We start from the raw sequence: 54,758 nt of genomic DNA on the forward strand, positions 1-54,758 counted from the left end.
TATTTAAACTTATTCTACAGGCTCTGTAAAATTTACGATGCCCTGCATCCATATTTGTCCCTTAAACCTGCGCCCGATCTCCGGAGTTCCCACCAAATCTTTTTTCGCAATTCCTACGTGGAATATAAGGTCGCTGCATTCTAAAGTGAAATCATAAACCTCTTCCTTGGTGATCTGATTTTTCTTCTCATCTATCTTTATGATCTCTCCAATAATGGAGTACTGGTCACATTCCACACCGCAGGGCATAAAACAGGAATCAATGATGGAATACAGATCCTCCTTCATCACCCTTCTGGAAGCCTGGGAATATAAATCTATATCTTCAATGGTAAGAGTCTCCATCGCATCTTCATCACCGTTCTTAGCCGCTTCTAAAAGCGTATTACGGTCCATTGCCGCCACTCTGGCATTTTCCCTCTGAATCTCTGTTTTCTGAATGGGAAGAAGGACCTTACCACTTACTGCAAGACCGGAAAGACAAACATCCTTTGTATCCAAAGGATGATGATCAATGATCCGTTCCCTGCACTCAAAGGAATTGTCTATATAGAATATGAGGGAAATCCCCACCTTAAATTCATCCAAAAGGCCGGCGTAAGTTTCCCGCTCCGTGTGACGCTGGATGGAACAGGATACTTCTGATGTCATATCATTACTTTTCAAATATGGATAATAATAGCTTCTTTGAAATTTACCTTCCCGGTTCATTTCTCCAAAGACAGCAATCCCCATACCTGGAGCCACTTCCCTGCGAAGCTCACAGAGATTGGATTCCTCATCAATCTGAATCCGTTTCAGGCCGGACAAATCTTCACAGAGCTCATCCAATAATTTTTCTATTTCTTTGTCTTTTTGATATTGGCTGAAACCAATGGTTCTCAAGAATTTATGCATAGGATCATCACCTGCTTTCTAATAATCTTAAGGAAGTTCAGTTTGCCGCAGTTTATCCAACGGCTAATTTATTAAACTTAGGCTGTGCTATGCCTACCTTCATTTTAATATTTCCTGGAAAACAATAAGGCGAAGTATACTCCGCCTCAAGCCTTATCGATTATTATATACCAAAAATGATGATAATGCCAGCATAATTTTCTTATTTTAAAAATTGGGACCAGTTCCCTTTTTAGGGGAAGCGGTCCCTTTTTCTTATACGATTCCCTGTGCCGTCATGGCTTCAACGACTTTTTCAAAGCCGGCGATGTTTGCACCTGCCACATAATTACCCTTTACGCCGTATCGTTCTGCTGCAGAAGCTGCCTTAGCGTAAATATTAATCATAATGTTATGAAGCTTTTCATCCACCTCATCAAAGGTCCAGGAAAGCCTCTGGCTGTTCTGGCTCATCTCAAGGGCGGAAGTTGCTACTCCGCCTGCGTTTGCTGCCTTACCCGGCATAAAGAGCATTCCGCTTTCTAAGAAGTACTCCGTTGCTTCTCTGGTGGATGGCATGTTCGCACCCTCAGCAACCGCAAAGCAGCCGTTTGCTTTCAGCACTTTTGCATCATCTATATTTAATTCGTTCTGTGTTGCACATGGAAGGGCGATGTCACATGGGATGCTCCAGATACCTTTTCCTTCGGTATAGACAGCCGATTGATGTACATCCACATATTCTTTGATCCGTCCGCGGCGTACTTCCTTGATTTCCTGAATCAGGTTAAGATCAATTCCATCCTTGTCATAAATATAACCGTTGGAATCGCTTAATGCGATGACCCTGCCGCCCAGCTGCTGAACTTTTTCCGTAGCATAGATCGCCACATTACCGGAACCGGAAATAACCACATTCTTACCGGCCAGCTCCTTTCCGTTATGCTTTAACATCTCATCAAGAATATATACAAGACCGTATCCCGTGGCCTGAGTACGTGCAAGAGAACCGCCATAGGTAAGGCCCTTACCCGTAAGAACTCCTTCATATAAGCCAGTCAACCTCTTATACTGGCCATATAAGAATCCAATTTCTCTTGCTCCCACTCCGATGTCACCGGCAGGAACATCCTGATCTGCTCCGATATATTTGGATAGCTCGGTCATAAAGCTCTGACAAAATGCCATAACTTCTCTATCTGATTTTCCTTTTGGATCAAAATTAGAACCTCCCTTACCGCCGCCGATCGGAAGGCCTGTAAGAGAATTTTTGAATACCTGCTCAAAGCCCAGAAATTTTAAGATTCCCTGGTTGACGGAAGGATGAAGGCGCAGGCCTCCTTTGTATGGCCCAATAGCGCTGTTAAACTGGACACGGTATCCTTTATTCACCTGTACCTGACCATTGTCATCCACCCACGGTACACGGAAGGAAATGATTCTTTCCGGTTCTACAAGGCGTTCTAAAAGACCCATCTTACGGTATTTTTCTTCATTGGCATCGATGACAAGCTTTAAGGAATCAAGCACCTCTTTGACTGCCTGATGAAACTCAGTTTCACCTGGGTTCTGGCTCACTACCCTGTCATAGACTTCATCCACATATGACATATTTTTTTCCTCCTTTGATTGGTTTATGCATACTTCTCATATATGAAGTATTACTTAAAATGGCAAAAAGAGGCCAGAACTTTTTATAAGTTCCGGCCCCTTTGCCTTGTTATAACTTCTAAAAAATTATAACAAGTTCATTTAATAAAGTCAATAAACAGATTTCCTTTATTTTTTAATTTTCTTTTTTCTTTTTGCTAAGTGCTGCATAAAGAGCCATCATGAATCCGGACAAGGTCACCATCACCTTACCGGCGGCATTCTGCCGGTCGCCTGTCTTAGGCAGTTTGCCAAGGGGTATGTTTCCGTCGTCAACAATTAACAGATCCACGGATCCCCCGCTGGGCAGGTCTGCAAGCGGCACTGGGTCTGGCAAAATCGTCACCGTTTCACCCGGACCACCTGGGTTATCCTTTCCGGATGGTCCTCCTGATGAACCTCCGCCGCCTTTGATTTTCTCATCCTGAATGGTAATGGTAAAGCTATTGATTCCATCGAATGTCACAGGCGCTATATTGTTGTTAATATAATATCCGGCCGGAGCTTTTGTCTCAAGGAAGGTGTAGGTGTCCTTTGGCAGTCTCTTTATCACAAACTGCCCGTCGCTGTCGGTTACAAACCTTCCTGCTGCCGCCTTATCGTCCGTATATCCGGCAAAGGACCCTTGATCCAGCTTCACATATCTACCATCAGAAGCCTTTAAGATAAATTCGGCGCCTTTTAGTTTCACATCCGCATAGACCGCATTGGTTTTTACTACAGTGATCTTAGACGGCATATTCTCAATCGCTCCATTTGTTTTTTCAAACAGTCCTGGCTTGGTATAGCGGATCTCCTTATTGGAGTCATTGATTGTAAACTCTGCTGACCATGGAGTCGTTCCAAGAAGGTATCCATCCGGTGCTTTTTTCTCAACCAGACGGTAAGTGCCGTATGGCAGGTTCGTGATAACCCCTTTTCCGTTCAGCACAAAGGTTATGGTATTTCCTAACACCTGATCAGCCGTCCAGGAGACGCCCTCTGATGCCACCTGATAACGGTAGCTGTCCCAGGCTCCCGGAACCAGGGTAGAGAGGTTCGACAGCACAAATTCTGCTCCCTCAAGCCTCTTTCCGGTATTTTCACCGTCTACCTTTTCCATTTCCAGATTTCCGGTGCTGATCTTATTCGTCACAGCAATGGTCACAAGAGCTTCATTTAAAACCGTCACCGCACTGCTGTTGTCCTTTAAGATACTTACTTTGCCTTCCTCGTCGATCCTGATATAGAACGGCTCTATGAGATCGTACCGGCCGGTTGAGATTTCCCTGATCCGGTAATCCCCGTGCTTAAGTCCCAGGTAAATGATTCCGTCCTCACCGGTCGTAAACAATCCGGTGTCGGCGTCCGCCTCAGTCTTAAACCGGTTGGCTCCAAAAATAGATAAAACTCCATTTTCTTCATACCGTCCTGGTCCTAAGATCTCAAACTGAATTCCGCTTACCCTGTTTCCAAGATTATCCAGTTTCTTAAGCTGGAGTTCAAACTGGGCCCGCTCATTGACTACTGCATTGCCGTTTCCAAGGTCAGCTTCCCTTTGGTCCTCTGTAATGGCAAAATCAAATTCTGCCTTTCCATTAAGGCTCAAATAGCCGTTTGGTGCCTTTTCTTCCTTAAGAGTATACGTTCCATATGGGATTCTCTTCATGTCAACATGGCCGTTTACCGCCGTAAAGAGGATTTTTCCATCTTCTGTCTCAATGTCACTGATTCCCATTGCATTCAGCTCATCCTGGCTCTTGTTTTTTAAGTTTTCTGTAAAATCTTCAAAAGCTCCGTCTACCTGTGCCTCTTTCTTTGTCAGGGAGAACCGGGCGTAAGCAAGCGCTTTTCCTGTTAAACTGTCGACCTTATCAAATACCAGAGATCCGGTTCCATAATCATCGGTAACGAAATCATTTCCGTCTGCCTGGACCGTGTAAGCCTCTTTTTCACTGCCAAGTGTTACTTCATATACTCTGTCGCTTAATTCATAACCGGCAGGGGCTTTTTGCTCCTTTACATAATAAGTTCCCAAAGGAAGCATCTCTGATTCCCCAATGCCGCCATTTCCAGTTGTCATGGTGCCGGCAAGTGCTGTTAAGTCTATGTCGGAGTAGATCTTAAATACCGCCCCGTCAAGTCTCATCTCATGGTTGTGGGATGCAGCCTTGTTGATACGTATTTTGGCCATATTCCTCACATCATATACCATTACGGTTTCTGTATTGCCGGACCGGAGCACGGTAATCTCCTTATCAGCAGTCACGCCGTAGTTAGCAGGCGCTTCGATTTCCTTTAAAACATAGTTTCCTGCCGGGAGACGTTTTACAGTAACCCTTCCATCGCTTCCGGTAGTAAACGCAGAACCTTCCGCCTGGCTTTCCTTTAATCCGGTATAAGAGTTGTTTTCATCCAGAGCCACATACGTTCCGTCTGTGGTCATCAGCACAAACACTGCACCAGGCAGTATTTCTTCCGTCATCTGATCCCGTTTTTCAATGTTCAGCTCGTGAGGCGTATTGACGATTCCACTACTTCCTGTCAGGTTTACACCTTCGGCACTTTCAATGGTAAAATCCTTAACCCATTCACTTCCGCTGCTGAATAAATATCCTTCCGGCGCCTTTAACTCCTTTAAGGTGTAGCTGCCGTATGGGATCTGTGTCAGAATACCTTTCATCGAATCTTCGGTTCCGTCTACCTGGAACCTGATATAGAGCCTTCCGTTCTCGGTTCCTGTTGATACATGAGATACTCCAAGACCGGTCACATGATTCTGGTAAGCGGCAAATGCTCCGTCAATCAATGAGGTTCCGCTTAACTCAAACTGTGCTCCCGTGATAGCCTTCCTGGTCTCCCCGTCGAGCTTTTCTAAGTCAAGGGATCCGGTTTTGATCACATTCTTTACAATCAGGTTAATCTGGTTCTGTTCTGAGCTGCTTAAAGTAAGCTCGCTTCGTCCTTCCCCATTTAACAGAGAAACGGTTCCATTTACATCAATTCTTACATAGAATGGTGCTACTGTTTCATAACCCTCTGCGTCCAACTCCTCTATTTTGTAATCCCCATATGGGAGATTCCAGGTGATGCGGCCTTCTTCATCGGTCTGTTTTACTTCATACCCGCTTTCAGACGGATCATTTAACTTAAATCTGTCCTTGCTAAACGGGTTCCAGGAGCTGCTTTCATATTTTCCAGGACCGGTTATGGCGAACTTTATTCCGGCTACCTTGTCGTTGCCTGTATTATCCGCCTTCTTAAGACTTAAGCTGTATTCGGTTCTGGTATTCTTAATAAGGTTGCCCGGAAGATTTGAAAGCACTGCCTTCTGCCCGTTGGTTTCGATCCGGAATTCGATATCAGCCTGCTTCTTTGTAATATCGTATCCATCAGGCACCCGGATTTCTGACAGGGTGTAGGTTCCGTATGGGATTCCGGTGAGTGTTACTTTACCAGTTACCACTTCAAATTCCACCGCATCGTCTATTGCCGTTACCTTTGTCACTCCCATGGATTCCGGATCTGCCTTTATGGCCTCTATAAATGCCTTCCAGGCATCCTCTACCGCTGCATCCTTTTTCTCAATCCTAAATGCTGCTCCGCCAAGCTCTTTTTCCGTTAATCCGTCCAGTTTTGTAAATTCCAGACTTCCGGACACATATCCGTTCTTGACCGTTATAACACTTGGTATCGGGTTTCCATCTGTCTTAAATTCCTTGCTGAGAAGCTCCCAGGCCTTCTGCCCCTTTACCTGATAGGAACCCATCGGAACCATATCATCGGTCTTTGCATTGGCAATTTCATATCCTGCAGTCGCCTGATCCTCTACAACGATATAATTCCGGTAATAGAGAAGCTCACCCGCACTCCAAATTGCCTCCGTTCCGTCCAGAGCCGTATTGCCCTGGGCAACCGGTTTTCCTAGTGCTTCTGTATTCGTAATTCCATTTTTCTTAAACGCTGTCATCTCCTCGTTCGTATACGGGCCATATACGCTGAAATGAGCGCCTTCTACCGGATTTCCGGCTTCATTTGTCTTTTTAATTGTTACATTTCTAAATGGTACAAAACCAATATCCTTTGTCTTATCATAAATATCTCCCGTCGACCATAAGAAGAAGTCTTCCGATGCATAAGAACCCTTTCCACCTTTAAAGTTACTGTCAAGGCTCTCTTCGTAATTACTACCTTCCTTTACTAAAGTCTCAGGAAGCCTTGATCTTCCGGCCTCCGGATTTTCCCCGGTGGAAAGCATGGTTGGTTTCGCCAGCTTAAGCACCAGATCTTCATATCCCACAGGCATATCTTTGGTTTTCACAAAAATCTGGTAGTGAGCAGGATCGTCACCCTTTAGCTTTGATACGATTAAAGACTGATTGCTGTACCAGCTGTTTTCCTGATCCTTGGTGAATTCCGATCCCGTGATGCCAAAGGGCTTTGCAGGGGTCAAACCGTCAAACAGGAATCTGGCATCGCTTAATCCTACCGTACCATTATCTTCATTGTCGCCGCTCTTACCGTACTTCATCAGACTGACCTCAAAATACTTGGATTGAAGCAGCGGAAGCAGATCCGTAAGAAGATGATCATTTTCAATGCTCTCATCCTGGATACCATTGTTGTTATCGTCAATCCATATCCGTCCTGATACCTTTACTTTACCCGGAATCAAAACTACCTGAACTGCATTGCTGGTCTGCGCTTGGATGAACTTAATCTCTGAATCATCTGATAAGTTTTGCTTGTAACTGTAGGAAGTTGCAAAGTCATTGACCGCATATCCGTAAGCCACGTCATCCAGCTCCTTTTTTTCCGTATAAGGAACAACCGTTTCATAGGTCACTACCAGATTTTCTCCCGGAGCCAGATAGAAGAAAGGATCTGTGATCTTAATGCGGATGGCTGAGGGATCATTGGAGCTTACGTTCCAGAATCCATCACTGTTGTCGCTAAGCATGGAATCCTTCCCAGCTTTTGCAGTAGCCGAATCTTTAAATACCTTATCAGAGTAAGTCACTTCATGGCTAAAGCCTGAAACCTTCCGGCCTGAATCATGATCCATTCTGTTTTCAATGGCAATGGACTGGATTCCCACATACTTCAGCCGGTAGTCACTTTTCCGGTCAAAACCGCCGGTACTGTAATCCCCCTGCACCGGAAGAATATCCATGAACTGCAGCTGGGTGATAAAGTTGCTGGTTGAATCATTGTTTACCATGAGCCGGTATAATACGCTGCCGTCTGAATTGGTGAGGTCCGTATCATCCGCACTCTTTCCCACCGTTCCTACCGTTGTACCAGATACGAATCTGGTGTCTAAATTCCCCTTTACCTCCTTATGAAGGACCAGCCCGGTACCGGTGCTCATGGTGTTCTCCGCAGAATCCGAAGCGTAGCCATAGCTGCGGTACTTTTCATCGGGAAGTTTTACATCCTTTGGCAGGTCTGGGCTGGGCCATTTGCTGCCAGAATCCGTTTTAATCATAAAGGAGGCACCTGTCTGGTTTAATGAAAACGCAGGCTGCAGAACATCGCTGGTAACATAAAGTTCATTGAGAATGTTCTTTCCGTAATTAATAACGCTGCCCGCAATTTGTGCTTTCACTTCTACCGTAACAGATTCGCCTTTGGCTAAAGCTCCGTTTAGCTGGATGAACAAAGTCTCCCGCCCGGTATCTTTATCAACTTTTCTGACCGTTTCTTCAATGGTAACCCCCTCAGGAGCATTCTTTAAGGTTACAGCCTTTAACAGATGGTTTTCACCCGCTGATTCCCCTGATACGGTAACTCCAAGGGGTACATAATCAATGAGAATTGGCTTTTGCATTGGAACAATATCAGGATCATTGCTTGTGGTATCATTCTTTACATAAAGCGTATAAGTCAGGATATCACTTGGCTGTATTCCTTTAATAGGATCAACACTCTTTTTCACCGAAATAGTCGGCGCCTGGCTCTGAATCACCTGGATATCGCATTCCTTTTCTGCCTGGCTCTTTTCCTGATTCTGAGACAGGGTTCCATTGATATCCCATGTTCTAAAGTCCATAGCCACATCGGCCACGTTGTGGATATATTTAATTTCTTTCTTATAGGTTCCGTCGGGCAGCTTTGCATCCTGACGGTTTAATTTTACCGTAACCTCTATGCTTCCCGGTACAAAATCATTTCCAAGGACATAATGGTTATCCGTAGAGCCTTTTAACGTGTCATCCCGGTAGCTGATCTGGAAAGATTTCACCTTTTTTCCGCTTACCGGTTTTACAAGACCGATTTCACCGTCACCGGATACCGCAACGCTCTGTACCTCTCCCACCTGGTTTCCGCTAAAATCATAGAAGGTTACATCAGCCATAATGGTACCTGTTTGTGCGCCCTTGATACGGTTCTGTTCCGTGGCTTTCCCCGGCTTTACTTCGGTGATCGTATATTTTTCATTGGTATAATCAGCCTCTGACATCACTGATTTTCCCGCATCTAACATCTTTAAGCCCGTATCCGTAATTACAAACCGGTCCAAAGGTATGCTGTTGACTACATGAGGTGTCAGGGTATAGGTCACTGTCTGGCCCTCATTCCACCATAAATCCTTTAATGTGGTTGTGAGGGATGTTTTATCCAGTGTTACTCCTGTCTTCTGTTTTACATTTGTAAACTCACAGGCTTCTGGAATAATACCCTTTGTAATTTCCACTTCTTTCCTGTAAATGGTTCTGGTATCATCCTTATTAATCACATAGCCCAGGCTGTTCTGGGTCACTGCCGTCTCTTCGATGTCATAGGTTCCCGGTAGGAGTAAAACCGTAATTCCTGTTTCTCCGTACGGTACGGCAACCATATCTCCAACCTGATTTCCTGTTTCCTTTTCCGTTATTTTCATGAAAACGGCAACGGAGCCACCCGGATTATCCGATTTATTTACATCGTTCTTAATGAGTCTTAAAGGCAGCGCTTCCTGGTTATGGGCTTTAAAGCCATATACTCCCGGAGTAACGGTATTGTTTCCTGTCAGAACATAAAGATCAAGACCTGCTTTCGTTTCACCGTTCTTTATTACATCTGCGGTCGTGGGAAGGATGGTTCCCTCATCCCCTTCAAAGGAAGACATGCGGAATGTTTCCAGGCCATATTCCTTCTTTGTTACCTCATAAACCCCGTAGGAATCGCCTGCCGGAAGATCAAGCCCACGGAAGGAAAGTTTCCCCTGGGAATCGGTGGTCCCTTCTGTAACATAAGTCCAGGTACCTCCGGCTGATTTTCTGTAAAGCTCAAAACTGATTCCTGACTTAAGAGATTCCAAACCTCCGTTTCCGCTGTATTTGGTAATCTCTAAATCAATACCGCCCTGATTCTTAACGGTAATCTCTGTTGTTTTTCCTGCTTCTGCTGCCAGGCCTTCCGCCGGTATGGCCGTTGTAATTGCAATATAGCCTGCAGGAGCATTCACTTCTTTTATATAATAGATTCCAGGGCTGTATACCTTGGTGGAGAATACAATTTCATATACTCCGCTCTGCCCTATCTCAGTGAAATCTCCCACCGCTTTTGTCAGCTCCGGATCGGAATAAAGCTTAAAGGCTGCTCCCGTTAATTGATTGGACGGATCCATTCCGTCTACCTTGGTCAGGCGTATCTTAGCCTTGGCATATTGGTTATTCACTGTAATGGATACCGGGTTTTGGGAGGTAAAATCAGACACTCCGCCTGCCTTGATATAACCATCTGCCTGAAGAGTTCCGTTATCATCCACGCCTAAGGCCGAAAGCACCCAGTCAGAGTTTTCATGTTCCTTTAAATAATAAGCGCCGCCCACCGGATTCTGAGGTAGGAGTACCGTTCCCTTTGCCGTGTAGTAACCATCCTGAGCTGCAAAGCTTTGTATCTTTACCTGTACCGGTTTGCTGTTTTCATCTAACACCTGTTTATAGGCATTATTGGAATAGGTGTAAATATCAAATACGATTTCAGCCGGGAGCTTACCAGCAAGGTTCTCATCATTTTTGAACCCGTCGCCAAAGAAAAGCTTCTTGGTTACAGTCAGCTCCGCTTTCTTTCTGTTTTCAATGGTCACAGAAACAGTGCCTTCGTATCCGCCTGCCATATCTCCCACCACGGCTACAATCATTGGCTGAGCGTCAATGGTATAGCCTGCCGGAGCCTTCTGTTCGGTGATCCGGTACCAGCCAGGCTCACAGCCCTTCATGGTATAGGAACCGTCTTTGTTATCAGTCAGGGTCCCCTTAACTGTAAAGCCCTGATCTGGTTTCTCATATCCTTCATCCGTTACATTCTGCAGGACTCCTCCGATTAAATCCGTGCCGGAACGGAACTTTAGATATTCCACTTTAAAGGAAGCGTCTGCCATGCCAGAACCACTTGCCTTGGTTTCTGCATCTGTCTTATGAATGACAAGATCAGCCAGACGTGGGTTCTTAACGACTGCGGTTGCCAGCTTTCCTTTCACGCCTCCTACCGGAACCAGGGTTACCTTTTCTCCGTCCGCTTTTGCCTCATATCCCACATTTACTGTCGCTGTTTCAAAATATCCGCCGGTCACGGCTATTGCCGCTTCGCTTCCTAAGGCTTCCGCCTTTATGGTGTAAACGCCGCTGTTTAAGTTAGAAAAGCTGGCAGCATATTTTCCATTCGCCAGTTTTATGGTAGCCGCCTTGATCTCACTGCCGCCTTGCTTTTGAATGGTAAAGCTGATTCCGCTAAGGTCAATAAATGGATTTCCTGCCCAGGTGGTCTTTTCAATTACCAGTTCCGGCTTCTCCGGGTTATAGACGTTTACAGTGGAAGGAGTGCTTCCGACTGTAAAGTATCTCCAAAGATCGTTCTCACCGGTATACATGGTAATATAGTTCTTCTGCTGGCCAACGGTCAGGGTTTCCTTTAGCCTATACCGTCCTGCTTTTAAGCCATTGGGTATCTTTACCTGGCCATTGCTTTCCGTGGTATAAGTTCCGATCTTTACATAGCTGTAACTGCCGTTTTCCCACAGATACTGCCAGATTTCAAACTGCACACCGCTTAAAGGAGTTTTTCCAATGTTAAGAACATTCAGTTCCTCATCGGTTTTGCCAAAGGTACCGGTATCCGGCACGTATCCGTATTTTGCAAGAGTTACCGGATATTGATCCAGCACTGTGTTTATCAGACGGTATTCCTCAGATTTTCCCTGCTCCCAGAAATACTGGGAATCAATGATATCCTTATTTTTCGGAATCGCCACTTTCAGGTAATGAAGGGTAGTGTCCATCTGGATCTTGGAAGGTGCATATACCTCTTCCAGTCCAAAGAGAACTTTTACCTCTTCATTCTCAAGTTTAAGGATCCTTTCTATACTGGTTTCATCATATCCCTTGCTTTCAAGCTCAGCCTTAAGTTTCCCCATGCTGATCATCTTGGAAAGGGCATAGCCTGTTTTGTTCTCACTGTCGGATTCCAGACCGGTTTCAACCACTTCCACAGGAAGCAGCTTTTCTTTACTATCCGGATCCAGAAGCCATATCTGGAATTTAGCTCCGCCTAAAAGAGTTGGTTCTGCATTCGGCTTTCCGGCATCCTTTAACCATTTGTTTAATGCGATCTGGAAATAGTATGCATCAAGGCCTCCCGGTCCTTCTCCATGCTGATTTTTCACCACAGCGATTTGTTCATTCCGCCCGTTTTCATATAGGTGAAGCATATCATTATATCCTGAATAACCGGAGTCTTTTGGTGCAAATACTGCTACGATCTGCCGTCCTCCTGGCAGCTGATATCCTGGTGCTGCCTCATCCTCGACTAGCCAGTATACCTTACCGGTTTCCAAAATGGCGGTATCAAATTCTCCAGCCGCCCTGATTCCTGTCTTCGGATTGATCCGGGTGCCGCTCTCATAGCTGTCAACCTTCTCAAACAGGCCTTCATCAGCCAGATCTTCTAAACGGATTCCTGACAGGTCTTTCTCATCCCCCTTCATTTTATAAAGGGTAAATTTAGCTCCGTTGATATTTTCCGCTGAATGAGAAGTTCCATCATATGCCGTTCCATTACAGGTTTTTAATATATTAAACTGAGCCCATGGCTTATAGTTATAAAGTGGATCGGTATTCTGGATTAAAGAATCCGCTGTTTCTGCAAGATCCTTACCCGTATATTTCACTGAATTGTACGTCCCTGCCTCTAAATCTGAAACAGAGAGAGTTTTTGGCGGTTCGCTGTTCCCTTCTGCCAAAGGTGTTTTATCCATCATATTCAGATCAAAACCAAAGCCGGTCTCTTCCTTAGTGGGAACCCGAACCTCAACCACATAATAGGTATCATTCCGGTTAATATCATAGAAGGTTGCAATACCGTCATAGGTATTGGTGGTTTCTGTTTTCACGTAGTCTGCCGTGACGCCGTCTGCATTTACCTTATAGAGGGCCAGTTTTACGTTTCCAAGAACATGATCCACCGGATAGAATTGATAGTTCCATCCATCTCTCCAATATTTCTGGGTGCGGATGGTCAGCTTAGGTTCGTTCTTAATAACAAGCGGACTTCCGTTTGTATCGCCATTGACCGTGGTGATGACTTTGCCTTCCATTAAAGTAGTCGTTAAAATTTCATAGGAAGGCAGATATCCTTCCGGTGGTGTTATTTCAGCTATAACATAAGCAATCCTGCTTCCATCGGTGTCAAAGATCTTAAGGCTTGTGCTGTCAAAGGTTGCCTGACCGCTCCCGCTGGTAGCTGCCGTCTGAATCGGATTAAGAATGCTGTTTTCCCAATTATTAACATCAAATCCTTCCGCTTTGAATATACCAAAAACTGCCCCGTTCACAGTGGTATCCCTCAAGGCATCTTTTTTGGTGACCGTTACTTTTCCATAATCCTTATAATTTACTAACGGCTTATTCGGTCCTGCCAGATAGAGAGCCAGATTCTTTTCGCTGCTTGCAGATGCTGCGGTTATTATGACCGGTCCATAATATACATCGGTCCCGTAAACCTCATAACCAGGATCACCTGGATGGGCACCTTGTGCTTTCTCAGCATCAGAAAGCAAATAATAAGGATTGATATTACCGCTTGGAACCACTTCTTTAAAGTAATACGTTCCAGGAGCAAGCTGAGTTGAAACACTGGAATTCAAACTGCCTGCAATTGTAAAGTCACTTCCGTTCTTTACATAAACATCAAATGGTATTACTGCATTTTGATTTGCCGTTCCGTTTGCATCGTATTGTGTCTTCTTGATGGTAACGGATTTATATGGCTTATTTTCAAAGGTCCGGCGAGTCTCCATGTTTCCCTGGGAAAACCACCGTTCCAGATCTGCTTTTAGAACAGGCCCATTTGGAGTTGTGATCTTAATGCTATTCCCTTTTACAAAATTAACAGGAGCCACTATTTCTTCAATGATATAGTCTGTTCCGGGATCAAGAATAACATATGTCCCCACATTGGATACCGCACCGTTAAAAATCACTGTCTTATCAGCATCTCTCGTAATTTTAAATTGTGCTGTTATCGGATTTTTATTATCTGTGATATCAACCTTATAAAGCCAGTAAGGAATCTTCTGAGGAATGTTATAGGCCTTTACGGTCGTATCACTTTCTCTGGTTACCTTATAAGGACCGATGAAAACTTTTTCCTCCGAAATAACCGTCTTCGCAGAATCCTCTGGTTCCAGCCTTCCGCTGCTGTTAATCTCAGACCAATAGTATTCCTTTGTTACATCAAGGCCTTTTACCAGAATTTCTCCTTTGCCATCTGTTGTATAAACTTTTTGGGGCAATACTTCAGCAAAGTCATTCCCAACTTTATAATAAAGGTTAAACTGGAATCCACTTTTTGAAGCATTCTTATTTAAGCTATTGCTGTTAATGGACCAGGCATCCTTTTGAAGTTTTAAGGTTCCGCCCTTATTATTTTTCAAATCTACCTGAGTCATCTTTAAAGCTTCAAGAGTAAAGGTTTTATAAATGTAAGTCTTATTATCCTTTATCTCCTGTGAAAAACCGTCTTTGCTTCCATTTCCGTCGGAATATCCTTCGGGAACTTCTTCAACGACACGGTACTCAATTATTTTGCCGCTCCCATCAAAAACAGGAAGCGCCGCAGTAAACTGGCTTGCATCATCAAGAGAGTAGTTGGTTTTAGAGCCAACACTCACTTTTTTCCATGTTCCCCCCACATTCTCCTCAAACCAGAACTTATTGTTAAAGTCTCCTCTGTTGGCACCGGGTACTTTTATATAATCACCCTTGTCATCCTGCATCCACTTTGTTACATTTATCTTTGCTTCATTTAATGTGTTGACAAGGATGTTATTCCCGGTTTTTACAGGTGATGTCTTACCGGCCTCTACGGTCACTTGATAATCATGATTGTCAAGGATATAACCATTGGCACTTTTTTCTCTCACAATATAGTCGCCAGGCGTAACAGGCTTAAACAACACATATCCCTTGTTATCTGATTTTACGGTTTTAACCTCTGAAAGACTTCCATCTTCATTTTTCTGATAAAGAGTGAATTCTGCTCCATCCAAAGCTGCTAAATTTGTTTCAATAAGATCTGCACTGGTCCAGGTACGGGCCTTCTTATAAAACTCAATCGCTCCTTTTCCAATGACTTCGTTTACTACCGTGATCTCTGCTCTTTCATCAGCCTTTAAGGTGACTTTAATATCATCTCCACTCACAACGGCATTTGTTCCCACCTTTGCAAAACTGAACTGGGTTCCAACAGGATTTGACTTCTCTTTGATCACATAGGTTCCCGGATCCACCTGGATCTGGATATAGCCATCGTCCCCCGTCGCGTAGAATCCGCTTTCCGTCTCTTCGTTAGAAGGATTGACTGCAATGTTATTATTGTTAATTTTCTGACTATGACTGTCTATAACCGTATAATTGTCATAAGGCGTTTGGCTGTTGTCAGAATCCAGGGAATAAATCTCGAAACCAGCCATCCCGGGATATTCTTTTTCCATGGCTAAGTCATATTTCCGGGTAAAGCCAAGGCCCTCGTCAATTTCTTTCTTTATTTTGATAACTGCAGGCTTATTGACTTCATGGACCGCAACATTTACATCAGAATCTTCTGTCACCAGTTGATCTGCTCCCAGCTTCACATATTCCAGATGAGCCTTATTATTTATAGTAAATACGGACATGTTCTCTGCGCGCTCATCATTGTATTTCAGCAAAAACGGTTCATAGGGATAGCGGGCGGTTACCAGATAGGAGCTGTAGGTAGGTGCCTGATCCGATACATAAATATGGTCTGCCCCGTTTTGTCCCTGGGTTTTAAATTGATCAATAGTGATGGACCCATCCTCGTTGTTAATCACATGGACTTTAGATCCGTCTCCCCATGTGGCTGTTACGGAAACAGGCTTCATGGCCTCAGGTGCATGTTCCGTAAGGATCTTAAGGGAGTCTGTTATCCTAAAAGAATCCTCCTTAAAACCGGTACGGCCATAGGTCTGGTAAATCGTTCCGCCCGGCTGTCTGGATATATCGCCTGAGCTTCCATACATACCGACTTCAATCAGATAGGTAATGTCCACAAATTCAGGGTTTCCTGCGTTGTCTCTTACCACCGTATAAGAGTTATCCGCAGGGCTTACACTCTTTTTAATATGCCATGCATCATCGGACACAAGAGTCATTGTGGTGTCCGCCGGCTGCTCCGCAAAAGTAATTGTTTCAATATTTCCCGGGTAAGTCACATGTTCCTTATCTGTCTTATCCGCGACCTTAACGTCAGCATAGAAAGCCACGCTGTCCTGAGGCAGTGTGAATTCCTCACCAACCGCTCTTTTTCCATTTTCGTCAATATAGGCATTCATGGTTATACTGTCTGATTTGCCTGGACGGATCACATTCTGCTCATCTCCGACGCTGATTTCATAAACTTTTCCCTCACCATCTGAAGATACCAGTTTCACTTTTCCGGGCTGCTCTTCTATGGCTATGCCGTCAGGAACCGTAAAGAGGATTTTAGCATTCTCATAGGAATCAAACAAAGAAAGCTTTCCTCCTGCAGCATATTCATACAGAGGTGCTGCCTGCATGGTATAGGTGATGGTATAGGTATATAAAATTCCTGCCTTTATGGAACCGGTCTTGCTTTGTGAAAGATTCACTTCAACCGCTTCCTTCTTATCTGCAGCATCTGGCCCATAATAAGTCAGAGCCGTTTCATAAGGACTAAGCTTTCCTTCACTGTCCACCTCGGTATTAAGCAGGGTTATTCCATAGCTGTGAACTACCATGCGAAAGGATGGCTGGCTGAGGAATGAGAATAAATTTATCTTTTTTTCCTCTCCATTTAAGGCGGCCATATCTGTTCCCATCAGGGCTGCCCGTTCCTCTTCTGACAGGATCTTCGAATCCCCTACAGAGACAAGATCAGCATCATCACTGCCGGAATCATCCATGTCTGCTTCAGAATCTGTTGCCCGTGTAATTTCAGTACTGAAAAGCACAGGAACATCATGCCTTGATACTGAGAACCCATTTATACTCAGGCTGCTTACAGAAAAATCTTCCCCGGATCCTTCCGAATTGGAATCTTCCTCTTTGACTGCATTCTCTGATTTTTCTGCGGCTTCTCTGGAATGCTCTTCCGTCTTAGTCTCTTTCACATCCTCTGTCTGGCTTTGTGTTTCTTCAGCCGGCTCCGAAAGATTCTTATCAGTCTCACTGCTTTCCTGAGCCTCAGTTTCCTGGATTCCGGTTTCTTCCGAATCCGTCTCCTGAGCCTTGTTCTCTTCCTCTGTTACAGCAGCTGTTTCCTTGGTCCCGGCACTTCCGGAACTCCCAGAGCCTCCGGATTGTTTCCCGGCTGAGGATGGCTGTTTAGAAGTCTTTGAAGTTTCCCCTTTCACTGCAAACTCTTCCATCTGGGCGTCTGTGATCATTAAATCATCACCAATGATCCGCAGCTTAAATTCACAATCCCGGTCCTTATAACCGTTGACACCGATGATCTGAATATTCTTTAAAAATGATTCCTGTTTGATCCGTTCGGATTTATCGGTTTCGAAAAATAGTTCTCCCTCCAGGGTATCGGATACCACCACCAGATACATGGCTTTTCCAATCTTTTTCTGGAGCACCAGAGTCTTTCCCTCCAGTTCTTCATACAATTTTCCTATGACCAGATCTTTTTGATCCCCTTCAAAAGGGATTAGATCTTCCTCTAATTCCGGTCTTCTGTCAAAATCCTTTTTAAGAACCTTTTCAATGGCTGACTGGGTGACTTGGACGTCAATAATCCTTGCTGCTTCGGACGGAGTAGCTTCCGACGGAGATGCTTTCCCTGCATTGGATGAAGATTCACTTCTTCGTTCTGTAGTCTCAGAGGCATATGCGGTAGTAACTGTAAGCTGTGATATATTTCCGGAAACAATCGCAGCTGTCAGCAACCAGGCAATTACCCTTTTTAAGCGATGCACTTTCTTCACTGCACCTTTCATACTTTAACCTCCTTTTTTACTTCTATCTTCTTGTTATAATCTATTGATAAGTCAAAAGCTGTATTTTCTATTTATTCAGTATATAATCCGTTGGTTACAATCTGGTTATATTATCCTGGTTTTCAAAAAAAATCTTTGTAACCACTTTTGATTGTTAACCTATTTTAATTATTGGTTGACAATTTAATCAGCATGTGTTACCATGCCAATAGAATTTTATACCAGATAAGGGAGCATGATCTTATGAATACAGCAAAATCGTTTCAAACAAAGAGCTCATCTGCAAACCGGATAACCACAAAGGAACTGGTTCTGGCCGGTATGTTTGCGGCTGTTCTTGCCGTAATATCCCAATTATCTATCCCTATGCCAACAGGAGTTCCCATTACCATCCAGATCTTTGGAGTGGCACTTATAGGAACCGTGTTAGGGTGGAGGCTGGGCTTTTTAGCAACTCTGATTTACCTCCTCTTAGGCGCTGTGGGCCTGCCGGTCTTTTCAAACTTTCGCGGAGGCATCCAATTCCTGCTGGATCTTACCGGCGGTTACAAATGGGGCTGGCTGATTATGGTGCTCCTCTGCGGCATCAGGCCGAAAACCGGCAGCAAGCTTCTAAACACAATCCTTATATTTCTCCTTCCGATTCTTGGTACTCTCATGGATGAAGCCATCGGAGGCCTTCAATGGGCAGCTTTATCCGGAGATATGTCGGTATCAGCCGTATTTTCCTATTCCATAGTGGCATTTGTTCCCAAGGACATTATACTTACAGTGATTGCTGTTATCACCGGAATTCCTATTCGAAAAGCCGTATCACGGCAATGATAAAGATTCTGACCGGCCGGCGCCTATAAAAGCGCCGGCTTATTAACGTTAACATTCCCATATGTCTTGACAGGAAACATTTTGAAACTTAAAATAGTTACATTGCCTCAACACAAATAATCAGAAAGGAAGTTCAGTTTCCATTTGGCTCACTGAACGGTGTTACTCAAAGATGATTCAGGATATTTTCCCCCATGTTTTCCATAACGAATTTCATATAAAAACACCTGGCATGGACAGCTATTTTCTTTATTTCCAGGATGGCCGTCTCCTCCTTGATCACAGAACTTCCAAAAGAATCCCTCAGTTTGAAGATTTAAAAAGCCAGAGCAAGGAGGCCATGTCCTGCTCTGACTATCTTTTTTCCATTGACCAGATGGACTTTTTTCTTATAGATGAAACCGCAGTCACACTGACAGCAACAGATTCTCTTTCCTTTTATGAAACAGGGGTCATAAGGGATCTAAAGCCCATGTGGGTGTCCTTTGCAGCTATTTCCGCAGGACAGCTCCACCGGTTTTACGGCTCCAACCGGTTCTGCGGCTGCTGTGGCTCACCTATGATGAAAAGCAAAAAAGAAAGGTCCATGGTCTGTTCCTCCTGCGGCAATACCGTTTACCCAAAGATTGCTCCAGCCGTCATTGTGGCTGTCACGTACAACGGAAAACTTCTGCTGGCTAAGTATGCCGGAAGGGAATATACCCGGTATGCCCTGATCGCAGGCTATACAGAATTCGGAGAAACCCTGGAAGAAACGGTAAACCGGGAAGTGATGGAGGAAGTAGGGCTACGTGTCAAAAATATCCGCTATTATAAGAACCAGCCATGGGGATTCAGCGATTCCATTTTAGTCGGATACTGGGCTGAGCTGGATGGTTCTCCACAGGTCCGCCTGGATGAAACAGAATTATCCACAGCCGTCTGGATGGCTCCTGAGGATATCCCTGATGATTTCACCAATTTAAGCCTGACCCATGAAATGATCCTTCTCTTCAAAAATGGAAAAGTGTAAAAATAAAAAAGCAAAAGGCCGCCCCGAGATTCGGGTACGGCCTTTTGCCACCTATTTAAACTTATTTACCATAGTAAGCCTTTAAATACATTTCTTTGATCTCACTCATAAGAGGATATCTCGGGTTTGCACCTGTACACTGGTCATCAAATGCATTTTCAACCATTTCATCCAGAGTATCCAGGAAGTGTTTCTCATCGATTCCATATTCCTTAATGGTTGCCTTGATTCCCACTGCCTTCTTTAATTCCTCAATCTTAGCAATGAACTTCTTAAGCAGATCTGCATCATCCTTACCTTCGATACCACAGAAACGTGCACACTCTGCATACCTTGCAAGGGTATGAGGATACTCATATTGTGGGAAGGTTCCCATTTTTGTAGGAACTTCACAAGCATTGAATTCCATAACCAAGGTGATCAGCAATGCATTTGCTACACCGTGTGGAAGGTGATGATAAGCACCTAATTTATGAGCCATGGAATGGCATACACCTAAGAATGCGTTATTAAATGCCATACCGGCCATACAGGAAGCATCTGCCATCTTACATCTTGCCTCTACGTTGGTTCCGTCGTTGTATGCGATAGGCAGATAGTTAAATACATTTTTCATTGACTTAAGAGCAAGACCATCGGTATAATCAGAAGCCATTATGGAAGCATAAGCCTCCAATGCATGAGTCATAACGTCAATACCAGAAGCACTTGTAAGGCCCTTAGGCTGACTCATCATGTTGTCTGCATCAACGATAGCCATATTCGGCATTAATTCATAGTCTGCAAGCGGATATTTCACCCCTGTTTCCTGATCCGTGATAACCGCGAAAGAGGTTACCTCTGAACCAGTACCGGAAGAAGTTGGGATCGCTACAAAGTAAGCCTTTTCACCCATTTTAGGGAATGTGTAGACTCTCTTGCGGATATCCATAAAGCGCATGGCCATATCCTGGAAATCTACCTCAGGATGCTCATACATTACCCACATGATCTTGGCTGCGTCCATGGCGGAACCACCACCTAAGGCGATAATGGTATCCGGCTGGAATGCCTTCATAGCCGCTGCTCCTGCCTGGGCATTTGCAAGGGTCGGGTCTGGCTGGACATCGGAGAATACGGAGTAAACAATGCCCATTTCATCTAATTTATCTGTAATCGGTTTGGTATAACCGTTCATGTAAAGGAAGGAGTCTGTTACTATAAATGCTCTCTTTTTGTTATATACATCCTTTAATTCGCTAAGTGCGACAGGCATACAACCCTTTTTAAAGTAAACCTTTTCCGGATTTCTGAACCACAGCATGTTCTCTCTCCTCTCAGCAACGGTCTTAATATTCAGCAAATGCTTAACCCCAACGTTTTCAGAAACAGAGTTTCCGCCCCAGGAACCACAGCCCAGAGTCAGGGATGGCTGAAGCTTGAAGTTGTAAAGATCGCCGATTCCGCCATGAGAAGAAGGAGTATTCACCAGGATACGGCAGGTTTTCATAGCCGCTGCATGCTTTTCCATTTTCTCTTTTTCATTTACATTTATATAGAGAGAAGAAGTATGTCCGTAACCGCCGTCAGCAACCAGCTGTTCTGCCTTCTCAATGGCTTCATCAAAGGTCTTAGCCTTATACATAGCCAGAACCGGTGACAGTTTCTCATGTGCGAATTCTTCTTCAATATTAACGCTCTCAACTTCACCGATCAGGATCTTTGCGGATTCAGGAACTTCCACGCCTGCAAGCTTTGCAATGGTGTGGGCTTTTTGGCCTACGATCTTGGCATTTAAGGCTCCGTTGATAATAATGGTCTTACGAACCTTATTCAGTTCATCTTCCTTCAGGAAATAGCATCCTCTAGCAGCAAATTCTTTTTTAACCGCATCATAAATAGGTTCAAGTACTGTTACAGACTGCTCAGAAGCACAGATCATACCATTATCAAAGGTCTTGGAATGAATGATGGAGCTGACTGCCATCTTAATATCCGCCGTATCATCAATGATTACAGGGGTATTGCCTGCACCAACGCCAAGGGCTGGCTTTCCGGAAGAATATGCAGCCTTCACCATTCCCGGGCCGCCGGTCGCCAGAATGATATCTGCGCTTCTCATGACCTCATTGGTCAGTTCCAGAGAAGGAACGTCGATCCATCCAATGATCCCTTCCGGTGCGCCGGCTTTGACAGCTGCATCAAGTACCACCTTTGCAGCCGCAATGGTAGAATTCTTTGCACGGGGGTGAGGGGAAATCATGATAGCATTTCTGGTCTTTAAGCTGATCAGTGTCTTAAAAATAGCAGTTGAAGTTGGGTTTGTGGTAGGGATAACTGCCGCAATCAGACCAATAGGCTCTGCAATTTTCTTAATGCCAAATGCCTTATCTTCTTCGATCACACCGCAGGTCTTGGTGTCCTTATAAGTGTTATAAATATATTCTGCAGCATAGTTGTTCTTAATGACCTTATCTTCCACAACACCCATGCCGGTTTCTTCTACAGCCATTTTTGCCAGAGGAATTCTTAACTTATTGGCAGCACTTGCTGCTTCATAAAAGATCTTATCCACCTGTTCCTGGGTGAAGGAAGCAAATACTCTCTGAGCCTCTCTCATGGCTTCCATCTTTGCAATCAGGGCATCTACACTATCAATGATATCAGGAATTCTTACCTGTTCTTCTTTCTTTGCCATCATGATTTTCCTCCAATTTTTAAATAGGTTAAATAGTTATATAGATATTTTTATATCGATATTTTTTTAACGATCTATCGTAACTTCATTATATGTCATTGTTATTTTTTTGTCAATGTTATATTTTACAAAAAAATACAAGGTTCAAGCTATTTTTTATTCAAATCTTATATTTTGACTTTAACATGATAACTCTTCTGAGCGCTCTGCTCTTTTCTTATAAAACATATTTTCAGAAGAAAAAACACTCCTGATAAACAGAGGAACGGTTAAAAAGCAGTCCTTTTATCTTCCCTTGCGCTGTAAGCTCAGATAATTTATATTATGAAAACAAAAAAGTTTTTACAATCGGATGGACGGCAGTAAAACACTGCCTTTTATCAGAAATCTGAAAAGCGATTTCTGATAAGTTATATTCTGAGCATCTATTTCCTGGTTTATTATAAGATAAAAGAACGAAATAAGGACTTTGGACGGATTTAAAAACTTGGCAATGCGCATCATGTATGATATAGTAAGCCTTGAGCCGCAAGGTTTTCTGTGGGGAAATATAATTATGTTACCTTAAATACAACTTTTTCAAAGGTACGGTTATATTTTTTATATATAAGAATAAGAGGATTTAAAAATTATGAAAATTACAATTGGAATTGATCTTGGAGGAAGTACCACTAAAATTGTAGGATTTCAAGATAATAAATTAAAAATTCCTACTTTTGTTAAAGCTGATAACCCAATTGCATCTCTGTTTGGAGCTCTTGGAAAATTCATCTATGAAAACAACATCCAGTTGAATGAAATTGAAAAGATTATGATCACAGGGGTTGGCAGCGCATACGTAGACCAGCCTTTATATGGAATTCCTACTTATAAGGTAGACGAGTTCACCTGCAATGGTCTTGGAGGACAATACTTTACAGGGTTAAATGACTTAATCGTCGTGAGCATGGGAACAGGAACCTCTCTTGTCCAGGTAAACGGAGATAAAATTGTCCATACCGGAGGAATCGGCATTGGAGGCGGAACCATCCTCGGTCTTTCAAGCCTCCTTTTAAAAACCCAGGATATCTCCCAGATCATGGAGCTTGCTAGCAGGGGAAATATAAGCAACATTGACTTGCAGATACAGGATATCTCAAAAAAGCCCCTTCCAGGCCTTCCTCTTTCTGCCACAGCCTCTAACTTCGGCAAGGTACGCAATCTTGTTTCCGACGAGGATATCGCTGCAGGAATCATTAATATGGTGCTTCAGGTGATTGGAAAATCTGCTATTTTATCTTCCTTAAACAGCAACATCAACAATTTTGTCATGACCGGGAATCTTGCAAAATTCCCTCAGTGCAAAGGCGTCTTTCAATCTCTTGAAACGATGTTCCAGGTCCATTTTATTATACCGGATCAGGCAGAATACGGTACTGCAATAGGAGCAGCCCTTACAGAAGAACGCCATATGGAAATGAGGCAGATTTTATATCCTTCCGAAAATACGCCTTTATAGAATTATTGTAAACTAAAGATTTTTCTCAAAAAACCAGGTACAGCTTTTGCCGTACCTGGTTTTTTATGAATGATATCCCAATGCCTGCTCCAAAGCATCCTTTTCTTCGCTTCCAAGCAAAACATCTGTTTCTCCTCTTTCCACTTCCTTGATGTAAACATAGCACCCTTCCCGGCTATGAACAGAATTCAAAACAAAACCGGAATTTGTATAATCGAGGATTGCCATTGCAAAACTTAAGTTTCCGCCCATCCCTTTAAACGCATTGTATTTTACAAGCCCGAATTTCTGGAGAGCACTTCTGTAATTCTTATTGGTATTTCGAAGAGAATCTTTATTGGACCGGTCTTCTGCTTTTAATTCCGCAATATCTTCCATCTGCTCCATAATAATCTCTTCCAGAGTTTCTGCATCCTTCCCCCTCATAAAATAGTCGTATCTGCGATACAGCTTTCTCATCTGAACCAGACATATGATTACAACGATCAGTAATATCATGGTAATTACAGCTAATCCAATGATTAAAAAAGCAGGGTCAACCGGCAACTGATTCAATATACTGTTGTCCATTCTTTCGTCCTCGCTTCCATGATGTTATCTTATGGATTCTATCAACTCTACTATTCTTTCCAATTCTGCCTCAGAATAGTACTCTATTTCCACTCTTCCTTTATTACTGTCTTTCCGGTTGATGCTTACCTTGGTTCCCATGGCAGTTTTCATCCGGTCTTCCAGTTCTCTGAAAATCAGGAAAATGCTCTCATCCTCTTCCTTTTTTTCTTTTGGTTCCTTTTTCTTTGATAAGGTTTTTACAAGTTTTTCCACCTCACGGACGCTGAGATTTTCAGCGACGATCCTTCCCGCAATCTGAAATTGCAATTCCGGATCATCAACAGCCAGAAGCGCCCTGGCATGTCCTCCCGTGATCTGGTTTTGAATAAGCATATCCTGGACTTTTTTCTCCAGCTTTAATAAACGCATGCTGTTGGCTATTGTTACTCTGTTTTTGGCCACTCGCGCTGCGATCTCTTCCTGCTTTAATCCAAATTCCTGCATTAGCTTTTGATAAGCCTTGGCTTCTTCAATGGGATTTAAATCTTCTCTCTGAACATTTTCAATCAATGCGATTTCCATTGATTGCTGCTTCGTATATTCCCGGATTACCACAGGTACTTCTTTCAAACCTGCCAGTTTTGCTGCCCTCCATCTGCGTTCACCGGCGATGATTTCATAGAAATCCCCTTTTTTCTGTACTAAAAGCGGCTGTAAAACACCATATTCTTTCATGGATTCCGCCAATTCCATGAGGGATTCCTCCCGAAATTCCATTCTAGGCTGATTATGGTTTGGTTCAATGGAGGATAATTTGAGGAACATCTCTTTTCCGACTTCCGGTTCCTCTTCCTTTTTTTCTGCTTTTGCGTTTGTCTGCTCCGGTTTTGGATGGTTTTTCTTTTCCTGTTCCTCTGCCGCAGATTCCATTACTTCATCTCCGAAAATTGCTCCAAGACCTTTTCCTAAACCCGTTCTCTTTGCCATAATTATATCTCTTCTCCTCTGCTTATTACTTCTGCCGCCAGCAGCCGGTAGCTCTCCGCTCCCGCTGATCTGGAATCATATAAATTAATCGGCATTCCATGGCTGGGAGCCTCTGCCAGTCTGACATTTCTGGGTATAATGGTTTTATAGATATTCTGGTTTAAATTATTTTTAACGCTCTCAACAACCTCCAGAGATAGATTTGTCCTGGCATCATACATGGTAAAAACCACACCTTCCATCTCAAGAGCAGGATTTAGTTTCTTTTTTACCAGATTTACGGTTTTCAGCACCTGGCTCAAGCCCTCTAATGCGTAATATTCACATTGAATTGGTACCAATACGGTGTTTGCAGCTGTTAAGGCATTAATTGTCAATAGATTCAATGACGGAGGACAATCTATGATAATAAAATCATAGTGATTCTTGATTTTTTCAAGATATGTTTTGAGGAGTGTTTCCTTGTTCTCAATTTCCAGTAATTCGATCTCTGCTCCTGCTAAATCCACATTAGAAGGAAGCAAATCCAGGTTTTCCTGAACATTGGTGATCAAACACTCTTCAATTTCACACTCTCCTACCAGCAGATCGTATACCGTTCGCTCAATGGAACTTTTTTCGATTCCCAGTCCGCTGGTCTCGTTTCCCTGTGGATCAAAATCCACAGCCAATACCCGCTGTCTTGATTCCGCCAGACAAGCAGATAAATTGATCGCGGTAGTCGTTTTACCAACTCCGCCCTTCTGGTTTGCTATCGCAATGATTCTTCCCATTTTTAATTTTGCCTCCTAATGAACCGATCGGATATGCTTGTTTATCCATTTGACACCTGATAAAGAAGGGTGTACAGTGCCCGGTATAGCAGGGCACGTTATTCATAAATGAAAGGTTGAAAGATGTTCTTTTTTCAACCTTTTCCTGTTACAACATTTGGAAATTGCAGTTCAATGTAGAGTATAGCATACTTTATTTTTTTTTCCTATGGTTTCCTGTAAAAAAAATCTATAATTTATAAAAAATGTTTCACGTGAAACATTTTACCAGGTTAATATAGGTTTTTCCAAGTTTTAAGAATAAATTAATATGTTAGACGTTGTAAGTCCATATTGATTATATTATAATAAGAAAAGATTAACCTATTTCAGGAGGTAAAGTATGAAAACAAAGAACAAACTATTGACCCTGCTCATTCTATCAGCCAGTACAGCTGTTACCACTGCTGTCATTAATAAATGTATTAAATATTCCGCAACCTCCAAAAACATATTAGCTGATTCAAAATCCCTTTGTTATAAATGGCGATTTGGCAACATTCACTATACAAAAACCGGAACAGGAAAGCCGCTCTTACTCATTCATGATTTAACGGCTTGTTCCAGCGGATACGAATGGAATCAGATGGTAAATCATTTAAAAGAAGAGTATACCGTATATACCTTAGACCTTCTGGGATGTGGACGCTCTGAAAAACCGGATCTGACTTATACCAATTATCTATATGTTCAGTTGATCTCTGACTTTATTAAATCAGAAATTGGACATCGTACCAATGTCATTGCATCCGGCTCTTCTTCACCGCTTGCTGTTATGGCCTGTAATCAGTCCCCGGAATTATTTAATCAGATCATGCTGATTAATCCAGATTCCTTACTGACATGCAGCCAGATTCCAAACAAGCATGGTAGAGTTTATAAATTTATTTTGGACTTGCCTATATTGGGGACATTGCTCTATCACATTGCTACCAGTAAGCAGGCAATTATGGAGGAATTTTCCAATAATTTTTGCAATCCTTATTCCGTTAATACCTCTCTGGTTGATGCTTATTATGAATCAGCTCATCTGGGCGATTCTCCCAAATCCTTATATGCCAGTGTAAGATGCAATTATACCAAGTGCAATATTGTTAATGCCTTAAAGAAAATCAATCATAGCATCTATATCATAGGGGGATGTGAAATGGAAAATATTAACGAGATGATTCGGGAATATCAGATATATAATCCGGCCATTGAAAGTTCACTGGTTAGTAACTCCAAGTACCTTCCTCAATTAGAAAATCCTTCTGAGCTGTATCGTGCCATTCAAATATTCTTTGTTTAATTATTAGAATAAAAAAATAATGTTTCACGTGAAACATCCACTGCACCAATGCAGAATTAATAACTCATGGATGTTTCACGTGAAACATTTTATTTTAACGGTTCCTTTGAAGGTAAACCCGCTTTTCTTGGATACTTTTTAGAGGTGCCATTATTCTTGGCTATCTTAACCAATGATCGCTCAGCATCTGTTCCAGGCAATAAAAAGGTCTTTACTTCTTTTACACTTCCGCCTAATAAAAATATGGCATGTTTTGCCGCTCCCAGCTCTTCTTCAATCTTTCCGGACTTATATGGAATAAAATAACCTCCAACCTTTGCAAAAGGCATGCAATACTCAGATAATGTGCTAAGATTAGCAACTGCTCTGGAAACACAAAGATCATACTGCTCCCTATGAAGAGAATCTCTTCCCAGGTCTTCCGCTCTCCCATGGATGGCTTCTATTTTATCAAGCCCTAAACGGCTGATCACTTCATTTAAAAAATTTATCCTTTTATTCAAGGAATCCATTAATGTTATCCTTAATTCAGGAAATGCGATCTTTAAAGGTATTCCCGGAAATCCCGCTCCCGTTCCCACATCAATGATCCTATAATCCTTTGTTCCAATCTCCTCCACCGCTTTTATCAGGGATAAACTATCCACAAAGTGCTTTGTTATCACTTCATCCATTTCTGTAATTGCAGTTAAATTCATGAGTTTATTCCATTCTACTAATAATTGAAAATAATCATAAAATTGATTTATTTGATTTTCTTTTAATTCAATAGATAATAAACTCAATTCTTTCCGGAGACTCTCTTCAAATGCTCCTGTCATATATAATTCCTCATTCTTTCTTTTCCAGGCTCTTCTGATAACGAAGCTGTTCCAGAAAAACAAGCAAAACAGATATATCTGCCGGAGACACGCCGGATATTCTGGATGCCTGTCCAATGGACATTGGCTTATATAGATTTAGTTTCTGGATGGCCTCTCTTCGAAGCCCCTTAACCGTAGAATAATCAAATTCCACATCCAGCTTTTTATTCTCCAGCTTTTTATACTGAATTACCTGCTGTCTCTGTCTGCGGATATATCCATCGTATTTAATATTAATATTGACCTGTTCAATCACATCTTCTGAAAGAGCAGTCCTGTTCTTATCTATTTTAGTTAACATAACATAATCAAGCTCAGGTCTTCTCACCAGCTCAGCCAGGGTTGTGCCGGTTTTTAAAGGAGTACTGCCGTTTTCTTCCAGAAATTCCTGCACTTCTTTGGATGCTCCTATATTAGTGGTCTCCAAGCGCTTGATTTCTTCCTCAATCAGCCTTTCCTTTAAAAGCAGCTTCTCATACTGTTCATCACTGATTAACCCTATATCATGGCCGATTCCCATTAGACGGATATCCGCATTGTCCTGACGCAGCAACAGCCTGTATTCCGCCCTTGATGTCATCATACGGTACGGTTCATGATTTTCTTTTGTAACAAGATCGTCGATTAAAACGCCGATATAAGCCTGGGAACGATCCAGCACGATCTGCTCTCTCCCCAGGATTTTCATAGCTGCATTTACACCGGCCATAAATCCCTGGACTGCCGCTTCCTCATATCCGGAGCTTCCGTTAAACTGTCCGCCACAATACAATCCATTGATTGGCAGAGTTTCCAAGGTTGACTTAAGCTGTATGGAATTGATGCAGTCATATTCAATGGCATACGCATTCCTGACAATTTTCACCTTCTCTAACCCAGGAACTGTCCGGTACATGGCATACTGAACATCCTCTGGCAGAGAACTTGACATGCCGCCTAAGTACATTTCATTGGTATAAAGGCCCTCCGGCTCTACAAAGACCTGATGGCGGTCCTTATCCGGAAATTTTACAACCTTGTCCTCAATGGATGGGCAGTACCTTGGCCCAGTGCCTTCGATGGCTCCTGAATATAAGGGGGAACGGTCTAAATTTTCCCGAATGATCTCATGGGTCTTTTCATTGGTATAAGTAAGCCAACAGGATATCTGTTCCTTCTGTAACGTCACCCTATCGGTAGAAAAGGAAAAGGGCACCACTTTCTCATCTCCCAGCTGCTCTTCCATCCTGGAAAAATCAATGCTTTTCTTGTCCACTCTGGCAGGAGTACCCGTCTTAAAGCGCAGCATCTCGATTCCATGCTCCTTTAGGGAATCCGTCAGATGATTGGCTGCCTTAAGGCCGTTAGGGCCTGTATACTCGCTTACATCGCCATAGATGCACCTTGCCTTTAAATAGGTTCCCGTAGCCAGTATGGCCGCCTTACAGCGGTATACTGCCCCGGAAAAGGTCTTGACTCCTGTCAGGGTTCCATCCTCTACAATTATTTCAGAAACCTCTGCCTGCCTTATGGTCAAATGATCCGTATTCTCCAGGGTCATTCTCATGGATCTGGAATACTCCTGCTTGTCTGCCTGGGCCCTTAAGGAATGGACTGCCGGTCCTTTTGACTGGTTTAACATTTTGGATTGTATAAACGTTTTATCAATATTTTTACCCATTTCACCGCCTAAAGCATCAAGCTCCCTTACCAGATGGCCTTTGGAGCTTCCGCCGATATTAGGGTTACAGGGCATCAGCGCAATGCTGTCTACGCTGACTGTAAACATAATTGTCTCAAGACCCAGCCTTGCACAGGCAAGGGCCGCCTCACAGCCGGCATGTCCTGCACCGACTATGACGACATCATAAGACTCTTCTAAATGCTGCATTTCATTCTCCTTTCGTATCTATTACCACACCTTCTGTATTTAATGAAATACTTACAGGGCCCGCCACAGGAACATAAAAGGCATTCCCTGCTTATCTTTTTACTTACCCATACAGAACTTACGGAATATCTCCTGAACCAGATCATCCCCCACCGACTCTCCAAGGATGGTTCCCAACTGTTCATAAGCATCCATTAAATCAATGGAATAAAAATCCTCCGGCATTTCCTCTTTGACGCTCCGCTCCACCATAGAAAGACTCTTAAGCGCCTCCAAAAGTGCATTCTTATGCCTTACATTCGTTATATAAACCTGATCATTAAAATCGATCTCACCCTGATAGAACATTGCCTTTATCTCATCTTCCAGATTCCCGATCCCAAGACGTTCCTTTGCGGAAATGGGAATTACCCGATGACCGGTTCTCTTTTTAAGCATATCCTCTGTAACAACAGGAATGAGATCCGTCTTATTTAAAAGGACTACTGCCTTCCGGTCTTCTATGAACTTTAAAATCTCTTCATCATTTTCATCAAGAGGACAGGACCCATCCACCACATAAATGATCAGATCCGCTTCCTGGGCCGCACTTCTTGCCTTCTCAACACCAATCTTTTCAACCACATCCTCCGTATTCCGGATTCCTGCTGTATCAATGATATTAAGACTTAAGTCCTCCAGCCTGATCTGCTCCTTTAAGGTATCTCTGGTAGTTCCTGCAATATCCGTAACAATTGCCCGCTCTTCTCCCACCAAAACATTTAAAAGTGAGGATTTTCCTGCATTGGGCTTTCCTAAAATAACTGTCTCAATACCTTCTGACAAAACCCTTCCATTATCGGCGGACTTAATAAGAAGATTCAGTTCCTCTTTTAATGGCATAATTGCCTGTAAAAGACGTTCCTGGTACCCATCCAGAGAAATGTGCTCCGGATCATCAAGAGCTGATTCAATAAAAGCGATATGATAAATAATTTTATCCCTCATATCCTTTATTTTCTTAGAAACAGATCCCTCTAACTGGCTGACAGAAGATTTTAAAGCATAATTATTTTTCGCATTGATCACATCAATAACAGCTTCTGCCTGGGATAGATCCACTCTGCCATTTAAAAATGCCCTCTTGGTGAATTCCCCCGGCTCCGCAGGTATGGCACCGTACTTTAACACGGTTTCTAAAATTCTCTTTGTTACAAGAACTCCTCCATGGCAGTCAATCTCAACCGTATCCTCTGCCGTAAAGCTTCTTGGCCCCCTCATGATCAGAACCAGAACTTCATCGATAACCTCGTCCCCATCAAAGATATAACCGTAGTGAATGGTATGTGACGTCTCCTCTGAAAGCTTTTTCCTGCTTTTTCCTTTTCCCTTAAAAATCCTATCTATAATCTGAAATGACTCTTCGCCGCTGATCCTGATAATCCCGATACCGGAACTGGACATGGCTGTGGCGATAGCCGCTATTGTATTCATTTTCATATTCAATCACCTAAATAACTTCCTGCGTGAGAAAAGGGGTGAGGGTGCCTTCCGACAGCCCCAACCCCTCATAGTTATTTGTCTATTTATCTATCTCTCTTTTTCCTGATTCCGTTCTCTTTTGGAATAATCCTTCTTTAAGGAAATAACAACATGTCTGAATGGATCCTCTCCCTCACTTCTTGTAACAACAAACTTGTCATTTTGAAGTGCGGAATGGATAATCCTTCTTTCATAAGGATTCATCGGTTCTAAAGAAACTGAACGTCTTGTCCGCTTCACTTTGTAAGCGATATTTTTTGCAAGAGTCTCCAGAGTTTCCTTTCTCCGCTCCCTGTAATTTTCCGTATCAAGTTTTACCCTGATGTAATCTTCGTTTTCCTTATTAATAACAAGGCTAACCAGATATTGAAGGGAATCCAGGGTCTGTCCTCTTTTGCCTATTAAAATTCCCATGTCATCTCCCGACATGTTAATGGAAAGTTCTTTTTCCTTTTCAAGATAAGAAGCTTCCATATTGACACCTAAATTCATAGCACCGAACATATCGGAAAGAAAGGTCATAGCCTTATCTTCCATGGTTTCTTTCTTTTTTGCACGGATGACAGCCGGCTTAAAACCGATAATTCCCAGAATACCATTACTGCCCTTATCAACAATCTCGTACTCCAGCTTATCACTGGTTGTTCCTAATTCGATTAATGCCTTTGTAATCGCTTCATCAACGGTTTTTGCTGAAACTGTAATCATATCCATAGGTCACCCTCCTATTTACTGTGCTTTTCGTTGTACTTCTCGACCATCCTCGCCTTTGATGCAATGCTGCCCGGATTTGAAGTTCCGCTGTTATAATAATCGCTGGAAGCCTTAACCTGCTCCCTTGTCCTCTCGGCCTTAGCATTACTCTCTGCTTCCACTTTATCATTAGCAGCCTGAAGATTTTTTAAATTGGCGGTAGCATTCTGGGCAACGTGCTGAGGAGGAAGCCCCTTCTTTGCACGCTTTTTATTAGCCTTCTCAACATTCCTCTTAATCATCTCATCCATATCAATTGAGTTTAAATGGCGGTTTACCGCAACCTGCTGGATGATCTGGAACACACTGGAGGCAATCCAGTAAATACCAATACCGGATGCAAAGGTGAAGCAGAAAAACACAGACATAAGCGGCATGACCGTATTCATGCTCTTCATGGACTGAGCCATGGCATTGCCCTCATCATTTCCATTTTGTGGCTGGTTTACTGTCATCAGCTTGGCACTGAACCACTGGCTGAGACCTGCCAAAATCGGAATGAGAATAGCAAGACTGAAATGGAAGCCGCCTCCTGGCGGAAACAATACGCTGGATGGCGTAGATGACAGATTAATTCCCAGAAAAGAATTCATATGGGAAATCTGGGCTGCATTGGCAGCAATGGTATCCTTAATGGTAGGAAATAATTCCTGCAAAGAATTCCACTGGCCGGGATTTAACTGATATAAGAAATCCACCATCCCATTACTGGTTGTAAGGCTTCCGATTCTTGATACATTGATTTTATTGTCTGTGGCAAACTGTGTCAGCATCCCTACATGATCGACCCCAAGGGAATTTACAGCTGTCACTACATTTTCAAATACCGTTTTAACGCTCTGTACATAGGCAGGAATATGATAAATAACCTGATACAGGGCGAAAAGAATGGGCATCTGGATGACAAGCTGCACACAGCCGCCTGTCATGGAAGTTCCATATTTTTCATAAACCGCCTGAACTTCCACGTTCTGCCTTCTCATGGATTCCTGGTCGGTTTTTCCTTTATATTTTGCCTGAATAGCCGAAATTTCCGGCTGCATAACGCTCATAAGTTTTGATGATTTCTGCTGCTTTAAGGTCAGCGGAAACATAAGAAGTTTAGTTACAAGAGTAAATAAAATAATACACAAACCAATATTCTGGATTCCAAACGTACTGGTCAGCTTAAACAGCCAATCCATGATAATACCCAGAACGGTCGCAAACGGCCCCAAGATGCCTCCTACCTTAGTCAATACTAAGAATTCCAATGAACTACCTCCTCATCTGTTACGGAACTGGATCATAACCGCCTTTTGCAAATGGATTACACCGAAGTATCCTCTTGCAAGCCAAAAATGTACCTTTTAACACACCATACTTTGTAAGCGCCTCAATGGCGTATTGAGAACACGTAGGCGTGTAAATGCAGTGAGTTCTTATTTTCAGAGGAGAAAGAAATTTCTGGTACCCTCTGATCAACAAAATCATGATTTTCTTAATCATAAGATCACTTCGATTCTTTTTTTAAAATGTTATGAAGTCCGCACAAGTGCAGATATGCACTTTCGATTGTTTTGTAATTTTCTTCCTTTGCCGCTGCTCTTACAACGACTACGATGTCTAATCCTGCCTCTACCATTTCCTCATGAAGCCTGAAACTCTCTCTGATTAATCTGGTTATGCGATGCCTAACAACGCTGTTTCCTACCTTCCTGCTGACGGATATACCGATTCTGGTCTCAGGCCTGTCCGTTTTTCTAACATACATTACAAGAAGTCTGTTGGCTAGGGATCTTCCGGTTTGATAAACTTCTTGAAAATCCCGGCTCTTCTTAATTGAATTAAAATGTTTCATGAAACTTTTTCCTATCTCCTGTCCACGCTTTTTGGAGAAAAAGTTATACCTGGAAGGTATTTTCCTATTTCCCAGGAATTTGAGAAAAGAAAAGGCCACAATTACTTGCGGCCTGGTCCATTAAGCTGATAATTTTGCTCTTCCTTTTGCTCTTCTGGCAGCTAAAACTTTTCTTCCGCCTGGAGTGCTCATTCTGGCTCTGAAACCATGAACTTTGGATCTCTGTCTCTTCTTTGGCTGAAACGTCATCTTCATAATCTACGGACACCTCCTCTTGTTACAATAGTTTATCATAGGCAATATGATGAAACATATTGAGACTATCTTAATTAAACATCGTTTCAATTATATAGAACAAAAGATGGTTCGTCAAGGGAAAAATGTATTTTTTCTTTTAAAACCGACACTGCCCCGGCGTTTTTTTGCGACATTCCAGATACCGGATCTGATGCATATCGGACACTCCTGCCCATATACCTGGAAAATCCGGTAATGTCCGATTTCAATCTACTAATCAATCCTTTTATACAGGATAATAAAATTGGAATTTATTTCTATCAGATAAATGGATAGATATGGATAAAGGGAATGCATTGACGGAACACTTTATGTAAACCTGGAAGGAAAACTCAGGATGACAGGCTCCTGTTTGAAAAAGACGGAGGTCACGGAATAATAGTAAAAGCCATTGCTCCTCAAAATACATGGAGCAATGGCTCAAGTTTTTTCAGTGATTATCCTTTCATGGCCTTAAATAACGCCTGGGAGACCGCCACAGTAAGTATTCCCGCCACAATAGCCTCCGGAATTCCGTTGATACATATGATTCCAATAATTACGGAATAGATTCCTTCCGTCAGTCCCCTTGCCGCCTGTCCATATTCTTTTCCGAAAAATAAGTAAATCAGATTCATTACCAATAAAGTATTGGTTAATGATCCTGCCACTCCTGCGGCCGCCAAAGCAATGGTCCTCTTTCCGCTTCTTTCGCCCAGAGCTTTTAATACCGCCCGGAACACATAATAGGCCACGATACCTACAAGAATCCTGGGAATCATACAAATAATCAGGCTGCCTATATTCCCGCCGTACTCTCCTACTTTAATAAAAGGAGAAAATACAAAGGAAGTGGGATTGGGCATGTAGGTATTTTTCCACAGACTGGTCAGTCCGAATACCATTCCCAAGAATCCGCCATATTTTGGTCCAAGAATAATGGCTCCAATTATGACCGGAACGTGAATGATCGTGGCGTTCATAAATCCCAGGGGAATGTACCCAAAGGGCGTAAACGCCATGATGACGATAATGGCAACAAATACGGCTGCCAGTACCAGGCTACGGGTTTTGTTCTCAATATTCATTTTTTTACCTCCTGTGCTACTGTTCTTTTATAAAGATACAATGCATCTGGTTACATGTGCATTATATTATAGAAAGCTTTTATCCGTCAATCCGCGTCAGTAAAATTTCGCCCATTTTGTTAATTTACATAAACTTATCAACATTATGGGGATAACTTGTGGAAAACTCTCTGGATATTATCTTGATAATTGTTGTTTTATTCACAGGCCTGTCCTTTCAGCCCATATAAATTCCACTCTCCCGGGATGTGAATAACAGAACTTACCAAATACACCTTTTTTGTGGACAACTCTCTCTCTGGATGATTATCAACACATCATTCACATGCAATACACATCCTCTGCACACACTTATCCACAATTTTTTTCTATTATCATTGAAAATTGTTTCAAAATAGTATAGAATGAACTGTAGATTGGGTAAATGCGCATATTTGCATTTTTATAAATGTAGGAGACTTACAATGTTAGAAAAGTTAAAGGAAAAATGGGATGATATCTTATTTAATTTGAAAGAAGAACACGAAATTACGGACGTGTCTTTTAAAACTTGGCTTCTTCCGCTAAAAGTTTATTCTGTAAACGGCGAAAAAGTCATCGTCACGGTACCGGATGTGGAATTCTTGGGATACATCCGCAAAAAATACGGGTTTCTTCTAAAGATCACCATAGAAGAAGTGACTGGATTTGAGTGCAGTGTTGATTTTGTTGTTGAAAATCAACTTCCGAAAGAGGCCGCCGCCCCTGCAGGTAATACTCTTATTACCAATACCATAAATCCGGTCAGCCAGTCGGCTATCATAACCGCAAATTTGAATCCGAAATACATATTCGATACCTTTGTGGTGGGTGCCAACAATAACCTGGCTCATGCCGCCTCTTTGGCTGTTGCAGAATCTCCAGGTGAAATTTATAATCCTCTGTTCATATATGGAGGCGTGGGTCTTGGAAAAACTCACTTAATGCATTCCATCGGCCATTTTATCTTAAAGAATAATCCGGCTGCAAAGGTTCTCTATGTGACCAGTGAGAAATTCACCAATGAGCTGATCGATGCGATCCGTAATAAAAACAACTTCTCTCCTACTGAATTCCGTGAGAAATACAGAAACAATGATGTTCTGCTGATCGATGATATCCAGTTTATCATTGGTAAAGAAAGTACCCAGGAGGAATTCTTCCATACCTTCAACGCCTTATACGAGGCGAAAAAGCAGATTATCATTTCCTCTGATAAACCACCTAAGGAAATCGAAACCTTGGAGGAACGGCTCCGTTCCCGGTTTGAATGGGGCTTAACCGTGGACATACAGTCCCCTGATTATGAGACCAGGATGGCCATCCTCAGGAAAAAGGAAGAAATGGAAGGCTATAACATTGACAATGAAGTCATTAAATACATAGCAACCAACATCAAATCCAACATCCGGGAACTGGAAGGCGCCCTGACAAAAATCGTGGCCCTCTCCCGCCTTGATAATAAGGAGATTACCGTAGAACTGGCGGAAGAAGCATTAAAGGACATAATCTCCCCCAACGACAAGCGGGAAGTCACGCCGGAACTTGTCATACAGGTTGTTGCAGATCATTACGGCATTACTCCCCTTGATATCTCTTCCCAGAAAAGAAACAAGGAAATCGTTTATCCACGTCAGATTGTTATGTACCTCTGCCGCGACATGGTTGGAACCCCCTTACAGATGATTGGAAAATACCTGGGAGGAAGGGACCATACTACCATTATCCATGGGATAGAAAAAATTACCGCAGAGATAAACAAAAACGATACTTTAAATAACACCATTGAAATTCTTAAAAAGAAAATTAGTCCACAATAAGGTGTGTATTAGGTGTTAATTACCTGTGGACAATTAAGGGCCTTAAATCGTTTCTCATATGATTGTGGATAACCTTAAAGTTTTCCTTAGATTATGTGGACGTTATTCACACTGTTATGAACATGGAAACATCAACCTTTATATAGGTTATCAAGGCTTTTACACAAACCCACAGCCCCTACTACTAATACGACGGAATTTAACTATATCATCCATCTATTTATTGCAATTTCTAGAGTAAAGGAGTTATCAACAATTATGAAACTGACATTTAAACAGGATGAGATCCTAAACGGCATTAATATCGTACTGAAAGCGGTTCCCAGTAAAACAACCATGTCCATCCTGGAATGTATCTTCATCGATGCCAGCGGATCAGAGATCAAACTGACTGCCAATGATATGGAGCTGGGAATAGAAACAAAGGTAGAAGGAACCATCCTGGAAAGAGGTAAAATCGCCCTTGAGGCAAAGCTGCTTTCAGAGATCGTAAGAAAACTCTCTTCTGTAGGAGATTCCCTTGTTACCATTGAAAGCGATGAAAAGCTTACCACCACTATTTCCTGTGAAAACTCCGTATTCCATATCCAGGGCAGGGATGGGGAGGAATTTGCTTATCTTCCGTATATTGAACGGGATCATTATATCTGCCTTTCCCAGTTCTCATTAAAGGAAGTGATCCGCCAGACTATTTTCTCCATTGCTCCCAATGACAGCAATAAAATGATGACCGGAGAGCTTTTCCAAGTATCTGGTAACCAGTTAAAGGTGGTTTCTCTGGATGGTCACAGGATATCTATCCGAAATATTGAATTAAAAGATACTTATCATGATATAAAAGTCATTGTTCCTGGCAAGACTTTAAATGAAGTCAGCAAGATCCTTGGCGGAGACAATGAAAAGGAAGTGCTTATTTTCTTCAGCACCAACCACATTTTATTCGAATTTGATGATACCATCGTTGTTTCCCGTTTAATTGAAGGAGAATATTTCCGGATCGATCAGATGCTGTCCAGCGATTATGAGACAAAGACCGCTGTTAATAAAAGAGAGCTTCTGGACTGTCTTGACCGGGCAACCATCCTGGTAAGGGAAAATGATAAAAAGCCCCTGATCATGAATATCGAAGATCAGGAAATGCAGCTTAAGATGAATTCCAGCTTTGGCTCCATGAATGCCCAGGTTCCGATTCATAAAACAGGAAGTGACATCATGATCGGCTTTAATCCAAAGTTCCTGATCGATGCCTTAAGAATTATTGATGACGAAGAAGTAACCATTTACATGCTGAATCCCAAATCCCCCTGCTTTATCAGGGATGAAGAGGGCAAATATATTTACCTGATCCTTCCTGTCAACTTTAATGCGGCAGCTGTTTAAACAGACCGTATATGATAAAGGAAAGATAGGAGCAACCATTTATGCCCAAAAGCATGGGCAAAAGAGAGGAACGCCCTGCGGGCATACCTTAATGCCCAAAAAACATGGGCAAGAGAGAGGAAACTATGGAGACAATCAAGTTAAGGGATGAATACATTAAGCTTGGACAGGCCTTAAAGGCAGCCGGTATGGTTGGATCAGGGGTTGACGCCAAATTTGTCATTGAGGATGGTCTTGTGCAGGTCAACGGCCAGGTAGAATACCAGAGAGGAAAGAAATTAAGAGCCGGAGACGTAGTCACTTTTGATGGCAATACCATTAAAATCGAGGAATAACACCATCCATGATCATTGAATCGATAGAGCTTAAGAATTACCGCAACTATGATGAATTACATATGGATTTCAGTCATGGAACCAATATACTCTATGGGGACAATGCCCAGGGGAAAACAAATGTCTTAGAAGCAATCTATGTCTGTGCTACGACAAAATCCCACAGAGGGAGCAAGGATAAGGAAATCATACAATTTGACAGGGATGAGTCGCATATCAAGCTAAACATCAGAAAGAAAGATATTCCATACCGGATTGACATGCATTTGAAGAAGAATAAAGCCAAAGGCGTGGCAGTAAATGGCGTTCCCATAAGGAAGGCCAGTGAGTTGTTTGGAATCGTCAACGTTGTATTTTTTTCTCCGGAGGACTTAAATCTCATAAAAAACGGGCCGGCCGAAAGGCGACGGTTCGTTGATTTAGAATTATGTCAACTAAACAAGCTTTACGTCCATTCCCTTGTGCAGTATAATAGGATTGTGACGCAGCGCAATAAACTGTTGAAAGATATGGCTTTTCGGCCTGATTACGAAGAAACCCTGGACATATGGGATATGCAGCTGGTCCAATATGGAAAGGAAATGATTGGTTACCGGAAAGAATTTATTGAACAGCTGGATGGAATCATAGGGCCCATCCACGGGAATCTTTCCGGGGAAAAGGAAACTCTGCGCATCCTTTATGAGCCAAATGTAGAGGCGGATGCGTTTGAAGATGTCATAAGGCGAAGCAGGCAGCAGGATATCAAGCAGAAAACGACGCTTACCGGTCCCCACCGGGATGATTTAAGTTTCATCATCAACGGAATCGACATTCGCCGGTTTGGTTCCCAGGGGCAGCAGAGGACAGCGGCTTTGTCCTTAAAGCTTGCAGAAATAGAACTGGTAGAAAAAACAGTATATGATTATCCCATCCTTTTGCTGGATGACGTATTATCAGAGCTGGACAGCAGCAGACAAAATCAATTACTTGCAGGAATCAATCATATACAGACCGTGATCACCTGTACGGGACTGGAAGAATTTGTAAGAAACCGGTTTCCCGTAGATAAGATATTCAAGGTGGTAAGCGGTACCGTAGGCAGTGAAAATTAATTCAGGAGGAAGCGTGCAAATATGAGTCAAGAATATGGTGCAGATCAAATCCAGATATTAGAGGGTCTTGAAGCAGTAAGAAAAAGACCTGGTATGTATATCGGCAGTACATCCACAAGGGGACTTCATCATCTGGTTTACGAGATCGTGGACAATGCGGTGGATGAGGCTCTGGCAGGATATTGCGACAGCATAGAGGTGATTGTCCATCCTGACAATTCCGTTACAGTCGTGGATGACGGACGAGGGATCCCCGTAGGCATCCAGAAAAAGGCCGGGATTCCGGCGGTAGAGGTGGCCTTTACCATTCTTCATGCCGGCGGCAAATTCGGCGGCGGGGGATATAAAGTTTCCGGCGGCCTTCACGGCGTAGGCGCTTCTGTAGTAAATGCTCTTTCCCAGTGGCTTGAGGTGGAAATCCGCCAGGATGGAAAGATCTATAAACAGCGATATGAAAAAGGAAAGACCATGTATCCATTAAAGGTCATAGGAGATTGCGGCCCGGATGAGCATGGAACAAAGGTTACCTTCCTTCCCGATGATGATATTTTTGAAGAAACGGTCTATGATTATGATACATTAAAGATCCGTCTCCGTGAAACCGCATTTTTAACTAAAAACTTAAAGATTATCCTGAAAGATGAGAGAGAGGATAAACGGGAGCACGTGTTCCATTATGAAGGGGGCATCAAGGAGTTTATCACCTATTTAAACAAGGGTAAAACCCCCCTCTATGATCAGGTGTTTTATTGTGAAGGAACAAAGGATGGTGTCTATGTTGAGGTCGCCATGCAGCACAATGATTCCTACACAGAAAATATCTACAGCTTTGTCAATAACATCAATACTCCAGAAGGCGGAACCCATCTGGCAGGCTTTAAGAGTGCCCTGACAACCACCTTAAATGATTATGCCAGAAAGAACAGGCTGTTAAAGGAAAATGAAACCAACTTATCCGGTGAGGATATCAGAGAAGGTATGACAGCTATCATAAGCGTTAAGATCGAAGAGCCTCAGTTTGAGGGCCAGACAAAGCAGAAATTAGGAAACAGTGAGGCAAGGGGAGCGGTGGATAACATCTTAAGAGAACAGTTCACCTATTATTTAGAGCAGAATCCAAGCCTTTCAAAAACCATCTGTGATAAATCAATCCTGGCTCAGCGCGCAAGAGCCGCGGCCAGAAAGGCCAGGGATTTAACCAGGAGAAAGACCGCCCTTGAGGGGATGGCTCTTCCTGGAAAGCTTGCGGACTGTTCCGATAAAAATCCGGAAAACTGCGAGATCTACATCGTCGAGGGAGACAGTGCCGGTGGCTCTGCAAAGACGGCCCGTTCCAGAAACACTCAGGCCATCCTTCCCCTGCGAGGAAAAATCCTTAATGTGGAGAAGGCAAGGCTTGACAGGATTTATGCCAATGCGGAAATAAGGGCCATGATTACCGCATTTGGATCAGGAATCCATGAGGACTTTGACTTAAGCAAATTAAGGTATCATAAAATTATCATCATGACCGATGCCGACGTGGATGGTGCCCATATCAGCACCTTGCTGCTCACCTTTTTATACCGCTTCATGCCGGAGCTTATCCGGGAGGGCTATGTATATCTGGCACAGCCTCCTTTATACAAGGTGGAAAAAAATAAAAAGGTATGGTATGCCTACAGCGATGAAGAACTTAATTCCATCTTAAAGGAAATCGGCCGTGACAACAACAATAAGATCCAGCGTTATAAAGGTCTTGGAGAGATGGACGCAGAACAGCTTTGGGAAACCACCATGGACCCGGAACGAAGAGTCCTTCTGCGTGTCATCATGAATGAGGACACCACATCCGAAATGGATTTAACCTTTACCACCTTAATGGGCGATCAGGTAGAGCCAAGACGTGAATTTATCGAAGCCAACGCCAAATATGTACAGAATCTTGATGTTTAATTGGAGGAAATAAAATGGAACCAAATATCTTTGATAAAGTTCATGATGTGGACCTAAAAAAGACCATGGAAAAATCGTATATCGATTATGCCATGAGCGTCATTGTTTCCAGAGCCCTGCCTGATGTAAGAGACGGTTTAAAACCGGTTCAGCGTAGAGTTTTGTATTCCATGATCGAGCTCAACAATGGTCCGGATAAACCACACCGTAAATGTGCCCGTATCGTCGGTGATACCATGGGTAAATACCATCCTCATGGCGACAGCTCCATTTACGGAGCGCTGGTGAATCTGGCACAGGAGTGGTCTACCAGATATCCGTTGGTGGATGGTCATGGAAACTTCGGTTCCGTGGATGGAGACGGCGCGGCTGCCATGCGATATACAGAAGCCCGCTTAAGTAAGATTTCCATGGAGATGCTTGCGGATATCAACAAAGATACCGTTGATTACAGCCCCAACTTTGACGAGACAGAGAGGGAACCGGATGTCCTTCCGGCCCGTTATCCCAATCTTCTGGTAAATGGTACCTCAGGCATTGCCGTTGGTATGGCTACCAACATCCCACCTCACAACTTAAGAGAGGTCATCAATGCGGTCGTTCATATTATTGACAACCAGGTGGAAGAAAACAGAGAAACCACTATGGAAGAAATCCTGGAAATCATCAAAGGACCTGATTTCCCAACCGGAGCAACCATCCTCGGAAAACGGGGAATTGAAGAAGCATACCGCACAGGTAGAGGAAAAATCCGTGTCAGGGCTGTCAGCGATATTGAGTCTATGGCAAACGGAAAAAGCCGGATCATCGTAACCGAGCTTCCATACATGGTCAATAAAGCCCGCCTCATTGAAAAAATTGCAGAGCTTGTGAAGGATAAAAAGATAGACGGCATTACTGACTTACGGGATGAGTCCGACCGTTCCGGTATGAGGATCTGTGTTGAGCTCCGCCGGGATGCCAATGCCAATGTCATACTTAATCAGCTGATCAAGCATACCCAGCTTCAGGATACCTTTGGCGTGATCATGATTGCACTTGTTAAGAACAGTTCCGGTGTTCTGGAACCAAAAGTGTTAAACATCCTTCAGATGTTAAATTATTATCTGGATCATCAGAAGGAAGTAGTTACCAGAAGAATCCGTTACGATTTAAATAAAGCAGAAGAAAGAGCCCACATTTTGCAAGGCTTGCTCATTGCCCTGGATAATATTGATGAGGTCATCAGGATCATCCGCGGTTCGGCAAATGTCCAGGCAGCCAAGGCAGAACTCATGAGCCGTTTCGGCTTAAGCGATGTCCAGTCTCAGGCAATTGTGGATATGCGTTTGAGAGCTCTTACCGGTCTGGAAAGAGAAAAGCTTGAGAACGAATTCAGAGAACTGGAAGCCAGGATTGCAGAGTTAAAGGCCATCCTTGCCGATGAGAAAAAGCTATTAGCAGTGATCAAGGAGGAAATATCCGTCATTTCCGCAAAGTACGGAGATGACAGAAGAACCTCCATCGGCTTTGATGAATACGATATGTCCATGGAAGACTTGATTCCCGATGAAAGCACCATCGTCGCCATGACAAAACTGGGATACATTAAGAGGATGTCTATTGACAACTTCAAGAACCAGAACCGGGGCGGCAGGGGAATCAAGGGAATGCAGACCATTGACCAGGATTACATCGAAGACCTGATGATGACTACAACCCATCATTACCTGATGTTCTTTACTAATACAGGCCGTGTTTACCGGTTAAAGACTTATATGATTCCGGAAGGAAGCAGAACCTCCAGAGGAACCGCAATTGTGAACCTTCTGCAGATGCTTCCAGGAGAAAGCATTACAGCTATCATCCCCATGAAAGAATATGACGATGATAAGTTCCTCTTCATGGCAACCAAGAACGGAATGGTAAAGAAAACACCTATGAGGGAATACGCCAATGTCCGTAAGAACGGCCTTCAGGCTATTGTCCTTCGGGAAAATGATGAACTGATTGAGGTTAAGGCAACTGACGATACAAAGGATATTTTCCTGGTAACGAAAAAGGGCCAGTGCATCCGGTTCCATGAAAAGGATGTCCGTATCACAGGTCGTGTATCCATTGGTGTTATCGGTATGAAGCTCAATAATGATGACCAGGTCGTTGGCATGCAGAAGGAGTCCCAGGGACCAAAGCTTTTGATTGTTTCTGCTAACGGTATGGGCAAGCGTACCCCAATTGAAGAATTTACTCCTCAAAGAAGGGGCGGAAAGGGCGTTCTGTGTTATAAGATCACAGAAAAGACCGGTGATATCGTAGGAGCCAAGCTGGTTGAGGATGACCATGACCTTCTTCTGATCACAACGGAAGGTATCGTGATCCGCATTTCTGTCAATGATATCTCTGTGATAGGTAGAAATACGTCCGGAGTGAAGTTAATGAACATTGACCAGGATTCTGATATCAAAGTTGCCAGCATTGCCAAAGTACGGGATGACGGAAGCAAGTCCGACGGAGAAGGCCTGGAAGAATTGGATCTCCAGGATGAAGAGATCTTGGAAGAAATCACCGAAACGGATGAGGCTCCAGTAGAGGAATAAAATTTTAACACGAAAGATATTGTAATATTTTATTTTTTATATTATAATGTTTACCATCAATAATTCAGTAAAAGACTTTGAATGCAGAAATAATAATTTTACTGCATTCAAAGTCTTTTCCTTATTGAAATTTAGCAGGAAAAACCTGCTTGGACAAAATATGTCCCAAAAAAAAGGAGGAATACCAGCTTGGACAGTGACCCAGGCGCGGCGCAGATAGCCGCACAGATTTTATTATTAATTGCTTTGACCTTAATGAATGCGTTCTTCGCAGGAGCGGAAATGGCTGTTGTATCAGTCAACAAAAACAGGATCCGGATGCTGGCTGACAGCGGAAATAAGAAAGCAGCTCTGATTCAGAAGCTTTCCGAGGATTCAACCGGTTTTCTTTCAACCATCCAGGTAGCCATAACCTTTGCCGGTTTCTTTTCCAGTGCATCGGCAGCAACAGGAATTTCACAGATACTTGGTGGAAAGATGCTGGCTTTGGGAATCCCCTACAGCCGTAGTATTGCCATGGTGACAGTAACCATCATCCTGTCTTATTTTAACCTAGTATTTGGTGAACTGGTGCCGAAACGGATTGCATTGCAAAAAGCGGAATGGTTCAGCTTATTCGCAGTACGCCCTATTTACGGCGTATCAAAAGTCATGGCTCCGTTCATTAAGCTTCTATCTGTATCAACCAATGGAATCTTAAAGCTTCTTGGCATGAAGACAGACAATCTGGAGGAAGAAATTTCTGAGGAAGAAATTCGTTCTATGCTCCAGCTGGGTCGGGAAAGCGGAGTGTTCAATAAAATCGAAGAAGAAATGATTACTTCCATTTTTCTCTTTGATGATAAAAGGGCCAGAGAAATCATGACTCCCAGACAGGATATGGTGGCAGTGGATATCAAAAATCCTATGGAGCTTGTCCTTAATGAGATACTGGACAGCAGACATTCCAGAATTCCGGTTTATGAAGAAGAAATTGATAATATTATCGGTATTTTATCCATGAAGGATTTTATCATTGAAATGAATAAGTATGATCAGGCGGGTATTGATATCCGAACCATCATGCAGAAGCCTTATTTTATACCGGAAAATAAAAAGACAGATGATTTATTTCTGGAAATGAAAAAAAGTAAAACCAAAATGGCCATCCTGGTGGATGAGTACGGAGGAGTTTCCGGTCTTATAACCATGGAGGATTTGATAGAAGAAATTGTAGGAGATATCCCGGATGAATATGATGATTGGGAACCGGAACTGATAGAAGTAGAACCTAATGTGTATAAAGCAGAAGGAAGTATATCCCTGTATGATTTGGATGATGTGCTTCATGAAGAAATAGAAAGCTCCTGTGATACATTGTCAGGATATCTGATAGAAATACTTGGTTTTATACCAAAGAAATCTCAGCTTCCATTGGAGCTTGAGGATGAAAAGAATCTTTATACCATTTTAGAGATGGATGATAAAGTAATAAAGAATGCCATTGTCCGGATAAAGGAAAAATAATTTAAAACTGCACATAAAAATAGTTGTCCAGCTTAAAAAGTCAGGACAACTATTTTTTATGTGCGGCTGTAAAGTTCTGTACTAGAAGGTCACTTCCAAGTTATCAGTCAGCATTTGGATGAAGGTTTCATGGTCTTTGACCTGAATCAGTTTTTTAATAAATTCTCTGTCCGTGAGCATCATGGTGAGAGGCTCAAAGATTTCATTAAAAATATATCGGTCATTCTTGTTAAAACACATCATGATGATCAGGTAAACAGGCTTTCCGTTCCATGAGACAGGAGAATCTGATATCAATATATTCAGACCGGTTTTATCTGCATGCATTTTCATTGCATGAGGGATTGCAAAGTCATGAAAAGCAGTAGATGAAAGTTTTTCACGCATGTAGATATCTTCCCGGAAGGTCTGGTTTACATAACCTAGCCGATGCATTTTACTGGCCAGATATTCGATTGCATCCCCCTCTGTTTTTAAGTCATTTCTTCTTTCAAAGAATTCAGGGATAATTAACAACTCCAAATAATTTTTAAAGGTTGCTTTTCTTTTATTGATTCTTACGGATGTAATTTTATTTCTGATCACAGAAATATCCTTATCCGTAAAAAACATTCCGATATGAACGATGTCCACCCCATAAAAGCCATGAAGAGGTACCGTAGACATAATAAAATCGCATTTAGGAACCTGTTCTAAAGCCGAATCATCCGTTATGATGTTGGTTATCAGCATTTCACAGGAAAAGTGCTGATTGATGGTATCTGTCAGACGTATATTTAAATCATAATAGTTAGGGCAGTATAATATAGCAGTTACCTTTTTATTAAGACTTTTTTGTGCTTCCAGAGTGCTCCCCAGGTGAAAAGTGATATAAGCAATCTCATCATCATTTATGATGATCCCCGTACGGTCTTTGATGATTCCGGATAAATATACGGATACATCATAAATTAAAGGACAGGAAGTTTTAATTTCTTCCGTTAAAGGATTTTTTGAAAACTGCTGATTCTTTGATCTTTGAAGTAAATTTCTAATATGAATAGCAAAGCGAATCAAAAATTCAGGTTCCGATAAATCAATATAGTAATAAGCATTCACTGACTGGATCATCTCTTCCACCAGGTCAAAGCATTCCTTGCCGATAAAGTCCTCCAGATTTGCAGTGGTTATGCTTTTATAATCAATGGTGGTGGCTCTGGAAATCAGCAGCAGTGCAAGTTCATAAATTTCTGCCTCACTATATGTGATATGAAAATGATTTTCCAATTCTTTCGTGACCTGGATTGCCAGTTCATATTCATGATGGCGTATCTGAGCCAGTTCTTTAACATCCTGGGTATTGATGTTGTGATTTTTGATTCTGTCAATGGCTATGGTAATGTGCAGTACAATATTGATCAGAGAATAGTCGTTAACAAAATATTGATATTTATCAAAAATATTCAGCAATGTATTTTTGATATATTCAATTTCAATATCAGGAAAAACATGCTGAATTGTTTTTAAGCTTACAAAGTTAATGTTGGACTCATCGTATAAAATAGAACTGAGCAATCGGCGTTTGTTCTTCTCCAGTCCTTCAATGGACAAGTTGTCCTTTTGATTCAAAAGCTTTAAATCAAACTGGCTCAGTTTCTTTTTTACAGCTCCCAGTTCATTTTTTAAAGTGGAGTAGCTGATGTATATGGTATCGCATAAGTCGTATGCATCAATGCCGGCTTCCTGTTTGATCAAAAGGTTGATAATATAAACCATTCTTTCCTGGGAAGACTGGGGGATGTGAGTGCCGGAGTCATTTAATATTTTTCTTCCGGCCTCTGCTTTAATAGTATACCCCTTCCTGGAAGAGAGGATGGTCTGAGGATGATTGTCATTGATTTCTGAAATGTAATTTTTTATACTTCGTTCCGATACCCCCATTTCAGCAGCTAAAGCAGAAGCAGTCATTTCATTAGTGTGCATCAACAGGATACGAATCAATTTTAATAGTTTTGGCCCCATAGTAAAATCCTCCTTCTGTCTATTATAAGAGTCTGGAAAGGATTTTTCCACCAAAGTTTTGCACGCTCCATGTGCAAATGTCTGGTGGAATTATAAGTGGAATAAAGTCATAATGAATACATCAAGTACATTGTGAAAGCAAAATGATGTTTTCATGATCTCATAAACCTTATTATACAGATAAAGGAGGATTTTATTTATGTTAAATGTTTTACTGGTTTGCGGATCTGGTGCAAGTTCCGGATTTATGGCAGCTAATATAAGAAAGGCAGCGGCTGCAAAAAAAATGGAGATCAATATAAAGGCCAGAGGAGAAAGTGAAATCGAAAACTATATTGATGAAATTGATGCTCTTATGGTAGGACCTCATCTGGCCTATATCATGGATGAAATTGAAGAATACACAGGCGGAAAGGCTGTTAAGGTCATCTTAATGAAGCCGGAGTATTATTCCACGTTAAATGGAGATTTGGCGTTGGAGCATTTGCTGAGTGAAATGAGCTGAGTGAATAAGGAGGAGGAGAAGGATGAAACAGTTAATTCATTGGTTAGAGCATAGTTTCGCACCAAAGATGAACAAAATTAACAATAATGTATGGGTTACCACTTTAAAAGATTCTATTATGCAGGTGCTTCCGTTTATTTTATTAGGATCAATATTCTGCTTTTTAACTGTCCCGGGAGAAGTCTTTGGCTGGGAGTGGTGGCCGAATTTCTGGACTCCGTTTGGCTGGACAATGGGGTTGCTATCATTATTTGTGGCATTTTTAATACCATTTAACTTAATGGAAAAAAAGCGTCTGCGCAGACAGAGAATTATTGCAGCGCTTTCCGGTGTAGTAGCATTTTTAATTATTATTTCTCCTCAGGTGATAAGGGATGGGCAAGCTGGATTTCAGCATGCATCCTTAGGGGCCGGAGGAATGTTTGTAGCGATTACAGCAGGTGCTTTTACAGGTTTTATTATGGGCATTTTCGGAAAGTTCTCATTCTTTAAAGAGGATTCCGTAATACCTGATTTTGTAAGAGCCTGGTTTGATTTAATGTTACCGGCTGGTATCATCGTTTGTTCCCTTTGGATTTTGGTGGATCTGCTTGGGGTTGACCTTTATAATATCTTACTGTCATTATTTATGCCAATCTCCAATGTTATGCAGACTCCCTGGGGATTTGTACTTTCTCTTTCCCTTGTTTGTTTTTTATATTCCCTGGGAATTTCAAGCTGGGTTCTTACCCCAGTTTATAAACCGGCGATGCTCATGGCCATTACCGCCAATGTTACCATGGCAGCAGCCGGAACGGCTACTCATGAAACACTAAACCTGGTTACTGATCCAACGGTATACTCTGCTTATTTATGGATCGGTGGAATCGGATGTACATTACCATTAGTTATTATGCTTATATTTGCAAAGAGCAATAAATTGAGAGCATTGGGACGTGCCTGTTTTGTACCTGCAATTTTTAATATTAACGAGCCGGTCGTATTCGGATGCATTGCATGGAATCCAATTATGATGATTCCCATGTGGCTGATGGGAATCGTACTTCCTACAGTTGTCTGGATTTTTACAAAGGTGATTCCATTTGCACCGATACCTACCAGGGTGTTTGATATGTGGTATTGTCCATTTCCTATTTCCACATGGCTCACAACAGGAAGTATCAAAGGTGTAATTTTAATGGCTGTCTGTGCATTGATTTCAACTGTCATATGGTATCCTTTTTTCCGTATCTATGACAGTCAGGAGACAGAAGCAGAGAAAAAAGCAGAGGAAAAGAAATAAGTAATAAGAAGGGTGATTAAACATGGATGAAAAAACACTAGAATCTGCAATGAGCATCATTATGAATGCGGGAGATGCACGTTTACTGTGCAAAGAAGCATTGACAGCCATTGCCGATCAGGATTTTATTTTAGCCAATGAAAAAATGAAGGACGCGCAGAAAAAGATTACTGAGGCACACCGGATCCAGACAGATGCCATTCAGGGAGAAACCAGAGGAGAAAAAACAGAGTATTCATTGATTTTCGCCCATGCACAGGATACATTAATGACCATATACAGTGAAATCAATATTGCAAAGCAAATGATCAAAATCTTTGAAAGCTGGGAAAAGCGTTTGAAACGCTTGGAAAACCAGGAATAGATTCATAAAATCGGGAAGGAAGGGAGAGCATCATGAATAAAGTACCAAAAGGTTTCCCATCAAATTTTATGTGGGGAGGTGCGGTAGCGGCAAATCAGCTGGAAGGCGCTTATGACCTGGACGACAAAGGCCTATGCCTGGCAGATATTAACGAATTTCAAAAAGATCTTCCCATTGAAAAGCGTTCCAATGGGGAAATAACCAGATCGTATATAGAGGAAGCCTTACAAAGCAATGATAAAAATTTTCCTAAAAGGAGAGGCATTGATTTTTACCATACCTATCCTGAGGATTTAAAAATGCTGGCTGATCTGGGATTTAAAACATTCAGAACTTCGATTAACTGGGCCAGAATCTATCCAAACGGAGATGATGGTCAGCCAAATGAGAAGGGGCTTGAGTTTTATGATAAATTATTTGATGAGATCATTAAAAATGGCATGGAGCCAATGATCACCATTTCTCATTATGAGATGCCTCTTCACTTAACCACTGCATATAAAGGCTGGTATTCCAGAGAGACCATTGATTTTTTCGTTAAGTACTGCAAAACAGTATTTGACCGGTATGCAGGTAAGGTAAAGTACTGGATTATTGTCAATCAAATTAATTTGATCGGCCATGAGTCCTTTAATCATCTTGGAGTCCCGGAAGACACGGTTGATGATCTCCGTTCTGCAAAATATCAGGCAGTCCATCATGAGATGGTGGCATGTGCCAGGGCTACAAAATATGCACATGAAAAACATCCTGAAATGCAGATCGGCATGATGCTGTGCGGCGGTCCGGAATATGCTGCCACATGTAAGTCCGAGGATGTGTTAGCAACATTGAAACACAATCAGATGGAGTATTTTTTTGCCGATGTATTGCTTCGGGGATATTATCCCGGTTATGCATACCGATTCTTTGAGGATTGGAATATTAAGCTCACATTTGAAAACAGTGATGAAGAGGACTTAAAAAATACGGCTGACTTTTTCTCATTTTCATATTATTATACTCAGATATGTTCAAAGGAGAGTTATGAGAGAGGAAATGAGGCATACAGGAATAAACAGCTGCCGGCAAACCCGTGGGGCTGGACCATTGATCCCATAGGACTAAGAATCTTATTAAATGAATTTTATGACAGATATCAAAAGCCTATTTATATAACTGAAAATGGAGTGGGATACTACGATGAAGTAGAAAATGGAGAAATTCATGATTCCTACAGAGTGGACTATCTCCGAGCCCATATTGAGCAGATGAAGGAAGCCATTCGCGATGGGGTAGACCTAAGAGGCTATTATGCATGGGGGCCGATCGATATTGTTTCCTGCTCTTCCTGTGAAATGAGCAAACGTTATGGTTTTATTTATGTAGATTATGACGATTATGGAAATGGAACAGGAAAAAGAATCAAAAAGGACAGTTATGCATGGATGAAAAAAGTGATTTCATCGGGCGGTGAGGATCTGGCTTAACAGGAGGTGCTTTGTGAAGCAGTTTGAATTTGTAGTTCAGGATGCTATGGGGATTCATGCCAGGCCGGCAGCAGATTTGGCAGCCGCCGCCAAGAAGTTTACCTCTCTTATCTTATTAAAAAAAGAAGAGATGGAAGCTGATCTAAAAAATCCACTTGCTATTATGAGATTAGCAGTCAAACAGGAAGAACGCGTAACGATAACAGCCACGGGAGATGATGAAAACCAGGCAATTGAGCAGTTGAAAGATCTGATAGTAAACATTGGGTTATCCAAAAACCGCTGAATTCCATGAAGGTAAGGAAGTACGCTTGACAATGATCCTTCAAATTGATAAAATATAAACTGAAACTATATCAATTACAGATCAAGGAAGTTCGATTCGCCAGGTGGTACGTCGAACGGCTGATTTTCTAAGCATCGTCGGCACTATGTTTGACTTCACTTAGAAAATTATATCTATGAAATAGGGGATTCATATGACAAGTGAGTTTGCAGTAGCGGTTCATGGAGTAGTTTATTTAAACCAGAGGAAGGTCACCATTTCCAGTGAGGAACTGGCTTCCAATGTATGCACCAACCCTGCCCGGGTAAGAAAGGTGATGGCAAAGTTAAAAAAAGCCGGAATAATCACAACAAAGGAAGGGCTGGAGGGCGGCTATCATTTTGGCAAAGATTCCTCAGAAGTTAATTTAAGAAGCATTTGTGATGCTTTGGATGTTACCTTTGTATCTTCTTCCTGGAAATCCGGCAATGTAGATACCCCCTGTATGATAGCTTCTGGAATGTCAGGAGTCATGGATGAAATTTATGGGGATTTAAATGAGCTTTGCAGAAGAAGAATGGAAGAGATCACGATTAAAGATATTCAGGAAAAGCTAATCAGAAATCGTCTTGATTCTAAGGCATGATTTTCTTTCATAAAGAAAATCTGCTATTGGCTGAACCTTTCAGTAAATCAAACTTCTTATAAATAAGGCAGGGAATGATAATTAAAACATCCCCTGCCTTATTTTATGTTTCAACTTGATTTCACAATAAGAATCATTTATGATGAAATAAAACAAAGGTGCCTGCAAATCTGGAGGAATGTATGATCAGAACGGTTAAAGTTGAAGAAATAACAAAGAACATAAAAGAAATGTGCATAGAAGCCAACCATGTGCTGTCTAGTGATATGGAGAGGGTATTTCTTAAGGCAGTGGATGAAGAAACTTCACTCCTTGGCAGACAGGTGCTCTGCCAGTTAAAGGAAAACTTAAAGATAGCGGGAGAAGATATGATCCCCATTTGCCAGGACACTGGGATGGCAGTGATATTTGTAAGGATAGGACAGGATGTGCATATAGAAGGCGGAAATCTTACCGATGCAATCAATCAGGGAGTAAGAGAAGGGTATGTAGAAGGGTATTTAAGAAAATCTGTGGTGGAGCCGGTGGAGCGGGTAAATACAAAAGATAATACCCCTGCAGTCATCCATTATGAAGTTGTGAACGGAGATCAGATAGATATTACAGTTGCTCCCAAAGGGTTTGGAAGTGAAAACATGAGCCGCATATTCATGTTAAAGCCCGCGGATGGATTGGAAGGGATCAAGGATTCCATATTAACTGCAGTTAAGGAGGCCGGACCAAATGCATGCCCTCCCATGGTGGTTGGAGTAGGAATCGGCGGAACGTTTGAAAAATGTGCCCAGTTAGCCAAGCAGGCATTGACCAGGGAAATTGATAAACGGTCTTCTATTCCCTATGTAAAAGACTTAGAATCAGAGATGCTTGAGAAAATTAACAAGCTTGGAATCGGGCCCGGAGGTCTGGGAGGAAGGATCACCGCCCTTGCCGTAAATATTGAAACCTACCCGACTCACATAGCAGGACTGCCTGTGGCAGTTAATATCTGTTGTCATGTAAACCGACATGCACACAGGGTCATATAATGATTGGAGCTAAGAATGGAGGAAACCATGGATCATCACATAAAGGTACCGATCAGCAGGGAAGATGCAAAGAGTTTAAGTTCAGGAGATTATGTTTATCTGACTGGGACCATTTATACTGCCCGGGATGCCGCTCATAAAAGAATGAAAGAAGTTTTGGACCAAAAGGGAAGTCTTCCCTTTGATATAGAAGGAAATATGATCTATTATATGGGACCATCCCCAGCCAGGGAAGGACGCCCCATCGGTTCCGCCGGACCGACCACAGCCAGCCGCATGGATAAGTACACGCCCCTTCTTCTGGATATGGGGATGGGGGGAATGATAGGAAAAGGGAAAAGAAGCAATGAAGTCATAGAGGCCATTGTAAGAAACGAGTCCGTTTATTTTGCTGCGGTGGGAGGGGCCGGAGCTCTTCTTTCTAAATGCATCCTTTCCTCTGAAGTAATTGCTTATGAAGATTTAGGAACAGAGGCCATAAGGCGTCTGGAAATCAAAGACTTTCCGGTGGTAGTTGTCATAGACAGCAAAGGAAACAATTTATATGAAACAGCCATAGAAAGATACAGGGAGGACTAAGAATATGAATCGTATCTTCTATATGGTAGTAAGAAATCTTTTTCGTGTTCCTGTATGGTTTTACCGTATATGGAGGATGGGCCTTCCGAAAGATACTCATACCGATGAGCAGCGCTATG

Annotated in this window: 37 protein-coding genes (1 of these 37 running past the window's edge); 20 read left to right on the forward strand and 17 right to left on the reverse strand. The window is 42.3% G+C overall.

The features are described from left to right. Positions 1 to 9: 9 nt before the first annotated feature. The 3 genes from BMX69_RS19655 to BMX69_RS19665 all read right to left on the reverse strand — a co-directional run bounded on the left by BMX69_RS19655 (position 10) and on the right by BMX69_RS19665 (position 17,974). Positions 10 to 897, reverse strand: a complete 888-nt coding sequence (locus tag BMX69_RS19655; protein WP_054791195.1) for a DUF3881 family protein — start codon at positions 895 to 897, stop codon at positions 10 to 12. Between the two features lie 255 nt (positions 898 to 1,152). Beyond that, the gene (gene gdhA, locus BMX69_RS19660; RefSeq protein WP_054791196.1) at positions 1,153 to 2,487 is read right to left on the reverse strand and encodes an NADP-specific glutamate dehydrogenase; all 1,335 of its coding nucleotides are present in this window, start codon (positions 2,485 to 2,487) and stop codon (positions 1,153 to 1,155) included. A 175-nt stretch (positions 2,488 to 2,662) separates the two neighbouring features. After that, on the reverse strand, positions 2,663 to 17,974 hold the full coding sequence (locus BMX69_RS19665; RefSeq protein ID WP_100043299.1) for a doubled motif LPXTG anchor domain-containing protein: 15,312 nt from the start codon (positions 17,972 to 17,974) through the stop codon (positions 2,663 to 2,665). A 243-nt stretch (positions 17,975 to 18,217) separates the two neighbouring features. Between BMX69_RS19665 and BMX69_RS19670 the strand changes: the two genes are divergently transcribed. Beyond that, on the forward strand, positions 18,218 to 18,799 hold the full coding sequence (locus BMX69_RS19670) for a biotin transporter BioY (RefSeq protein WP_054791208.1): 582 nt from the start codon (positions 18,218 to 18,220) through the stop codon (positions 18,797 to 18,799). A gap of 232 nt (positions 18,800 to 19,031) precedes the next feature. Beyond that, positions 19,032 to 19,811: an NAD(+) diphosphatase gene (nudC, locus tag BMX69_RS19675; protein ID WP_242941305.1), complete on the forward strand. Its 780-nt coding sequence runs from the start codon at positions 19,032 to 19,034 to the stop codon at positions 19,809 to 19,811. A 61-nt stretch (positions 19,812 to 19,872) separates the two neighbouring features. On the opposite strand, the gene adhE is transcribed toward nudC, so the two are convergent. Beyond that, positions 19,873 to 22,488 (reverse strand): bifunctional acetaldehyde-CoA/alcohol dehydrogenase, encoded by a 2,616-nt coding sequence (gene adhE, locus BMX69_RS19680; protein ID WP_100043901.1) that lies wholly within the window; start codon positions 22,486 to 22,488, stop codon positions 19,873 to 19,875. A gap of 631 nt (positions 22,489 to 23,119) precedes the next feature. Between adhE and coaW the strand changes: the two genes are divergently transcribed. Continuing rightward, on the forward strand, positions 23,120 to 23,986 hold the full coding sequence (coaW, locus tag BMX69_RS19685; RefSeq protein WP_054791209.1) for a type II pantothenate kinase: 867 nt from the start codon (positions 23,120 to 23,122) through the stop codon (positions 23,984 to 23,986). A 63-nt stretch (positions 23,987 to 24,049) separates the two neighbouring features. Here coaW and BMX69_RS19690 read toward each other — a convergent pair whose 3' ends face one another. The 3 genes from BMX69_RS19690 to BMX69_RS19700 are packed head-to-tail and all read right to left on the reverse strand — an operon-like array spanning position 24,050 to position 26,298. Next, positions 24,050 to 24,556 carry a DUF4446 family protein gene (locus tag BMX69_RS19690; RefSeq protein ID WP_025230636.1) on the reverse strand — a complete coding sequence of 169 codons (507 nt, stop codon included), beginning with the start codon at positions 24,554 to 24,556 and terminating at the stop codon, positions 24,050 to 24,052. 24 nt (positions 24,557 to 24,580) lie between these two features. Next, the gene (locus BMX69_RS19695) at positions 24,581 to 25,525 is read right to left on the reverse strand and encodes a ParB/RepB/Spo0J family partition protein (protein ID WP_100043301.1); all 945 of its coding nucleotides are present in this window, start codon (positions 25,523 to 25,525) and stop codon (positions 24,581 to 24,583) included. A gap of 2 nt (positions 25,526 to 25,527) precedes the next feature. Further along, complete coding sequence (locus BMX69_RS19700; protein ID WP_025230638.1) at positions 25,528 to 26,298, reverse strand: ParA family protein; 771 nt, start codon at positions 26,296 to 26,298, stop codon at positions 25,528 to 25,530. A gap of 382 nt (positions 26,299 to 26,680) precedes the next feature. Between BMX69_RS19700 and BMX69_RS19705 the strand changes: the two genes are divergently transcribed. Next, positions 26,681 to 27,628 (forward strand): alpha/beta fold hydrolase, encoded by a 948-nt coding sequence (locus BMX69_RS19705; protein WP_054791210.1) that lies wholly within the window; start codon positions 26,681 to 26,683, stop codon positions 27,626 to 27,628. Between the two features lie 89 nt (positions 27,629 to 27,717). Here the strand turns inward: BMX69_RS19705 and rsmG are convergent, their stop codons facing one another. From rsmG to BMX69_RS19750, 9 genes are all read right to left on the reverse strand, one after another. Then, positions 27,718 to 28,449 (reverse strand): 16S rRNA (guanine(527)-N(7))-methyltransferase RsmG, encoded by a 732-nt coding sequence (gene rsmG / locus BMX69_RS19710; RefSeq protein ID WP_100043302.1) that lies wholly within the window; start codon positions 28,447 to 28,449, stop codon positions 27,718 to 27,720. Positions 28,450 to 28,459: 10 nt separating this feature from the next. Continuing rightward, the gene (mnmG, locus tag BMX69_RS19715; protein ID WP_054791211.1) at positions 28,460 to 30,361 is read right to left on the reverse strand and encodes a tRNA uridine-5-carboxymethylaminomethyl(34) synthesis enzyme MnmG; all 1,902 of its coding nucleotides are present in this window, start codon (positions 30,359 to 30,361) and stop codon (positions 28,460 to 28,462) included. Between the two features lie 99 nt (positions 30,362 to 30,460). Then, positions 30,461 to 31,840 carry a tRNA uridine-5-carboxymethylaminomethyl(34) synthesis GTPase MnmE gene (gene mnmE / locus BMX69_RS19720; RefSeq protein WP_054791212.1) on the reverse strand — a complete coding sequence of 460 codons (1,380 nt, stop codon included), beginning with the start codon at positions 31,838 to 31,840 and terminating at the stop codon, positions 30,461 to 30,463. 90 nt (positions 31,841 to 31,930) lie between these two features. Next, positions 31,931 to 32,596 carry an RNA-binding cell elongation regulator Jag/EloR gene (jag, locus tag BMX69_RS19725; protein ID WP_054791213.1) on the reverse strand — a complete coding sequence of 222 codons (666 nt, stop codon included), beginning with the start codon at positions 32,594 to 32,596 and terminating at the stop codon, positions 31,931 to 31,933. Positions 32,597 to 32,607: 11 nt separating this feature from the next. Continuing rightward, complete coding sequence (locus BMX69_RS19730; protein WP_100043303.1) at positions 32,608 to 33,888, reverse strand: YidC/Oxa1 family membrane protein insertase; 1,281 nt, start codon at positions 33,886 to 33,888, stop codon at positions 32,608 to 32,610. A gap of 19 nt (positions 33,889 to 33,907) precedes the next feature. Continuing rightward, positions 33,908 to 34,123: a membrane protein insertion efficiency factor YidD gene (gene yidD, locus BMX69_RS19735; RefSeq protein WP_092241520.1), complete on the reverse strand. Its 216-nt coding sequence runs from the start codon at positions 34,121 to 34,123 to the stop codon at positions 33,908 to 33,910. Positions 34,124 to 34,127: 4 nt separating this feature from the next. Beyond that, positions 34,128 to 34,475 carry a ribonuclease P protein component gene (gene rnpA, locus BMX69_RS19740; protein WP_025230645.1) on the reverse strand — a complete coding sequence of 116 codons (348 nt, stop codon included), beginning with the start codon at positions 34,473 to 34,475 and terminating at the stop codon, positions 34,128 to 34,130. Positions 34,476 to 34,595: 120 nt separating this feature from the next. Beyond that, positions 34,596 to 34,730 carry a 50S ribosomal protein L34 gene (gene rpmH / locus BMX69_RS19745; protein ID WP_013274848.1) on the reverse strand — a complete coding sequence of 45 codons (135 nt, stop codon included), beginning with the start codon at positions 34,728 to 34,730 and terminating at the stop codon, positions 34,596 to 34,598. Positions 34,731 to 35,209: 479 nt separating this feature from the next. Continuing rightward, positions 35,210 to 35,839 (reverse strand): ECF transporter S component, encoded by a 630-nt coding sequence (locus tag BMX69_RS19750; RefSeq protein ID WP_025230652.1) that lies wholly within the window; start codon positions 35,837 to 35,839, stop codon positions 35,210 to 35,212. 464 nt (positions 35,840 to 36,303) lie between these two features. On the opposite strand from BMX69_RS19750, the gene dnaA reads away from it, so the two are divergent. The 7 genes from dnaA (at position 36,304) to BMX69_RS19785 (ending at position 46,503) form a co-directional block, all read left to right on the forward strand. Further along, positions 36,304 to 37,677, forward strand: a complete 1,374-nt coding sequence (dnaA, locus tag BMX69_RS19755) for a chromosomal replication initiator protein DnaA (protein ID WP_025230653.1) — start codon at positions 36,304 to 36,306, stop codon at positions 37,675 to 37,677. Between the two features lie 258 nt (positions 37,678 to 37,935). Then, complete coding sequence (gene dnaN / locus BMX69_RS19760) at positions 37,936 to 39,057, forward strand: DNA polymerase III subunit beta (protein ID WP_054791215.1); 1,122 nt, start codon at positions 37,936 to 37,938, stop codon at positions 39,055 to 39,057. A 125-nt stretch (positions 39,058 to 39,182) separates the two neighbouring features. Then, positions 39,183 to 39,392 carry an RNA-binding S4 domain-containing protein gene (locus tag BMX69_RS19765; protein ID WP_054791221.1) on the forward strand — a complete coding sequence of 70 codons (210 nt, stop codon included), beginning with the start codon at positions 39,183 to 39,185 and terminating at the stop codon, positions 39,390 to 39,392. Positions 39,393 to 39,400: 8 nt separating this feature from the next. Further along, positions 39,401 to 40,486 (forward strand): DNA replication/repair protein RecF, encoded by a 1,086-nt coding sequence (gene recF, locus BMX69_RS19770; RefSeq protein ID WP_092241503.1) that lies wholly within the window; start codon positions 39,401 to 39,403, stop codon positions 40,484 to 40,486. Positions 40,487 to 40,507: 21 nt separating this feature from the next. Next, entirely contained in the window at positions 40,508 to 42,421 is a 1,914-nt protein-coding gene (gene gyrB, locus BMX69_RS19775; RefSeq protein ID WP_100043304.1) for a DNA topoisomerase (ATP-hydrolyzing) subunit B, read from the forward strand. Positions 42,422 to 42,435: 14 nt separating this feature from the next. After that, positions 42,436 to 44,997, forward strand: a complete 2,562-nt coding sequence (gene gyrA, locus BMX69_RS19780; RefSeq protein ID WP_100043305.1) for a DNA gyrase subunit A — start codon at positions 42,436 to 42,438, stop codon at positions 44,995 to 44,997. Positions 44,998 to 45,186: 189 nt separating this feature from the next. Next, positions 45,187 to 46,503, forward strand: a complete 1,317-nt coding sequence (locus BMX69_RS19785; protein ID WP_100043306.1) for a hemolysin family protein — start codon at positions 45,187 to 45,189, stop codon at positions 46,501 to 46,503. 81 nt (positions 46,504 to 46,584) lie between these two features. On the opposite strand, the gene BMX69_RS19790 is transcribed toward BMX69_RS19785, so the two are convergent. After that, entirely contained in the window at positions 46,585 to 48,504 is a 1,920-nt protein-coding gene (locus BMX69_RS19790) for a BglG family transcription antiterminator (RefSeq protein WP_100043307.1), read from the reverse strand. Between the two features lie 199 nt (positions 48,505 to 48,703). Here BMX69_RS19790 and BMX69_RS19795 point away from each other — a divergent pair, with 199 nt between their 5' ends. The 9 genes from BMX69_RS19795 to BMX69_RS19835 all read left to right on the forward strand — a co-directional run. Further along, positions 48,704 to 49,009 (forward strand): PTS sugar transporter subunit IIB, encoded by a 306-nt coding sequence (locus BMX69_RS19795; protein ID WP_054791217.1) that lies wholly within the window; start codon positions 48,704 to 48,706, stop codon positions 49,007 to 49,009. 22 nt (positions 49,010 to 49,031) lie between these two features. Beyond that, positions 49,032 to 50,291, forward strand: a complete 1,260-nt coding sequence (locus BMX69_RS19800; RefSeq protein WP_100043308.1) for a PTS sugar transporter subunit IIC — start codon at positions 49,032 to 49,034, stop codon at positions 50,289 to 50,291. Between the two features lie 22 nt (positions 50,292 to 50,313). Beyond that, on the forward strand, positions 50,314 to 50,655 hold the full coding sequence (locus BMX69_RS19805) for a PTS lactose/cellobiose transporter subunit IIA (RefSeq protein WP_038285086.1): 342 nt from the start codon (positions 50,314 to 50,316) through the stop codon (positions 50,653 to 50,655). Between the two features lie 32 nt (positions 50,656 to 50,687). Further along, positions 50,688 to 52,124 carry a glycoside hydrolase family 1 protein gene (locus BMX69_RS19810; protein WP_100043309.1) on the forward strand — a complete coding sequence of 479 codons (1,437 nt, stop codon included), beginning with the start codon at positions 50,688 to 50,690 and terminating at the stop codon, positions 52,122 to 52,124. Between the two features lie 13 nt (positions 52,125 to 52,137). Next, a complete protein-coding gene (locus tag BMX69_RS19815; protein WP_100043310.1) occupies positions 52,138 to 52,410 on the forward strand; it encodes an HPr family phosphocarrier protein in 273 nt (90 codons plus the stop codon). Positions 52,411 to 52,603: 193 nt separating this feature from the next. After that, a complete protein-coding gene (locus BMX69_RS19820; protein WP_025230664.1) occupies positions 52,604 to 53,035 on the forward strand; it encodes an RrF2 family transcriptional regulator in 432 nt (143 codons plus the stop codon). Positions 53,036 to 53,217: 182 nt separating this feature from the next. Then, positions 53,218 to 54,060 carry a fumarate hydratase gene (locus BMX69_RS19825; protein WP_100043311.1) on the forward strand — a complete coding sequence of 281 codons (843 nt, stop codon included), beginning with the start codon at positions 53,218 to 53,220 and terminating at the stop codon, positions 54,058 to 54,060. 27 nt (positions 54,061 to 54,087) lie between these two features. Further along, on the forward strand, positions 54,088 to 54,639 hold the full coding sequence (locus tag BMX69_RS19830) for a Fe-S-containing hydro-lyase (RefSeq protein ID WP_054791222.1): 552 nt from the start codon (positions 54,088 to 54,090) through the stop codon (positions 54,637 to 54,639). A gap of 4 nt (positions 54,640 to 54,643) precedes the next feature. Next, a protein-coding gene (locus tag BMX69_RS19835) for a lysophospholipid acyltransferase family protein (protein WP_100043312.1) crosses the window boundary here: on the forward strand, positions 54,644 to 54,758 show its beginning. 599 nt of this gene lie beyond the right edge of the window; 115 of the gene's 714 nt are visible here — the first part of the coding sequence; the start codon lies at positions 54,644 to 54,646; the stop codon falls past the right edge of the window.

The organism is Lacrimispora sphenoides JCM 1415 (assembly GCF_900105615.1).
Lineage (GTDB): Bacteria > Bacillota > Clostridia > Lachnospirales > Lachnospiraceae > Lacrimispora > Lacrimispora sphenoides.

Coding starts and splice junctions, on each gene's coding strand:
- recF (WP_092241503.1), top strand. CDS start 39,401: ATGATCATTGAATCGATAGAGCTTAAGAATTACCGCAACTATGATGAA.
- BMX69_RS19790 (WP_100043307.1), bottom strand. CDS start 48,504: ATGGGGCCAAAACTATTAAAATTGATTCGTATCCTGTTGATGCACACT.
- dnaA (WP_025230653.1), top strand. CDS start 36,304: ATGTTAGAAAAGTTAAAGGAAAAATGGGATGATATCTTATTTAATTTG.
- BMX69_RS19670 (WP_054791208.1), top strand. CDS start 18,218: ATGAATACAGCAAAATCGTTTCAAACAAAGAGCTCATCTGCAAACCGG.
- BMX69_RS19655 (WP_054791195.1), bottom strand. CDS start 897: ATGCATAAATTCTTGAGAACCATTGGTTTCAGCCAATATCAAAAAGAC.
- BMX69_RS19820 (WP_025230664.1), top strand. CDS start 52,604: ATGACAAGTGAGTTTGCAGTAGCGGTTCATGGAGTAGTTTATTTAAAC.
- rnpA (WP_025230645.1), bottom strand. CDS start 34,475: ATGAAACATTTTAATTCAATTAAGAAGAGCCGGGATTTTCAAGAAGTT.
- rsmG (WP_100043302.1), bottom strand. CDS start 28,449: ATGACAGGAGCATTTGAAGAGAGTCTCCGGAAAGAATTGAGTTTATTA.
- adhE (WP_100043901.1), bottom strand. CDS start 22,488: ATGGCAAAGAAAGAAGAACAGGTAAGAATTCCTGATATCATTGATAGT.
- BMX69_RS19665 (WP_100043299.1), bottom strand. CDS start 17,974: ATGAAAGGTGCAGTGAAGAAAGTGCATCGCTTAAAAAGGGTAATTGCC.
- BMX69_RS19690 (WP_025230636.1), bottom strand. CDS start 24,556: ATGGACAACAGTATATTGAATCAGTTGCCGGTTGACCCTGCTTTTTTA.
- BMX69_RS19705 (WP_054791210.1), top strand. CDS start 26,681: ATGAAAACAAAGAACAAACTATTGACCCTGCTCATTCTATCAGCCAGT.
- BMX69_RS19795 (WP_054791217.1), top strand. CDS start 48,704: ATGTTAAATGTTTTACTGGTTTGCGGATCTGGTGCAAGTTCCGGATTT.
- BMX69_RS19810 (WP_100043309.1), top strand. CDS start 50,688: ATGAATAAAGTACCAAAAGGTTTCCCATCAAATTTTATGTGGGGAGGT.
- BMX69_RS19750 (WP_025230652.1), bottom strand. CDS start 35,839: ATGAATATTGAGAACAAAACCCGTAGCCTGGTACTGGCAGCCGTATTT.
- nudC (WP_242941305.1), top strand. CDS start 19,032: ATGGACAGCTATTTTCTTTATTTCCAGGATGGCCGTCTCCTCCTTGAT.
- mnmE (WP_054791212.1), bottom strand. CDS start 31,840: ATGAAAATGAATACAATAGCGGCTATCGCCACAGCCATGTCCAGTTCC.
- coaW (WP_054791209.1), top strand. CDS start 23,120: ATGAAAATTACAATTGGAATTGATCTTGGAGGAAGTACCACTAAAATT.
- BMX69_RS19805 (WP_038285086.1), top strand. CDS start 50,314: ATGGATGAAAAAACACTAGAATCTGCAATGAGCATCATTATGAATGCG.
- BMX69_RS19830 (WP_054791222.1), top strand. CDS start 54,088: ATGGATCATCACATAAAGGTACCGATCAGCAGGGAAGATGCAAAGAGT.
- BMX69_RS19700 (WP_025230638.1), bottom strand. CDS start 26,298: ATGGGAAGAATCATTGCGATAGCAAACCAGAAGGGCGGAGTTGGTAAA.
- mnmG (WP_054791211.1), bottom strand. CDS start 30,361: ATGCAGCATTTAGAAGAGTCTTATGATGTCGTCATAGTCGGTGCAGGA.
- yidD (WP_092241520.1), bottom strand. CDS start 34,123: ATGATTAAGAAAATCATGATTTTGTTGATCAGAGGGTACCAGAAATTT.
- dnaN (WP_054791215.1), top strand. CDS start 37,936: ATGAAACTGACATTTAAACAGGATGAGATCCTAAACGGCATTAATATC.
- gyrB (WP_100043304.1), top strand. CDS start 40,508: ATGAGTCAAGAATATGGTGCAGATCAAATCCAGATATTAGAGGGTCTT.
- gyrA (WP_100043305.1), top strand. CDS start 42,436: ATGGAACCAAATATCTTTGATAAAGTTCATGATGTGGACCTAAAAAAG.
- BMX69_RS19695 (WP_100043301.1), bottom strand. CDS start 25,525: ATGGCAAAGAGAACGGGTTTAGGAAAAGGTCTTGGAGCAATTTTCGGA.
- BMX69_RS19825 (WP_100043311.1), top strand. CDS start 53,218: ATGATCAGAACGGTTAAAGTTGAAGAAATAACAAAGAACATAAAAGAA.
- gdhA (WP_054791196.1), bottom strand. CDS start 2,487: ATGTCATATGTGGATGAAGTCTATGACAGGGTAGTGAGCCAGAACCCA.
- jag (WP_054791213.1), bottom strand. CDS start 32,596: ATGGATATGATTACAGTTTCAGCAAAAACCGTTGATGAAGCGATTACA.
- BMX69_RS19765 (WP_054791221.1), top strand. CDS start 39,183: ATGGAGACAATCAAGTTAAGGGATGAATACATTAAGCTTGGACAGGCC.
- BMX69_RS19800 (WP_100043308.1), top strand. CDS start 49,032: ATGAAACAGTTAATTCATTGGTTAGAGCATAGTTTCGCACCAAAGATG.
- rpmH (WP_013274848.1), bottom strand. CDS start 34,730: ATGAAGATGACGTTTCAGCCAAAGAAGAGACAGAGATCCAAAGTTCAT.